The organism is Bifidobacterium sp. B4111 (assembly GCF_026537235.1).
In the GTDB taxonomy this organism is placed as follows: domain Bacteria; phylum Actinomycetota; class Actinomycetes; order Actinomycetales; family Bifidobacteriaceae; genus Bombiscardovia.
In genome coordinates, this window is the sequence record NZ_JAFNMO010000003.1 from 115,344 (window position 1) to 173,014 (window position 57,671).

Here is a 57,671-nt window from a genome sequence, read left to right on the forward strand (position 1 = left end):
CTGCGATCGTTACTTGGATTCCTCAGTGGCCTATCAGGCCGGAGGCCGTGATCTGTCGGTGGGTGTGATTCGTCGGCTGAGTCTGTGGGCCAGTCAGGGCCTTCTGCCCAGGCGCACCTACCTGCTGGACGCGGATCCGTCTCAGTCCAAGTCGCGTCTGGACCATGAGCCCGATCGGCTGGAGTCGGCTGGCGACGACTTTCAGCAGCATGTGCGTCAGGCATTCCTGCAGCTGGCTCGGAGGGAGCCCGACCGGTTCCTGGTTATCGACGCCACCCAATCCATCGACCAGGTCTGGCAGATCATCCAGGACGATTTGGACAAGTTGGTCGAAGGGCGCGAGTCGGATCTGCCGCAGGTCGATGATGAGAATGACGACACTGATGCTCAGGACGATGCCGACGAGGATGAATCGACGGCAGGATATGAGGACGATGAGCAGAGTGCCGAGTCGGTCTGGACCGAGGCTGCGGATACGTCCGATCAGGCGCCGGAGGCTGATGCTGACCAGGATGACCAGCCCATCGAAGGCGAACCAGTCGGCGGCGATGCTGACGATGATTCGGCTCCTGCAGGTTCTCGCGCTCGCTGGCTGCTCCGGTCCCGGCTCCTGCGGAAGATCCGATGAGCGTCTGGGATGCTATTGTGGGCCAGCAGCCCACGGTCGAGCTACTCAAGCGGACGGTGGCCGCTCAGGCGCAAGGTCATGACGAGGTAGCGCAGTCCTGGTTGATCTGCGGCCCTCCTGGATCAGGGCGGTCCAATCTGGCCCGGGCATTCGCGGCTGCCCTGATCAGTCCTGACCAGGGATTGAGCGACCAGCCCACCCGCGTCACCCAGCAGGTCCTGGCCGGGACCCATCCAGACGTGACCATACTGGCCACCAACAAGGTCACCATCGGCATCGACGAAGTAAGAGAGCTGATCATGACCTCGGAGCAGATGCCTGCGACTTCGCGCTGGCGGGTCATCATCATCGAAGACGTGGACCGGATGCTCGAGCGGACCACCAATGTGCTGCTCAAGGAGATCGAAGAGCCGGCTGAGCGTACCATCTGGCTTCTTTGTGCACCCAGCGCCCAGGATGTGCTGCCCACCATCCGCTCACGGACCAGGGTGCTCAATCTGGCGGTGCCGTCCAACACTGCAGTGGCTGATTTTCTGACTGACCAGGTGGGGGTGGATCGGCCTCTGGCCGCCAAGGCTGCCCGTCTGGCCCAGGGGCACATCGGCATAGCCCGTCTCTACGCTACAAGGGATCAGGTCCTGGCCGATCGTGATGAGCTGGTGGTGGGCCTGCTGGGCCTGCGGCGTGCTTCGGATGCCGTGATTCTGGCTGGCCGGGTGGTTGATGCGGCCCGTGATCAGGCCACCGCTACCGTGGATGATGAGGTGGCTGGGGACGAGCGGGAGTTTCGGCAGATCAACGGTCTGAGTGACAAGGAACGCATCCCACGCCAGCTGCGCGGGGCCTACCATGCCTTGGGCGGCAAGGACCAGGTTCGTCGACGGGTGACAAGACTGACCAGGGATGTGTTGGACCGCAACCTGAGCACCCTGGCCAGCGTCTATCGGGATGTGGGCGTCCTGCAGAACGGCGCTGAGGAGAAAACCGGCTTGGTCAATCTGGAGAATCGGGCGGCAATCGCTGAACTGTCCGTCAGGCTTTCCAGGCAGGGGGCCATCGACCGCATTCAGCTGATTGCCCGTGCCCGCGAAAGACTCGCGGCCAACGGCGCGCCCCTGCTGGTCTTTGAGGCCCTCTTATGCGCCCTGCTGGTGTGAGCCGAATTCAATAGGTGAAGGTGCCGGGCGAGGTCATGTCGCTGCTGCCGATCCTTGGTGACCAGGTCGATTCCCTGCATTGCAACTGGGGCGGCAAGGCCACATGTGAGGGAAGGATGGATGGCCCTTTGGCATCAACCAGCCGCAGAGCCTCACGGACGATGTCCTCCAATGGCGGCCTGACTGCGGTCAGGGTCGGACTGCTTATCAGGCAGGCCGGGCTGTCGACGAATGTCGCAACCTTGAGCTGATCGGGAACCTGGATCCCCAGGTCCCGGCAGGCCATCAGGGCTCCCAGCGCCAGCGAGTCATCCCCGCAGATGATGGCATCTGGATGGCTGCTGCCATCGGCAAGCATGGCCATGACATTATCGTGGCCACGACGCATGCTGCAGGGGCCGAATTGGACCCAGTCCGGTTCTGGCGTAATGCCCAGAGTGTTGGTCAGGGTTGAGAAGGTGCTGAAAAGCTCTGTGGCGGCGCTGGTGTTCAGCTCGCGGCTCAGATAGGCTACGGCGTGCGCGTTCTGCTCGGCCAGGTGGGCGATGATCAGCCTCATGGAGGCCGCCTGGTCCATGCCGACCCAGCTGGTGTGATAGGAGAGCGGTTTGCCTCCTACTTGGACGACCGGCAATTCGGCGGGCAAATCGACTGGCATCCCGGACGGATCTTCATCCAGGGAGGGGACGACGATGATCCCCTCGGTCCGGCGGGCCGCCATTGACCTCATTGCAGCTTCAAGGGCCTGATTGCCGTCGACGGAGGCGACCATCAGATAACGGTGTTGTCCGGTCAGCCGCCGGCTCAGCAGATCCAGGATGGATCCTGCCACGCTCCCAGTAGCACCGCACAAAACCAGGCCCAAGGTCCTGCTGCGGTCCGAACGCAGGGCACTGGCAGCAAAATTGGCCGAATAATTGAGTTTCTCGGCCGCTGCGTGAACCCGTCGACTGATGTCGTCGTTTTTGCGTCTATGGCCGGAAAGAACGCGGGATACGGTTGCCGTCGAGACGCCCGCTAAGGCTGCGACGTTGGCAATGGAGGGCTGACTGTCCGCCGATCGTCCCATTGGCTGCTTAAAGGTCCTTTCCGCTAGCGCCTGATGCGGGCTGTGGGTTATTCGGCCTGGGTCAGCTTGGCCACCAAGGCATCTGCTACGGATCCAGCATCGTCCCCATCGACGGTCACGGTGACCTGGTCGCCCTTGGCGATGCCCAGGCTCATGACCATCAGGATGCTGCCCGCTTCCACAGGAGCTCCATCGCCCTTGGCTATGGTGACCTTGCAACCGCTTGATGCGGCGGCCTGCGAGAATTCCGAAGCGGGCCTGGCGTGGATGCCGACTGGATCGGTGATGATGGTGGATCGCTGTGCTGTTGCCATGATGATCAGCTCTCTCCGTGGTGGGGCCGGCCTCGATGGACCGGCATCCGGGTGATGGATACGCTGGATATCATACCACGATAGCCCACAGATGCCAGAAATCGATTACCGTTGAAAATAAAATGAATGTGTGTATACTGAACACCGTTGCTCAAAGAACGTTTCCACTTCTGCCTCCGAGTTGGCCCCCGGTTCAGCGCGGACGAAGTGGCAGGCACTAAGGAGTGCGACATGGAGATTCAAGGCGTGGGCATTGGCCGCGGCGTTGCCGTTGGCCCGGTCATCCATATGGCGGCCGGACTGGATGTGCCCGGCGATGAAGCCAGGTCCGGGAACCTGACGGCGGATGCTGAATTCGACAGAGTCGAATCCGCTCTGGCTTCGGTCAACAAGGACCTGCTTGTGCGCGCCAAGGCCGCCCAGGATGGGCAGGGGGCCAAGGACGCCGCTCCGATTCTGATCGCCCTGGCCCAGATGGCCCAGGATCCGGCCCTGAAGACCTCGATTCGATCCCTGCTGGACGACGGCAGGACCGCCGAGCGGTCCGTCTATGAGGCATTTGCCGACTTCGAGGGAAAGCTCCAGGCCATCGGCGGCTACATGGGTGAGCGGGCCAACGACCTGCATGATGTGGGCCAGCGTGTTATCGCACGACTGCTCGGGGTGCCGGCCCCGGGCGTCCCGGAAAGCGACAAGCCATTCGTCCTGGTCGCCCCTGACCTGTCTCCAGCCGACACTTCCAGCCTGGACATGACCAAGGTCCTGGCCATCGTCACCATTGAGGGCGGCCCCACCAGCCACACCGCCATCCTGGCCCGGTCCCGGGGGATCGTCGCCGTCGTCGGCGCCCAGGATGCAGCCGGGCTGTCCGACGGACAGACAGTCATTGTCGATGCCTCTGCTGGCAGGGTGACAGCCGATCCTACCAAGGAACAGATTGAGAAGGCTGAGCAGGCCCGTCGCGATGCGGATCAGGCCAAGGCATTGCGGGGTCGCCCAGGCCAGCTCAAGGACGGAACCAGAATTCCCCTCTTGGCCAATGTCGGCAAGCCTGCCGATGCCGATCCGGCCCTGGAGTATGGAGCCGAGGGCATTGGACTCTTCCGCTCGGAGTTCCTCTTCCTGGGCAACGAGCAGGCGCCCGGCGTCGAGGAGCAGGCCAAGGCCTACCGTGCTCTTCTTGAACGTTTCCCCGGTCGCAAGGTGGTCATTCGCCTGCTGGATGCCGGCGCCGACAAGCCGCTGCCCTTCCTGACCCAGGCCGACGAACCCAATCCGGCCTTGGGGCTGCGTGGTCTGCGCACGCTGAAGGTCCACAGCCAGGTTCTGGAGGATCAGCTGGAGGCCTTGGCCCGGGCCGATGCCGAGACCGACGCTGACCTGTGGGTTATGGCGCCCATGGTCGCCGACGAACACGAGGCCGACTACTTCGTCCGTCTGGGCAAGAGCAAGGGGCTCAAGCGCGTGGGCGTCATGGCCGAGGTTCCCTCGATTGCCTTGATGGCCGACAAGGTGGCCAAGGTGGCCGATTTCGTCAGCATCGGCACCAACGATCTGACCCAGTACACGCTGGCTGCCGACCGCACACTGGGTTCGGTCGCCTCCTATCAGACCGCCTGGCATCCTGCCGTCCTGAGGGCCATCAAGCTCATCGCTGACGCCGGCCAGGCCAATAACATGCCTGTCGGAGTCTGCGGCGAGGCTGCTGCCGATCCGGACCTGGCCGTGGTTCTGGCGGGCATCGGCGTGACCAGCCTGTCCATGACGCCGGTCGCCTTGGATGATGTTCGCGCCGAGCTGGCCAAGCACACCATGGACGAGGCCAAGGCGCTGGCCGCCAGGGCTCTGGACGGAGAGTTCTACCATCCCCAGGGGTGGTGAGCAGCCGGCCGGATTTGTGCAGATCCATCGGATCCGGTGCAATCGAGCAAGTCAAACAGCACGAGCAAGGAGCAGACATGACGGATTTCCAAGCCTTCCTTCCCGACACATCCTTTGCCCTGGATGTACCGGCGACTGACTGGCGGGATGCCATCCGCAAGGCGGGCGACAGGCTGGTGGCCTCCGGGTTCACCACCGATGCCTACACGGATCAGATGATCGAGACCGTCGAGAAGATGGGCCCCTACATTGTTATCGCCCCCGGTCTGGCTCTGGCCCATTCGCGCCCTAGCGAGGCGGTCCTGGGAACCGGCCTGAGCTGGGTAAGGCTGTCCACGCCTGTCGAGTTCGGCAACAAGGCCAACGATCCGGTCTCCCTGGTGATCGGTCTGGCCGGACGGGATGAGCAGGAGCACCTGCAGGTGATGTCCGCCATCGCCGGTGCGCTGACCGACGCGAAAAAGACCCAGCAACTGGCCAAGGCCGGCACCCCTGACGAGGTCCGCGCCATTCTTCAATCGTGAACAAGAAGCAGTAAGAGCAAACAAGGAACAAAGGAGCAACTCATGGATATTCTCTGCGTATGCGGCAACGGCATCGGCACCTCGGTCCTGCTCAAGGTCAACGTCGAGCAGGTGGCATCGGAGCTGGGCATGGATGTGACTGTGACCACCTCCGACGCAGGTAGCGCCAAGGGCACGGCCAACATGAACGATCTGGTGTTGACCTCACCTCAGCTGGCACCCGAGCTGGAGGGGACCACCACCCCGGTCGAGACCGTCCAGAATTTCATGGACAAGGACGAGATCAAGGGCATCCTGGAGCAGTACGCCGACTGATGCGCCCGGCGGGCATTCATCATCGCTAGGCCGATGGGACGCCCGCTCTTTCGAGTTGAGAACAAGAGAGAAATAGTAAGGACCAATAATGAATGTCTTCCTTGCGGTGCTGAACTTCATCAGCCAGGAGATTCTGAATGTGCCCGCCTATCTGATCGGCATTGTGGCGGCTATCGGCCTGATCGCCCTGAAACGGAGCGCAGGCCAGGTCATCTCGGGTGCCCTCAAGGCGGCCATGGGCTATCTGATTCTAGGCGCTGGCGCCACTGTGGTGACCAACGCCCTGGATCCCTTCGGCAAGCTGGTCTTCAAGGCCACTGGCGCCCACGGGGTCGTCCCCACCAACGAGGTGATCGTGGCCCAGGCCTCCAGCCAGTTCGGCGCGGCCTCCGCCTACATCATCGTGCTCAGCTTCATCGTCATGATCCTGCTGGCACGGTTCACCCCACTCAAGTACGTCTTCTTGACCGGTCACCATATGGTCTTCATGTCCACCCTGCTGGCCCTGGTCCTTTCGATCGGGTTCGGCAAGGGCAACAACCTGCTCATCGTGCTGATCGGCGCCCTGCTCATGGGCGTGATCATGGTGGCCATGCCCGCTTTCGCCCAGCCTTACATGAACCGGGTGACCGGCAGCGACAAGCTGTCCATCGGCCACTTCAACACCTTGGGCTACGTGGTCTCGGGCGCGGTTGGCAGCGCTGTGGGCAAGAAGTCGCGTTCCACCGAGGACATCGACTTCCCCAAGGGGCTGAGCTTCCTGCGTGATTCCATGGTCTCCACCACCTTGCTTATGGTCGTCCTCTACCTGGTCTTCGCTGTCTGGACCGCTTTAGTGGTGCCGGCCAAGGCCGCATTCGCCGTCTTCCCATCACATCCGGCCAACTGGGGTGCCTTCTTCATGGCCGCTTTCGCTCAGGCCTTGCAGTTCGGCATCGGTGTGAGCATCATCCTCTACGGCGTCCGCATCATCCTGGGCGAGCTGGTGCCCGCCTTCCAGGGCATCGCCAACAAGGTGGTCCCTGGCGCCCGTCCTGCCCTGGACATCCCCATTGTCTTCCCCTACGGTGCCAACGCATCCCTGATCGGCTTCCTGTCCTCCTTCGCCGGCGGTCTGGTGGCTCTGGTCATCATAGCCGTCTGGCTCGGGCCCGTCTGGGGTCTGGCTCTGATCCTGCCGGGCATGGTGCCCCACTTCTTCGATGGCGGCGGCGCCGGCGTCTTCGGCAACGCAACCGGCGGCCGCATCGGGGCTGTGGTCGGCGGCTTCATCAACGGTCTGCTGATCACCTTCCTGCCGGCCATCCTGATGACGGTTCTGGGCAGCTTCGGCCTGTCCAACGCCACCTTCGGCGATGCGGACTTCGCCTGGTACGGCACCGTGGTCGGCAAGCTGGCCCAGCTGGGTGTCCCTGCCGGGGCCGTGGTCCTGGTGGTCCTGGCTGTGGTGATCTTCGCCCTGGCCTGGATCTGGCAGGTCAAGGTGGTCAACACCGGATGGATGCCTGCCACCAAGCATGCTGAGTTCATCGCCAGTGTCGAGGCTGAAGAGAAGGAGGCCAAGGCTCAGGCTCGTGCAGCCGCCAAGGCCGCCCGTGCCCAGGCCAAGGCCACCGAGGCTGCCAAGGCCGAGTAGGCATGTGCAAGCGCGCCTTACAGGCGCCAGGAGAAAGATTCTGTTGATTCCTTTCTCCAGTCCAACCTAGAGCCGCCCGGATCATTTCCACTTGGAAGGGTCCGGGCGGCTCTTACACTTTTTGCGCAGGGTGGTGTGCTTGATCATCTCAAATATCTTCCACGGATGAACTTGACCCCGTCACTGGAGCGGGCGAGAATCGAACCATGAGGATTATCACAGATTTCGGCACCATCCCCGATCGGTACGCCAAGCGCGCCCCGCAGTCCCTCACGCGCAAGGGACGTCCTGTAGTCTCCTTCCCCTTCCGGCTTGAGGATGTACCCCGGGAGGCTCGCTATCTGCATTGGATGCTGGTGGATCCTGATTCCGTGCCCGTGTGCGGCTTCCCATGGATCCACTGGTCACTGGCCAACCTGCCCATCGAGGCCTTGCATGCCTTGCAGCCTGAGGGAAACGAAAGCACCGTCCTGGCGATTCCGGAGGACTTCTCAAGAAATCTGCCCAATCTGATCCCCGGCGTGCCCCAGGGCCGGACATCGGCTGCCTCACCCTTGGTCATGGAGGAGGAGATCGCCGACGATCCTGTCGTGCTCATGCGCTACAACGGCCCCACCCCTCCCGATCGGGTTCACGACTATGTGCTGTCGGTCTGGGCCACAAAGGAGGCTCTGCCGAATCTGGAGGAGGGATTCTGGCTGAACGCCCTGGTCCATGCCGTTCATTCCGCCCAACCTGTGGTCGCCGCGGCCCGTGCCTGGCTGCCAGCTGATGCCTGAGTGCCTGGCTTAACGGACGCATCTGCTGGCATTGGGACGGTCTAGCACTAGAGTGAGGCCATGCCCAAAGTGCGCAGATGGCCGTCATCCCTGCCTGTGCACGCAGTCGGTTGGAACGGCATTCTCCGGCATTCGGACTGGTGATGACAGTTGACCGCAATCAGACAAAGGAAGACGCTTATATGCCCTGCACCACGCTTCTGATAGGTAAGCATGCCAGTTACGACGGATCCGCCATCATCGCCCGAAATGAGGATTCAGCCAACGGGGAGTTCCGTCCCAAGCGCTTCGTCCTGGTCACTCCCGACCAGCAGCCACGGCACTACCGCAGCGTGATCAGCCACTTGGAGATGGATCTGCCCGAGGATCCCATGCGCTACACCTCGGTGCCCAATGCTGTGCTCGACCAAGGGCTATGGGCCGAAGCGGGCGTCAACAGTGCCAACGTGGCCATGTCAGCCACTGAGACCATCACCACCAATGAGCGTGTTCTGGGTGCCGATCCGTTGGTGGAACTCACCCCCGCCCAGGGCCGTCCGGGTGATGAGGGCTACCTGGCCGAGGTACCCGGGGGCATCGGCGAGGAAGACTTGGTCACCATTGTTCTGCCCTATATCCGCTCGGCGCGGGAGGGTGTCCTGCGGCTGGGCTCCCTGCTGGAGCGTTACGGCACCTATGAGATGAACGGCATTGCCTTCAGTGACGTGGACGAGATCTGGTGGATGGAGACCGTGGGCGGCCATCATTGGATCGCCAAGCGGGTGCCCGATGACTCTTATGTGACCATGCCCAACCAGCTGGGCATTGACGAGTTCGATCTGGATGACGCTTTTGGGGAGCAGGCCGATCACCTGTGCTCGGCCGACCTGCGGGAGTTCATCGCCGACAATCACCTGAATCTTGCCGTGGAATCGGCCTCGCCCTTCAATCCGCGTGATGCCTTCGGATCCCATAGCGATTCGGATCATGTCTACAACACGCCCCGGGCCTGGTATATGCAGCGTTTCCTCAACCCCTATGACGAGATCTGGGACGGACCGGATGCCGATCATGCCCCCACCAGTGACAACATCCCCTGGTGCCGCCAGCCCGAGCGGCTGATTACTGTGGAAGATGTCAAGTATCTGCTCAGCTCCCACTACCAGGGCACGCCCTACGATCCCTATGGGCGGACCGGCGACGAGCACACCAAGGGGCTCTACCGGCCCATCGGCATCAACCGCAACGACCAGCTGGCCCTGATCCAGCTGCGCCCCTACCGGCCTGAATCCTGTCGGGCCATCCAGTGGATGTCCTACGGGTCCAACGCCTTCAATGCCCTGGTTCCCTTCTATGCCAATGTGGATCGGACGCCCGACTATCTGGCCAACGCCACTGACCGGGTCTCCACTGACAGCCTCTACTGGTCGGACCGGTTGATCGCCGCCCTGTGCGATTCCGAATTCGCAGGCACCTCGGCGGCTGTCGAGCGTTACCAGCAGAGCGTGGGAGGCGAGGGCCACCGGTTGATCGCCGCCGCTGACGAGCAGGTGGCACGGCTGGAGGGCGTCGACCAGGGTACCGACAATGCCGAGGTGCGCCAGGTGCTGGAGGCCGCCAACCAGGACATGGCCGACCGTCTGCGCAAGGAAACCGATGACCTGCTTGGCCAGGTGCTGTATACCGTCAGCATGGGCATGCGCAATGGCTACCACCTGTCCGACAACTGAGCCATCCGAATCTACAAGGACCGCAAAAGAAGGAGAGCCCCATGACCGACTTTGACGATTACGTCAGGCCATACGGCCTGTTTGACAAGATCGATGCCTTCGGCTACTTGAAGGATCTGCAGGAGCATCCGGATACGCCGCGCAAGCATGGCCGGGTGCTGCTGGTCACCGCAGATACCCCGCTCAAGGCATCACGTGGTGAGGGCAAGACCACGACTACCATCGCCCTGATTGACGCCCTGCGCGCCCAGGGAGTGGATGCCGCAGCCGTCCTGCGTCAACCCAGCATGGGCATTACCGCAGCCGGGTCCAAGGGTGGCGCCTCCGGTGGCGGCAAGTCTTCGCTGACGCATCCTGAGCTGGTGGACTGGGGTTTGTGCGGGGAGATGGCGGCCATCGAATCCGCACAGAACCTGTTGGTCTCCTTTGCGGAGAAGGCTGTGGACGAAGGTCGGCTGGACACCGTCCTGGTGCCCCGGGTCAGCGAGGTGCCTTCGCGGTCCTTGCGGCAGATCACCGTGGACCGAGGCAAGGGCGATCTGCCCGAGCGGACCGTGCTGACGCCAACCTGCGAGCTCATGCAGATCGTCGTGCTCTCCCGGAGCATGGAGGAGATCGAACGGCGTGTGGCAGCCATGGTTGCGGGGACCCTGGACGGCCAACCGGTCACTTTTGGTGAGTTTGTGGAACTGTGGCGGATCACCGGCATCCTGACTGATGCGGTCAAGCCTGCCTTCACTCAGACCTTGGAGGGTTCACCGGTCTATGTGCATGGCGGGCCTTTCGCCAACGTCTCCATCGGCATCCCCAGCCTGGTGTCCGTGGAAATGGCCTGCGCCCGGCACGACGTGGTCGTCGTCGAGGCGGGCTATGGAGCTGATGCCGGCGCCCAGAAGTGGCTGGACATCGCCGCCCGTGAGTATGGGGCCCAGTGGCCTGCCGCCGCGGTGGTCGTTACCCGTGCCACCACCTGGCGGGACGATCCCAAGCTGAGCTGGCGCTATCCCTTCCATGTGCATCGTCTGGAGGGACTGGGCATCCCCACCTTCCCGCTGATCAACCTCTGGGAGGGCGAGGATGACCAGGCGGATTCCTTACGGGAGACCGCCGACGGTCTGGGCTTCCGCAGGCCCATTGCGGGCAACCTCTTCCGTGACGGAGGCAAGGCCCTTGAGCCTCAGCTGGACGATCTGATCAAGGCCCTGCAGGAGCCTGCGAAGGCCCAGGCGGATACAGCCAGCCTGCATGATATGTCCGTACCGGATCGGATTCGCTGGATCGCCCAGAGCGCCTACGGCGTGCCGGCTGATCGGATTATTGAGCGTGAGGGCTTCCAGGACAGTCTCCAGGCGGCCTCCGACCTCTGCAACAAGGCAGGCATCTCCCTCGAGGATCTGGTGGTGGTGGCGGTCAAGTCGCCGGCCACCATGACCGACGATGACCGGGCCGACCAGGACAAGCGCACAGTCACTTTGAAGAAGGTTGAGGCCCATACGGGGGCCGGTCTCCTGCAGGTGAACCTGACCACCTCCCTGACCACGCCCATGCCCAAGATCGTCTGAGCAGGCTATGCATGGATTCTGCAGACCTGTGACGCGCCGTGTTGCGGGTCTGCAGAAACCGTGTATAGTATCTACTTGGCTCTTGAAAGTGCCCTGCCCCTATAGCTCAGTTGGCTAGAGCAGCTGACTCTTAATCAGCGTGTCCGGGGTTCGAGCCCCCGTGGGGGCACAGAGTCAAAGCCCTACAGCCGCAAAGGCTGCGGGGCTTTCCCTTATACCTGTGCCAGATACAATATTCCAAAAATGTATACTACATGTATACTAAATTGCATCAGATTATCCCCCCCCCCCCCTGGAGATAGAAGGTTCCGCCGTGGCAGGGTGCAAGATCTGTCTGCTAATCATTGAGTGCGTTTCTCAAATCTCCCGCCCGCTGTTTTTCCTGGCCACCGATCTCAGCTCTGGCGTGACATTCCCTGCTTGCTTGGTATGGAAGTCTGCACAGCAGTCGGTCATTCCTGATCTGAAGAAGAGCACGTGAATCTTGTGCTTACGAATCAAGCAGGCAGATGTGCCGGCGTGCGGGAGCGGCTTCGAAAAACTGCCAAGGGTGTGAAATCTGCCTGGGACATGGAATCCATACGTGGTTCTCAATGCGCCATGATCTGTAGTGGCTGGGATAAAATACGGGTGCCGGTTGAAGTGCAGTCGTGTTGATGGTGACACGCGGTTGGAGCTGGCGCTATATCGGATTTCAATGAATCACTTGAATCAATGGGGATCATGAGCGCTTCTCGGTCTGGTGTCATCACCTGTTTCTATTGAATGATGCCCATGTCTTGGCCCCTGTATGACCGGTTGGGAAAGGGGTGCCATGGCGGCATTGAGAGAGGGGTGAAGGGTCGAATGGAATATTCGCTTATGACCAAGCTGGCCGCAGAATGTGTCGGCACCGCCATATTGATGATCTTCGGCAATGGCGCGGTCGCCGACGTGGATCTGGAGGGCACCAAGGGCCACCATTCAGGCTGGCTGACTATCGCCATGGGATATGGCTTCGGAGTCATGTTTCCCGTGCTCATGTTCGGCGGGGTGTCAGGAGCTCACATCAACCCGGCCATGACTCTGGGACAGGCCGTCATCGGCATCTTCCCCTGGAGCCAGGTTCTGCCTTATATTCTGGCGCAGCTGGTCGGAGCGGCCCTGGGTCAGCTGGTCGTCTATGCCTGCTACTTCCCGCACTACCGCATGACCAAAGACCCTTTGCCGATTTTGGGCACCTTCTGCACCACTGACGCCTCGGGTTCAATGGTCAACTACTTCACCAATGAGTTCTTCGGCACGCTGGTGCTGGTCTTGGGAGCCCTCTGCTGTCTGCAGGGCCCATGGGGGTCTAAGGGGTTGGCTGCTGCCTCCATCGTTGTTGGCTTGATTGTCTGGGGGCTGGTCACCTCTCTGGGCGGTCCCACCGGCCCTGGCTTGAACCCTGCGCGTGACCTGGTGCCGCGCTTCCTGCACTGGATTCTGCCCGTGCCCAACAAGGGGGACTCACGCTGGGGTGAGGCTTGGATTCCAGTGGTGGCGCCCATCATTGGTGCCATTGTCGGAGCCGTGATGTTCAAGGTTCTCTTCGCCGCCTGATCAACAGGTAGCTTCAGGGTCCCGGGCTTCCTCTCAGAGGCCCGGGATCCGGCAGTTGAACACGCAAGTATAGACATCATATTGTCATGTTGTTATAATGCTTGCGAAATTCGATGTTGAAGATTCCGGAGGGAGGCATTCTCCCACGATCATTCGCTACGAAGCGGATGGGCTTCATCGTATGCGAGGAGGCAAATTGCTGGACGAGTATTTCCCGGAAGGCACCGTCATGTACAGGGACGGCGTGGCCGATTGGGTGGAAGCAGTGGATGTGGTTACTGCTCCTTTGGTTGACCTGGGAAGGATCAAGCCCTCTTATGTCGAGGCCATCAAGGCTTCGATACGCAAACCAGGTGGCACCTATATTGATCTGGGACAAGGCATCGCCATGGCCCACGCCAGGCCAGAGGCAGGCGTGGTGACCACATCCCTATCGGTGCTGAAGGTTGGCAGACCCTTTCTGCTGGCCGATTCACAGGACCACCCAATCAGCACGTTCTTCTGTCTGGCCGCGCAGGACTCGAACAGCCATTTAAGCCTGATGCAATCGCTGGCGACCTTCCTGAGTGACGGCAAGAATCAGGAATGGCTGGGCAAGGCCGCGAACGTTGAGGAATTGAGGACGATCCTCAAGGAAGAAAGGTAATCAATATGAAGATTCTGACGGTTTGCAGCACTGGACTGGGGTCGAGCTTCATCACCCAGCTCAACATTGACAAGGCCTTGAAAGAGCTTGGTGTGACCGGTGTCGAGACCGACCATAGCGATTTGGGCTCTGTCAACAAGGGCGATGCCGATGTTATTTTTGTCGGGCGTGACATCGCTGATGCTGCCATGGATCTGGGAGACGTGGTTGTTCTGAACAGCCTGATCGATATGAATGAGATCAAAGAAAAACTAGCTGAGGCTCTGAAGCGCCACGGTATGGATGTTCCCCAAGGAGGGCAGGCGGCATGAACGGTGCGTTAAAAGTCCTTTTGGACATCTTCCGACAGCCTGCCGTCATCGTCGCGCTGATCTCCCTGATCGGCCTGACCCTGCAACGCAAGTCTGCTACGGACGTTATGAAGGGGACTGTTAGGACGTTCGTGGGCTTTCTGGTTCTGACCGCAGGCGCAGGCGTGGTCACTAATGCCTTGACGCCTTTCGGAGATATGTTCCAGCATGCCTTCCATGTTCAGGGCGTTGTCCCCAACAACGAGGCCATCGTCGGCACAGTACTGGTCAAATACGGCTCTATCGCTGCTCTGATCTTCTTCTTCGGGATGATCGTCAACATCCTTCTCTCAGCTACCTCATATTTCAAATATGTGTATCTGTCGGGCCACGTAGCCTTCTATATGGCCACGATGATAACCGTCATTTTCGTCACAGCCGGATTCCCCACCTGGCAGACCTTGCTTTGGGGATCCATCGCCCAGGGGCTGGTCGTGACTCTTTCCCCTGCAATTGTGCAGCCCTTCATGAAAAAGGTCACTGGCACCGATGATGTGGCCCTGGGGCACACCGGTGGCTCGGGCATCGCTCTGGGTGGTCTGGTGGCCACGCTCACTCGCAGTAAGAAGCATCCCTCCAAATCGACTGAGGAGATCAATTTTCCCAAGAATCTGGGCTTCCTGCGCGATACTACGGTCATCGTGGCCCTGTCCATGGCTGTGATCTATGTGATTGTGGCACTCTTCGCAGGTTCTGCTTATATTGAGAGCAAGCTCAGCGGCGGACAGAACTTCATCGTCTATGTGATCATTCAGGCAGCTACTTTCTCAGCCGGCGTCTATATCATCCTTGCAGGTGTTCGTGTGGTCTTGGGTGAGATCGTTCCAGCCTTCAAGGGCATCAGTGAGCACCTGGTCAAGAACGCCAAGCCTGCCCTGGACGTTCCCGTCACCTTCACCTTTGCTCCCAATGCCGTTCTGATTGGGTTCCTGTCCAGCTTCGTCGGCGGCATCGTAGGCATGGCCATCCTGGCTTTGGCTGGTACGACCGTCATCATCCCCGGTGTCGTGTCTCACTTCATGACCGGCGGTGCCACAGGCGTGATCGGCAACGGCGCAGGCGGGCGGCGTGGAGCCGTTCTTGGTTCCTTTGTCAACGGACTGGCCATCACCTTCCTGCCCTACCTGCTCCTGCCGGTGCTGGGCTCCTTGGGCAAGGGAGCCGCCACGTATTCTGGTCCCGATTTCGGCGTTGCCGGTCTTTTCCTGGGGTATCTCGATAAGGCAGGCGGGCAGATTGCCATGATTGTGGGAATCATTGTCGTGCTGATCCTGGTCTATGTGGTTTCCTACTTTATGAACAAGCGCAAGAAGGCCATTTCGGCCGCTGCTGATGTAGCTGACAAGGCCAAGGCAGCTGCCTAAGGACGAAACCTGATCCTGTCTGAAGTAGACAGAGAAGAGATGAGCATGAAGGGCCATGGTGCTCGATGGGCTTTCCGCAATCGAAACCATGGCCCCTTTGCCACAGCCGGATTTTCATCTTGGTCTGCAGCAGTGCGTAAACGCGAAGCTTGTACTATATCGTGGAAGATGACAATCCTTGATTGGCGCGTATGGCGGGATTGCAATTCATGAATGCAATGAAGTCGGGTGGGGGGTCGGTTCTGCAATGGTAGATGGAATTCCCAAGTATGTGTCCGTGCGAGACCACTTGCGCGGAAGCATCAAACGTATGAAGGAGGGGGCGCAGCTGCCTACTGAGTCCGAACTCTGCGCACGGTACAAGGTCAGTCGCATCACGGTTCGCCATGCCATAGAAGATCTGATTCGAGAGGGGCTGATTGTTCGCAGCCAGGGCAAGGGAACCTTCAAGCTGAAGTCGCCCGCTTCCTCCCGTGAGGTGATCAACGGCCGCATCAGAGGATTCTGGCGCCAGCAGCATGATCTAGGCAGAACGGTCAAGACCCGGGTACTGGGTGACAGGATCGTCAAGAATGCCGATATTGCATCAAAACTGGGTCTAGAGGCTGATGCGGACCTGATCGAGCTGGAGCGACTGCGCTATGTCAATGGCGACCTGCAGCAATATGTCTGCACCTACCTGCCGAATGCCCAGTTTCCGGAGATACTTGAGCATGATTTCTCCGATGGATCCCTCTATGACTTCATCGAAGGTCGATACGATGTCAGACTCGCCAGAAATGAGGTTGTAGTTCGCATCGAGAATGTCGATTCACGGATCGCCGGGTACTTTCATGTGGACAAGGGTCGACCCGTGCTGGCCATGGACTCCACCGTCTTCGACGGATTCGGCTCGGTGGTGGCATTCGGTGTGGCGCTCCAACCGCCTGCATATTCCGAAATAGAGTTCGTCATCAACGGTGTGCCGGACTCCAGGTAATCTCCAGGTAATGTTGTCTGCTCCGGGAGGCCGGCAACGGCATCTGGCAATGACCATGAGTGTTTGTCGGCCCTTGTATGGCCTTTCATGTCGGTGCTCGAAAATTTCGGTCCGGTTCCTGTCTGTGCGTCATGCTTGTCGCGCTTGAACGGTTCACCCGGCCATGGATATGATTGACCATATATGCCCGATTCCTCGCAATGAGTGCATCGGAGATGGGAAGGCAGGTACGACCATGGGGCGTCTTCAAGGCAGGAAAGAGCGCGAGCCGTTTGTGCTCGAGCATGCCAGTATCGCGACCGGCGATGAACAAGGCACGGTCCAGAAGGATATGTCTGTTCTGGTGTCCGCGGACGGCCGGATAGAACAGGTCTGCCCGACCCCGCTGGCCTACGTGCCTTCCGGATATCATCGCATCAACGCTACGGGCAAGTTTGTGGCACCCGGCCTCATTAATGCCCATACCCACCTCTTCGCCGACGGCAAGCCCCTATCTGGCGGCACGGAGCTGTCGCCGCGTGTGGTTGATGCTGGTTTGAAAGTGGTGCACAGCCCTGCCGGCAAAGTCCTTATGGATGCCAGGATCAAAGGCAATGTCTCCACGCTGTTGAACTCGGGCGTGACGACCATTCGTACCCTGGGAGATGTGGGTTATGAGGCGGTTCGTCTGCGTGACAAGATTGATGCAGACGAGCTGACCGGCCCGCGCATGCTGGCTGCGGGTCCGCTCCTGGCAATCCCTGGAGGGCACGGCGACCCCTTCATCGCCCTGTCCTGCTCCTCTCCCGAAGAGGCAAGGCGTCGGACCAGGGAGAACCTGGACCATGGGGTCAATGCCATCAAGGTGGCTGCGACCGGTGGTGTGACCGATGCCACCAAGCTTGGCGAGGCCGGCAGCCCGCAGATGACCGAGGAGGAAATGGCCGCCGTCTGCGATGAGGCTCATGAGTTTGGTGTGCTCGTCGCTGCGCATGCTCAGAGCCCGGAAGGAGTCAAGGCCGCCCTCAAGGCAGGCGTGGATACCATTGAGCATGGCAGTGCTCTGGATGACGAGATGATCGGGCTCTTCCTTGACAATCCGCGCTCGCTTCGTGGCTTCTCGGCTTTGGATCCCACCTTGTCCGCCGGGCTGCCGTTGGTCAAGATCAGCCAGCAGGAGCTGGGAATCAGCGACATAGTTCGTGGCAACTCCGAGCTGGTCGTCGACGGCATGGTCAAGAGCGCCAAGCAGGCTCATGAGAACGGCATTGCCGTCGGCGTTGGCACCGATACAGGCATGACCTTCGTGCCCCAGTACGGCACTTGGCGGGAACTCGACTATCTGGTGCGGTACGCGGACTTCACTCCGGCACAGGCCTTCCACGCCGCCACCCAGGTCAATGCCCGAAACCTGGGCTTCGACAATGTCACTGGCTCGGTCGACACGGGCAAGGATGCGGATCTGATCGTCCTTGACGAGGACCCTGCCAGGAATGTGCGGACCCTGGCCGATCCCAAGCTGGTCATCGTCCGTGGCAAGCCGGTCTGGCGTCCTGAGGTCAAGCACTTCGAGGAGATCGATCGCCTGCTCGATAGCTTCTGACCATTTAGGGGCAGGCAATGGCCGAGCTCTCTGCTGCTTCCACGATGACCGGATGGTATGCAAGCATGTCGGTATGCAAAAGAGTGAACTGAGAGTGCGTCGAGCCGGCCAGGCCAAGGTCGTAGGAAGGTTGGCCCCTTCGCCGACTGGGCGGATGCATCTAGGCAATATCTATGCATGTCTGGCGGCCTGGCTGGGTGTCAGGTCGCAAGGGTCCGGCGGTGTTCTGCGGCTTCGCATCGAAGATATAGATACGCCGCGGGTGGTCAAGGATGCTGATCGTTGGATCATGGATGACCTGGCCTGGCTGGGGTTGGATTGGGATGGCGAGGTGGTCTATCAGTCCCGGCGCGCCGATGCCTACAGTCAGGCATTGAAGCTGCTGGAATCGCAGCAATTGATCGGCGGGCAGCCTCTGGTTTATCCATGCTTCTGCTCGCGGGCCGATATCCGTGCAGCATCGGCGCCGAATGAAGGCGACGGGTTCATCGTCTATCCGGGCACCTGCCGAGGACTTTCCCATCAGACAATCGCTGAAAGGCTGGCCAGGGGGCAGAGGCACAGCCAGCGAATCGCAGTCCCTGATCAGTCCGACAAGTCGGATGCTATCTGCCGTTTCGACGATTTGGTTTTTGGCCCGCAGTGCTTCAATTTGCCCAGGCAGGTCGGCGATGTGGTCGTCAGACGTTCGGACGGATTGGTTTCCTACCAATTGGCAGTGACGGTGGATGACCTGGCCATGGGTGTCAATCAGATTGTGCGGGGAAGGGACCTGCTAAGGTCAACAGCCATCCAGATGTGGATCCGGCACCATCTTCGGCCGCAGGCTCCTGACGCTCAGTATGTGCATCTGCCTCTGATTGTTGGCGTGGACGGCAGGAGGATGTCCAAGCGTTTCGGATCGCCGGACCTGGGATCACTTAGAAGAGACGGCTGGTCGCCCAGGCAGGTGTTGGGGGTCTGTGGCTGGCTCCTGGGAATCTTGGACCGTCCCAGACCTGCCAGCGCGCAGGAACTGCTGGATGGTTTCACGCGGAACACTCTGGCTGCTGACCGCAGGGACCGACAGCTGGATCTGAGCGGGCTGAACGTTTCTGACGCAAAGCCGAATCTGCAAGCTCTTCGACCCTGAATATAGTTGCTCGTTGCCGACATCTGCTTTTCCCGCCTTTGTGGGCTTGCCGGTATGAGCCACTGGCTACCATGGCCTCAGTCAAGGCTTCCGGATTTCAAGGAGGTAGCGGGTCATGGTCGCCTATATGGATCACAAGGATCTGGGCAATCGGCAGATCAGTCGGGAACGGGCCGTGCAGATTGCGGATGGGGTCAAGCGTGTGGCTGAAAGGATTGCCAAAGCGGAGGACTCCGCCGGTCGGAAAGAAGGCTCGGTGACTCTGCTGGCGGCCACCAAGACCCGCGATGTGGGCGAGATCATGGCAGCTATTGATGCCGGGGTACGTCGGATCGGCGAGAACCGTCCCCAGGAGGTCACCGCCAAGGCCCAGGGATTGCTGGAGCTCTGCCGGGACAAGGGATTGGCCCTTGGCGCCGATGCTGCAGACAGTGATTCATCAAGCGCCGGCGTTGGCTTCCACCTTATTGGGCAGCTCCAATCCAACAAGATCAATAAGATCCTGCCGTATGTCGACACGGTCGAGTCGGTCGACGGGCCTTCCTTGGCTCGGAAGCTGGCCACGCGGGCACTGGCTGCGGGCAGGACCGTGGGCATACTCCTGGAGGTCAACGAGTCCGGCGAGCAGGCCAAGTCGGGATGCGCCCCCGACCAGGCCCTGGATCTGGCCTATGAGCTGGCTGCTATGGAGGGGATTCAGCTTAAGGGTCTGATGACCGTCGGTGCACATGTGGACGACGAGGCCGTCATCAGGAGCGGATTCGCCCATTTGCGCGGTCTGCGCGACCGCATCAGGGATTCGGGGGAGTCTGGCACCGGCACCTGCACCATGCTGTCCATGGGGATGACCGGAGACATGGAGTATGCGGTGGCTGAGGGGTCGACCGAGGTTCGTGTAGGTACAGCCATTTTCGGCCCGCGGGCTTTTATCTGACCAGCCGCTGTCTGTTCGGGAACCAGATTCTCTTAAGAGGCCCGGCCTGGGGCTAGACTGTGCCCTATGAGAATCGCGCGTTTTTCCTACAAGGACACCCCACGATACGCCTTCGTCCAAACCGACAAGCATGACGGCAAGGATTACCTGGTCGAGCTAAGAGGCTACCCTCTGACTGGCCAGCAGGTCGAACCCACCGGCAAGCGTTACCCCCTGGACGACGAGGATGTGCGGCTGCTGGCCCCGGTCATCCCCTCCAAGATCTACGGAGCGGCCAAGAACTACCGCGCCCACGCTGCCTACATGGCTGAGCATGGCCAGTCCTCGAACCCGGAGCCTCCGGAAAAGCTCATGCTCTTCATGAAGCCCTCCACCTCGGTCATCGGCCCTGACGACCCCATCGTCAAGCCCTCCTGCAGCAAGGACATGAACTATGAGCCAGAGGTAGCCGTCGTCATGGGCAGGATGGCCCGGAAGGTGAGCATCAACGAGGCTATGGACCATGTGCTGGGTTACACCTGCGTCAACGATGTGACCCTGCGTGACCTGCAGAAGAACGACCCCATGTGGACCCGTTGCAAGGGCTTTGACACCGCCTGCCCTCTTGGGCCCTGGATCGAGACCGACCTGGACTACCGGGATGCGAAGATCTCTTTCAAGCTCAACGGGGAAGAGGTGCCTGAGGCCAGGGGCACCACCGCTAACCTGATCCACTCCATCCCTGAGCAGATCGCCTTCATCTCCAGCTTCGCGACCCTACTGCCCGGCGATGTCATCATGACCGGTACCCCTAACGCCACAGGTTCGTTGAAAAACCGCGACGAGGCTACTGTCCAGGTGGAAGGAATCGGCTACCTGCGCAATGTGGTCATCGACGAGTAGCAAATAGCGGGAGAACAAGCGACATAAAAACTTGAGTCATTTAGGCTCAAGTTTGGGAATAGGTGTCCTCCTTTCGCTGTTGTAGAAGACAGATGAACCCGTGACGGGGTTTGGTCGAGTGATTCGGCTGGTCCCGCCGAAGAATGTTGGAGGATGCTCTATGAACGAAAACTTCACCACCATGGCTCAGCAGGCCATCGGCGATGCCATCCAGTCGGCCTCGGCGGCCGGCAACCCCCAGGTGGATGTGCTCCATCTGTTGGACTCTCTGCTGCGTCAGCAGTCCGGCGTGGTGCCTGGGCTGATCCAAGCGGCCGGTGGTGACAGCCAACGGGTCGGAGCCGAGGTCCGTCAGGCCTTGGTGGCTCTGCCATCGGCCAGCGGGTCTACGGCCTCGCAACCCGATGCCAGCCGTCAGCTCAGCATGGCTTTGGCCCAGGCTGAGAAGGAAATGCAGGCCATGGGGGATGAATACGTCTCCACCGAGCACCTGCTTATCGCCATCGCGCAGGGTCCCTCGCAGGCCGCCGATATTCTGAACCGGAACGGGTTGCAGGCTGATACCCTGCGCAAGGCCGTGCCCCAGGTGCGCGGCGGCGCCAAGGTGACCAGCCCGGATGCCGAGGGCACCTACAAGGCCCTGGAGAAGTACTCCACCGATTTGACCGCACAGGCCAAGGAGGGCAAGCTGGATCCAGTCATCGGCAGGGACCAGGAGATTCGTCGTGTCATGCAGATCCTTTCCCGGCGTACCAAAAACAACCCTGTCCTCATCGGAGAGCCCGGCGTGGGCAAGACCGCTGTGGTCGAGGGCCTGGCTGAGCGTATCGTGGCGGGCGACGTACCCACCACCCTGCAAGGTAAGAAGCTGATCTCCCTGGATCTGAGCTCCATGGTGGCTGGCAGCAAGTACCGTGGCGAATTCGAGGAACGACTCAAGGCCGTCCTCAATGAGATCAAGAGCGCCAACGGCCAGGTCATCACCTTCATTGACGAGATCCACACCATCGTCGGTGCTGGTGCCGCCGAGGGATCCATGGATGCGGGCAACATGCTCAAGCCCATGCTGGCCAGGGGCGAACTGCGCCTGATCGGCGCCACCACCTTGGACGAATACCGTGAAAACATCGAGAAGGATCCGGCTCTGGAGCGCCGCTTCCAGCAGGTCTTCGTGGGCGAGCCCTCCGTGGAGGATACCGTGGCCATCCTGCGTGGTCTCAAGCAGCGTTATGAGGCCCACCACAAGGTGACCATCGGGGATGATGCCCTGGTGGCTGCGGCCACCCTTTCCAACCGGTATATCTCGGGTCGTCAGCTGCCAGACAAGGCCATCGACCTGGTTGACGAGGCCGCTGCACATCTGCGGATGGAGCTGGACTCCCAGCCTGAGGAAATCGACGAGCTTCAACGTCGCGTCACCCGTCTGGAGATGGAGGAGATGCAGCTGAAGAAGGCTGATGACCCGGCCTCCAAGGACCGTCTGAGCAAGCTGGAGGCCGAGCTGGCGGACTCCCGCGAAAAGCTGGGCGGCCTCAAGGCCCGCTGGGAGAACGAGAAGGCTGGCCACAACAAGGTCGGTGACCTGCGCGCTCAGCTGGACGCCAAGCGGGTCGAGGCCGACAAGGCCACCCGCGAAGGTGATCTGGAGAAGGCCTCCCGCATTCTCTACGGGGAGATTCCAGGCATTCGCAAGCAGTTGGCCCAGGCGGAGAACGCCGCCGAGCAGGCTAAGAACGCCTCCAATGATGCTGGTCCCGATGGGGCTGACATCGCTGGGGGGCCAGCCCAGGAGCCCATGGTTCCTGACCACGTTGATGCGGATTCCGTAGCGGAGATCGTCTCTGATTGGACCGGCATCCCTGTGGGGCGGCTCATGGAGGGCGAGAATGAGAAGCTCTTGCATATGGAGGACTACCTGGGCAAGCGGGTGGTCGGCCAGAAAGAGGCCATCCATGCAGTTTCCGACGCGGTCCGGCGCTCGCGTGCCGGCATCGCCGACCCTGACAGGCCCACTGGATCCTTCATGTTCCTGGGCCCCACCGGCGTGGGCAAGACGGAGCTGGCCAAGGCCTTGGCCGACTTCCTCTTCGACGACGAGAAGGCCATGGTCCGCATCGATATGTCAGAGTACATGGAGAAGGCCTCGGTCTCCCGGCTGATCGGCGCTGCTCCCGGCTACGTGGGCTATGAGGAGGGCGGCCAGCTGACCGAAGCCGTGCGTCGGCGGCCCTACTCGGTGGTACTCTTCGACGAGGTGGAGAAGGCCAACCCTGAAGTCTTCGATCTGCTCCTGCAGGTTCTGGACGACGGCAGGCTGACTGACGGCCAGGGCAGGACGGTGGACTTCAAGAACACCATCCTGATCATGACCTCCAACCTTGGCTCGCAGTTCCTGGTCCGGGACGACCTGGATGAGGAGGCCAAGCGCAAGGCCGTCATGGATGCTGTCCACGCCAACTTCAAGCCCGAGTTCATCAACCGGTTGGATGATCTGGTCATCTTCCATCCGCTGACCCGCGACGAGCTGGGTTCCATTGTGGATATCCAGGTCCGGCAAGTGGCCCAGCGGCTGACCGATCGGCGTATCACCCTGGATGTCACCGACTCCGCTAGGGAGTGGCTGGCCAACGTGGGCTACGATCCGGCCTTCGGCGCCCGTCCTTTGCGTCGGCTGGTGCAGACTGAGGTGGGCGACCAACTGGCTAGGATGCTGCTTGCCGGGAAGGTCCACGACGGTGACACGGTTCTAGTGGACCAAACCGGCGGCGACCATCTGGAACTGACTGCCTGGCCCACCGAGAATCTGGTCGATGATTCGGTCAAGGTCGATGGTGTGACGGCTGACGGTGATGCTGATGCCGACGATGCCGGACGCGATGGTGGCCGTGGCCGTCATGCTGCGCGTGGCGATGACCAAGGTCAGGGCCAGACTCACTGAGATCAATCAGGGTCGGTACCGGGATAATCTCCAGGTGCCGGCCCTTTTACGTTAGCTGCCGTGCTCTGTGGATTCAGTCCATAGCAGCAGCTGGGTCCCTGCCCTTTTGCATGGGCTTCCACTGGCTGTCAACGATGATCTGGGGGCGTCGTGCCGCGACTGTCGGAAGCTGGTCCGTGTCGATCAGGGCGAGGTGCAGCCAGCGACGGCGCAGGCGCCGCAACCGGTGCAGACGACGAACGTTGAGCATGGCCAGGATGGAGGACAGAGCCCCTGTTACCGCTGCGATCATGGGGTTGAGCATCCAGCCTAGGAAGGGTTGGCAGATTCCGGTAGCAATGACCAGGGCGATGACGTTGTAGACAGTGGACCAGGTCAGGTTCTCCCTGATGACCTGGGTGGTGGCTCGGCTCAGTTCTATGGCCCTACTGGTTCCGTCCAGGTCGCCCTGCTGCAGGATAAGGTCCGGCTGTGGTAGGTCGATGTCGTCTGCGGCTTCGTCCGTGTCAGCCTGGAGTTTTGGACCCAAAGCGATGTCCACCTGAGCCCTGGCCGTCAGTTCGGGATCCGCTGTGGTCCCAGTTGCCAGGGCCACCAGGCTGGTTCGGCCCTGCCTCACGGCGGATGCTGGGTCTTGACCTGTCTGATCAAGTGGGATGCCCCTGTTGGTCCGGGTCAGGTCGTGATTGAGCCGATCCATGCATTCGCGCTTGCGCTCGGGGGTCAGCCGAGTGATCAGCATATCCGCGCCCGCCTGGCGGGCTGCCCGCTCAATCCTGTCGTCCGGCTGGCGGCTCCCGTCCAGGATCAGGCTGCTTACTCGCAGGGCGCGTAGATGGGTGGCGGTCCGGGTCAGGGATTCCGTGTGGACACCCTGGCCCTCCGCGTCGTCGGGATCCAGCAGAGAGGAGTCATCCAGAACCAGGGTGTGCACCCGGCCCAGGTGGTTCATGGCCCGTGGCGAGGTGAAGAGCAGACCGTGTGCCAGACCCGTCTCCAGGCTGGTTCGGAAGGCCATGGGGATGGTCATGGCTGCGACGGCGGGGCAGGCGATGGTCAGTACACAGACGGCATTGCCTACAGCATGGGCCAAGTGGGGCTGCGGGCCCAGCATGAGCCAGAGCATGAAGGTCCAGACAGCCAGAATCATGATCAGGGCGATGGCTGTGTGGACGATACGATCCATCCTGCGCATAGCGGGGGATCGCTCGACCAGGGCCTGGGGGATGATCTTCACGAGCCTGGCTGCATAGGTGTTGTCGCCGGCGGCATCCACTCGGATGGACAGTCGACCCTCGAGGATCTTGCTGGAGGCCAGGATTCGATCGCCGGGCCCGCACGGCCGGGGTCTGTCATCACCTGTCAGCTCGCTGTCGTCCACCAGGGCCGATCCTGACTCCACAAGCCCATCGGCCGCTGGGCGCTCGCCTGTACGTACCAGAAGCAGATTGCCTGGGCGGATCTGGTCACGTGCAAGTATCTGGGCGGGGACTGTCTGAGGATGCTGAGAATCGGCCACCAGACCTGAGGCTGGGCGGATCTCCGTCAAGTGGTTCAAGGAAGCCACCAGGGAGGCTTCCATTCTGGTGCCGATGACCCGGGCCAGTAGCAGGAGGGTGATGACCACGCCGACCAGATCGAAGTAAGGGGATCGGGAGCCCTCCGGCAGCAGGGATCCAGCCAGGCAGGTAGCCAGGCTGTATAGGTAGGCCAGGCTTGTGGCCAGCGCGGCCAGGAGATCGGGGCTGCAGCGGTGCTCGGTCATGGCCTTCCACCCGCCTGTGAGTGTTCCACGGCCGCCGTAGAAGATGACCGGGGCTATCAGAATAGCCTGGACCCAGGGGCTGGTCAGCCAAGAAGGAATCAGATCGGGGCCGAAGCGATCGAACAGATCCAGAACTAAAACAGGCGCGGTCAGCAGGGCACTTACGATGGTTGGCCTGAGCAGGCGGTGGCTGCGAGAATCCAGATCAGCCCCCCATTTGCCCCAGTCCTCGGGATCACGCCAGGGGCGGTTGGCTGGGGAGTCTGCGGCTGCTTCCTGGCCACTGGCATGAGCCGATGGCATAAGGAAGTACCAGATGATCAGCCAGGTGACCGCACAGGCCACGACCAGATCTGCTATCGCCAGGAAGATATCGACACCCACGGATCTCCTTCGGTCTTGCTCCAACCCCTTAATATCTCCTATTGTGCCCTTCATCGCGGCCCGGCACAGGTCTTAAGGCCGATTCCTTGCGGAAAAAACGAATTCTCGAATTATCGCCGACAGCCTGCCGCGGCGACCTGGTTTTCGGGTCCAGTGCTTGAGGTTAACTAGAACATATGTTCGATTCTACGTCATCAGTGGTCATGGTGGTGCTTCTCCTGCTGATCGGTATAGTCCTGGGGGGATTGGCAGGGTATGTGCTGGGTCGCACCCAGGGCCGGAGGGCCGTCGGCATGGGGTCCGACGGCCAGGTGGATGAACTGCGCGCTCAGCTGGATCAGGCCCAGGAACAGCTCCATGGATCCGATGCGGCCCTGGTCGAGGCACGGACCAAGGTGGACGGTCTGAACCGCGAGCTCTCCTTTGTCAAGTCCCAGCTGGCCCAGGCCCAGCAGGCGGAGCAGATCAGAATCGAGCGGGAGCGCCGCCGCGCCCAGGCTCAGGAGGAGGAGAAGCGGCGCAGGCAGGCAGAGAGCATGGAGGAGGAGAGCAAGGTGCTCTCGGCTCTGGCCCCCGTGCAAAAGAATTTGGATGCCCTCCAGCATAAGGTGGCCCAGATCGAGGAGGGCCGCAAGCAGGAGATGGGCTCCTTGGGACAGCAGCTGAAGAGTCTGGGCGAGCAGCAGGGGAGACTGGACAAGGAGACCAGCTCCCTGGCTTCGGCCCTACGCAACAACAAGGTGCGCGGCGCATGGGGTGAGGCTCAGCTCAGGAATATCGTCGAGTCGGCGGGGCTCTTGGAGCATGTGGACTTCGACACCCAGGTGGTGGTCACCGCCTCGGATGGTCGCGTCCTGCGTCCCGACATGGTGGTTCACCTGCCCGGTGGCAAGACCATTCCTATCGATGCCAAGGCCCCCTATTCCGACTACCAGCGGGCCTGTGAGATCCCCGACACTGCTTCGGATGATGAGCTGCGCCGCCGGGACGAACTGCTCAAGGCGCATGCCCGGGCCCTGCGCGAGCACGTCAAGGCCCTGGCGGACAAGGAGTACTGGAACGCCTTCGAAACGGCCCCGGACTTCGTGGTGGCCTTCATCCCCAACGACTCCCTTCTGCAGGCCGCCCTGGAGGTGGACCCTACCCTGATGGATGACGCCTTTGCCCAAAAGGTGGCCCTGACCTCGCCGGTGACCCTCTGGGCTGTGCTCAAGTCGGTAGCCTATGCCTGGCAGCAGCAGAACCTGTCCGAGGACGCTCGCACCCTCTTCACGTTGACCCACGAGCTCTATGACCGCTTTGTGGTTCTGGGCGATCGGGCCAACAGACTGGGCCGTTCCATCACTGCCACGGTGACCGCCTACAACAAGTTCGCTTCCTCTTTGGAGTCGCGCGTTCTGGTCACAGCCCGCAAGCTGCAGCAGATGGATCCCTCCAAGGTCATCGACTCGGTCGACATGATCGATTCAGACAAGGGCAATATCAGGGAGCTGACCGCGCCGGAAGCTTTGCCTGACCAAGGGCGGTAAGTGCCGCTTAGGGGCCTCGGGCGCTAGTCTGATAAGCATGAACGAGGCAACGAAAAGACAAGAGGGTTCATCCTTCAGGCCCACTGGGTCGCCTGATTTGGTCGGGCGCGAATCCGACGCGGACCTGCCTGAGCCGGTCGATCAGCTGCGTGAACTCCTGGCCCAGGAGATTGGAGGGCGTCCCTTCACTGAGCTGAGCGGGGTCACTTTTCATCATCGTGGGGCTGAACTTGCCGGTCATGTTCTTCTGGATACCTTGGAGGATGCGGGTTATTCAGTCGACGACTTCGACGCGGTTGGGGCTCTGACAGCAGCTGCCGTGCCGCTGGCTGATGCCATGCTTCATGCCGCGGCCTCGCGCGGGCAGGATCTGGACGCCTTCGTTATGGATTTCGTCTACCCCTCCATCAAGGGCCCATCCATCGAAGGCAGGCGGGTTATCCTGCTGGATGCCTGGCTGGGCCGGAAATCCTACGTGCAGACCTCGTCACTGGTTACCTTGGGCAAGAACAACGAACTCAATCTTGACTGCGGGATCATCCAGCGTCAGGGTGCCAAGACGTTGGCTATCGCCTCGCTGGTGGGCGGCCGGACCGATGGCGGCATTCAGGTGGTCGATCCGGTGGACGGCTCCCGGCAGCGGCTGCCTTTCATCTGTGCCTATCAGGAGGATCAACTCGTCGGTGCGGCCGACGACTCTCCGGAGCGATCATGAGAGAACCGAATCCGGTGACCCGAGCGGCCATGGCCTCAGATGAGCCGGTTTTTCGGCAGGTGGGGGTCGGTCCCTGGCAGGAAGAGCATCCTGAGCAGCCCATGCCGATGGACCCGCGCTATGACCTCGAACTGCTGGAGCAGGGGGATCGTCGTAACGTCCTGGACCGGTACCGCTATTGGAAGGTCGAGGCCATTCGGGACGACCTGGATCGCCGAGGCCGTCATGATTTCGAGGTGGCTGTGGAAAACTGGACCCACGACTTCAATATCGGCTCCATGGTCCGAACCGCCAACGCCTTCGCTGCTCGCCGCGTCCATATAGTCGGTCCTCACAAGTGGAATCGCAAGGGCTCGTTGATGACCGAGCTCTATCAGCATGTGGTCCACGACCCCGACATAGCAACCATGATGGCCACCTTGCAAGAAGAGGCGGCCGGGCGGGGGGAGTCCGTGCCCCGTATGATCGCCATCGACAACGTTTCCGGGGCCGTCCCCATGGAGACCTATCACTTTCCCCGTCGCTGCCTGCTCATGTTCGGCGCTGAGGGTCCGGGGCTGTCCGAGAAGGCCTTGGAGCTGGCAGACGATGTGGTCTACATCTCCCAGTTCGGATCGGTGCGCTCCATCAACGCCGGGGCTGCTGCTGCCGTGGCCATGCACTCCTGGATCCGCCAGCATGCCAGGGTGGCAGATCAGTCAGACCAGGGGCCTCTGCCATGATTGTCGTCGACTCGCTGACCAAGCGCTTTGGCTCCCGCAAGGCACTGAACCGCGTCTCCTTCACGGCCAGGGACGGTCGGGTGACCGGATTTGTGGGGCCTAAAGGCGCTGGTAAGTCGACCACACTGCGCATTGCTCTGGGACTGGTTCGCCCTGACGCCGGCAAGGCCCTGTTCGATGGTCGGCCCTTCGTCCGGCTCTCATCGCCCATGCGGACAGCGGGAGCGGTACTGAATCCGCGCAATGCCCATCCTGCTTGCAAGGCCAGGGACCACCTGCTGGCCCTGGCCGCGATCAGTGGTATTGATCACCGTCGGGTGGACCAGGTGCTTGAGATGGTCGGCCTGCAATCGGTCGCCGACAGGCCGACGGGGTCCCTTTCTCTGGGAATGAGTCAGCGGCTGGCTTTGGCCGCCGCCCTTCTGGGCGACCCGCACAACCTGGTTCTGGATGAGCTCCTTGACGGCCTGGCTTCGGAGGGAACCGAGCGGGTGAGGGAAATGTGGCGTGGCCTCGCCTCACAGGGCAGGGCAGTCCTCCTAAGCTCCCGTAAGATCAACGAAGTGGCTCAAATCGCCGACGATCTGGTCATCATCGCTAAGGGAAGGATCCTGGAGAGAACGACCGTGGCCCGGTTCATCGGTGAGCACTCCCGAGACTCCATATATGCGGTGACGCCGCAGCCCGACCAATTAAAGGCCGCCCTGGCCACGGCCGCCGGAATCAGCATCACCCGTCTGCCGCCGGATGAGAGCTGTCCGCCAGATGCCGCACGCTTCCGCATCCAGGGTGCGCCCCTGGCTTCGACAGCTTCGATTCTGGCCCAGGAGGGAGTAGTTCTCTACGACTTCCAGCCGGAGGAAGTTTCCTTGGAACAGGCCTACAAGGACATCATCCACGGCAGAAGGGATGCACGACCATGAGTGCCGGCAGCGGCCGTCGATTCCGCCGGAGTTTGCGAGAGGTACCCTCAGGGCCTGATAACGCAACTCCACGGCATGGCTCCGCTTTCACTCGGCTGCGTCGAACCTCGGGGCTGTCCTTCCTGGATTCACGTCGTCCATGCGGTCAGCTGACCTTTTTCGGGGCGGTTCGAGGGGAGCTGCGCAAGATGCTCTCCCTGCGATCGACCTGGGTCTTGCTTCTGATTGTCATGCTGTTGCAGCCGTTGAGCACCGGTCTGATGGCCTGCGGGACCCGGGCCATGGCTGGCCTGGGCTGGCAGACCGATCGCCTTCCGGCTCACCTGTTGCCTGCGTCCAGTGACGTCTTCTGGTCGGCCGTCGCTTTCGGCCTGTTTCCGGGCATGATCGTGGCGGGCATTCTGGGGATTCTGGTCCTTACGCGCGAGTTTTCCGACGCCACCATTGAGAGCACGCTGACGGCCAATCCTCGTCGGGGCATGGTCCTGACGGCCAAAGGTCTTGCCTTGGCCTTGTTGACATGGTTGGCGGCACAGGTGGGCCTGCTGCTCAGCTGGATCCTGGAGACCCTGCTTCTGCCAGGCAGATCGGGGGTCTTGCCCGCTTACAAGCCCGGGCTTGCTCTGATTGATTTGCTGGGCGGTCCGCTCATGCTGATCCTCTTTGCTTTGATGGGCCTGGGTCTGGGGGCCTTGAGCCGATCCAAGGTCGGCGGGATTGGCATGTTCCTAGGGCTGACTTTGGCCCTGCCACTGATTCTGGGCCTCATGCAGGGTTTGAACTCTCATGCCGGCTGGCTGCAGATCCCTTTCAGACTGACCCCAACCAGCCTGCTGAGTACTTTCCTTTGTGGTCTGGGACAGGCGGTGGAGGCTGGTCGCGGATGGTGGCCCACCTGGTGGCAGGCGGGCCTGATCATGATGGTCTGGACGGCCCTATGCTGTGCTCTGGGAACCCTGGTCTTTAGGCGCGCAGACATCGGTTGACCCTGCCTTCTGCGTGTCATAGAGCACCCATATGATAAGTGGTATGCCAACTTTTACACGTGAAGAGATCAAGCACTTGGGTGATTTGGCCCGAATTGCTTTGACCGATCAGGAGGCCGACCGCCTCAAGGGCGAACTCAACGTGATCGCCGATTCCATCACCAAGGTTCAGGAGGTGGCCGGCGATGATGTGCCCCCCACCGCCAATCCCATTCCTCTGGAGGCCTACCTGCGTCCCGATGAGGCTGAAGAGCCGCTGACGCAGGAGGCTGCCCTTTCGGGTGCTCCGGTCACCGAGTCGGGCATGTTTGTGGCCCCGCGCATTCTGGGTGAGGAGTGAGACGATGAGCACACAGGAAGAATTGGTCAAGCAATCCGCCTCCGACATGGCCGCACAGCTGCGGTCAGGGCAGGTCTCCAGCCGTGAACTGGTCCAGGCTCATCTGGATGTGATCGAGGCCGCCGAGCCCAGCATTGATGCATTTCTGCAGGTCAGCGCCGATCAGGCCTTGGAGCAGGCCGACGCCTTCGACCAGCGACTGGCTCATGAAGGAGCCGAGGGGCTGCCGGAACTGGCCGGCGTGCCCATCGCCATCAAGGACATGATCGTCACCGAGGGTATCCCCACTACGGCCGCCTCCAAGATCCTTGAGGGATGGGTGCCGCCTTACGATGCCACCGTTATCAAGAAGCTCAAGGCCGCGGGGATGCCCATTCTGGGCAAGACCAACCTGGATGAGTTCGCCCAGGGTTCCTCCACTGAGCACTCAGCATTCAAGACTACGCACAACCCCTGGGACACCGAGCGGGTTCCGGGCGGTTCAGGCGGCGGCTCGGCCTCGGCTGTCGGCTCCTTTGAGGCTCCGCTGGCCTTGGGCACCGACACCGGCGGATCCATTCGCCAGCCCGGATCCCTGACCGGTACCGTGGGTGTCAAACCCACCTACGGCGGCGTCTCCCGGTTCGGGGCCATCGCCATGGCCTCCTCCCTGGATCAGATCGGTCCGGTTTCCCGGTCCGTGCTGGATGCGGCCCTGTTGCAGGAGGTCATCGGCGGCTACGACCGCCGAGACTCCACCTCCATTCCCAAGCCGGTTCCCCCTCTGGCCCAGGCTGCTCGTCAAGGTCAGAAGCGTGATCTGAAGGGTCTCAAGGTGGGTCTGGTCAAGGAGCTGGGCGGCGAGGGTTATCAGCCCGGCGTCGAGGCCCGCTTCAACGAGGCTGTCTCACTGCTGGAGTCCATGGGTGCCGAGGTGGTCCAGGTCTCCTGCCCGCACTTCCCTTACGCGCTGGCCGCCTACTACATCGTCATGCCCTCCGAGGTCTCCTCCAACCTGGCCCGTTACGATGGCATGCGCTACGGCCTGCGGGTCATGCCACCTGAGGGCGTCCCCCAGACGGCTGCCAATATGATGGCTGCTACTCGTGAAGCCGGGTTCGGTGATGAGGTCAAGCGCAGGATCATCCTGGGTATCTACGCCCTGTCCGCCGGTTACTATGACGCCTGGTACGGCTCGGCTCAGAAGGTCCGCACCCTGGTCATCCGCGACTTTGAGAAGGCCTTCGAACAGGCCGATGTCCTGGTCTCGCCCACGTCGCCGACCACGGCCTTCCGCTTCGGCGAGAAGATGGACGACCCACTGGCCATGTATCTGAACGACGTAGCCACCATTCCGGCCAACCTGGCCGGCACTCCAGCCATGTCGATTCCCGCCGGGCTCAGCGACGACGGACTGCCTGTAGGCTTCCAGTTCTTCGCCCCCCAGATGCGCGACGAGGTCATGTACCGGCCCGCCGCCGCTCTTGAGGCGGCCCTGGAGGAGCAATGGGGCGGACCTATCTCCCAGAAGCTGTCCACCCCCTGGCTGGATGGTCTGGCTCAGGATTCGACCAAGTAGGCATCGGAAGGAAACGGAATCACAATGGCTGAAAAACTGATGAAGTACGCCGATGCCGTGGCCAAGTACGACCCGGTGTTCGGCCTGGAGGTCCATGTCGAGCTCTGCACCAACACCAAGCTCTTCTGCCCGGCCCATATCGAGTTCGGCGGCGAGCCCAACACCCAGCTGACCCCGGTCTCCCTGGGCCTGCCTGGCAGCCTGCCCGTGGTCAACAAGACCGCCATCGACTATGCGGTCAAGCTGGGCCTGGCCCTGCACTGCAAGGTCAACGAGTGGAGCCAGTTCGCCAGGAAGAACTACTTCTACCCGGACATGCCCCGCGACTATCAGATCTCCCAGTATGACAAGCCCCTGAACGGCGAGGGTTATCTGGACGTGGAGCTGGACGACGGCAGCATCTTCCGTGTGCCCATCGAGCGGGCCCATGTGGAGGACGATGCCGGCAAGAACACCCACGTGGGCGGGGCCGACGGCCGCATCGAGGGTGCCGACCACTCCCTGGTGGACTACAACCGTGCCGGCGTTCCCCTGGTCGAGATTGTGACCAAGCCTATCGAAGGTGCCGGGGCGCGTACTCCCGAGGTGGCCGGGGCCTATGTCCGGGCCATCAGAGACATCGTCCGGGCCTTGGGCATCTCCCACGCTCGTATGGAGCAGGGCAACATGCGCGCCGATGTCAACGTCTCCCTGCATGCCGGGCCGGATGCCCCTCTGGGAACCCGGTCGGAGACCAAGAATGTCAACACCTTCAAGGGCATCGAGAAGACGCTGACCTACGAGATTCGCCGTCAGGCCGCCCTGCTGGAGTCCGGTGGGGAGGTGCTGCAGGAGACCCGCCACTGGGATGAGTCCACGCAGACCACTGCCGGCGGCCGGGTCAAGACCGATGCCAACGATTACCGCTACTTCCCCGACCCTGATCTGGTCATGGTCCATGTGACCAAGGACCATATCGAGGAGCTCAAGGCCCAGATGCCTGAGATGCCGCGCGAACGTCGCGCCCGCCTCAAGAAGGATTGGGACTTCACCGACCGTCAGATGCAGGACGCAGTCAACGCCGATGCCGTGGATCTGATCGAGGACACGGTCAAGGCCGGCGCCACGGCTGCCGGAGCCCGCAAGTGGTGGCTGGGCGAGATTTCCCGCGAGGCCAACGCCCGCGGAGTCAGCCTGCAGGAGCTGCCCATCTCGGCTCAGGATGTCGCTGATGTGGAGCAGCTGATTGCTGACGGCAAGCTCAACGACAAGCTGGCCAAGCAGACCGTCTCCGGCGTGTTGGCTGGCGAGGGCAAGCCCGCCGAGGTCGTCAAGAAGCATGGTTATCAGGTGGTTTCGGACGACGGGGCCCTGGACGCAGCCGTCGATCAGGCCCTCAAGGACAACCCGGACATCGTGGCCAAGCTCAAGGGCGGCAATATGAAGCCCATGGGCGCTATTATCGGAGCGGTCATGCGGGCCACCAAAGGTCAGGCCGATGCCAAGGCAGTCAGCAAGATCGTCATGGAGCGCATCGCTAAGTCCTGATCAGGCCCGGTCCGCCGACCTGATTCCATCGGGTTCAGACCGGCGGACCTGCCCGGCTTCTCATGGTTTTCTCAGGGGCGAGGGATTACAATTGATTGCCATCGCAAGGTGGCGATCATGGAGGTGACGTGATGTCTATGAGCGGCAGGGGCAATGACCGACCGCAAACGCAAACCGAGGGACCTGATGGTATAGGGAGCAGACAGCTACCCGACCGGATCGAGATCCCCTACATTCGGGGCGAGATGTTGCACCTGCGGCCGGCTGTCATCGCCGATTTGACGGCAATGGACCAACTGGAGGCTTTCTACAATTCCACCGGCATTACCGGTAAGGGGCCAAGTGCCGAGCGAGCCGTGGTCAACGCCTGGGTACGTAGGTCAGTAGCCTGGTCCAAGGGTCTGGCTGCCCGTGATTCGGGTGTGGGAGATCCTGAGTCCCGCCGCACCCTGGCCTGGGCCATGGTCACTGATGCGGACACCGACCAGGATGGCTCGCCAGATGCCGATGCCACCAAGGGAGTCATCGGCATGATCTTCCTGATCGACGTGGATGGCTGGTCACGCTCAGCCAGGATCCAGGTGGTCCTGGGCAGGCACTTTCGTGGGCGCGGTTACTCCCGGGATGCCATGCCCAGAATCATGACCTACGGGTACGCGGCTGCTCCTATGGGTCTGGGCCTGCATCGGATCTGGGTGGCTGTGCCAGAGAAAAACACGCGCTCCATCTCCGTCTACCAGTCCCTGGGATTCATGATCTCGGGCACCTCCCGTGATGCCCTCTGGGACGCCGAGAACGGCAAGTATCAGGATCAGATCGTCATGGATGCCCTGGTCGACGAATATGATCCCATCCGTTCTTTGAATGCTTTCGGCATGCATGTCATCCGTGAAAATCCTGGCGTGGCCGAAGCCCTTGTTGCACATGGATACGCTGCGGATGAGGATGGCGGCATAAGCGGGTCCGAGGAGTCTACTCCGGCAGCTCAGGATTCGCAGGTATCAGGTGACCGGACCCACCTGACCCCGAAGAGTGGCCCGCATTCAGAACAATCTGCCCAAGGCCATGCAGAACCCGATAGCAGGAATGATGACAAGGCGGTTCCCGGTCGGAAGGGCGCTGAGGATGCGGGGAAGGAGTCCGATTCCGACGAATCCGTTGCCGATCAGTCCGACGAGGAGCACACGGCCTCGGACTGGGCCTATGGGTCGGCTGAGACCAAGCGATCCAAACGCGCCTGGTGGCGTACGCTTGGCCATGGCCGTGATCGCGCGAATGGAGGCAGTCGATGAGTGCTGAGGATCTCGACAACTACGAGACCAACGCCGAACTCGCCTTGTATCGCGAGTATCGGGACGTGATCAAGCTGTTCACCTACGTGGTCGAGACCGAGCGGCGGTTCTACCTGGCCAACAAGGTGGACTTCAACGTCCGATCTGCTGGGCAGGACGTCTACTTTGACGTCCGGCTGACCGATGCCTGGGTCTGGGATGTTTACCGGTCCAGCCGATTCGTCAAGAACGTCCGCATCGTCACCTTCAAGGATGTCAATGTGGAGGAAGTGCAGAAGACAGACATCGATATTCCCGATTCGCTGGGCTAAACGACGCGCTAGGGCGAGCATCATCACGTTTGTTCCACGCAATGGCGGGAATTCGTGTGGGAAGTCCTTCGGAAGTCTCTGACTGGGGACGAGCCAGGTACAGTTGTGATGATTTCATACCGTTTTCAGGAGGTTGGCATGGAGCGCAAACAGTCCGTGATCGTCATCGGCGGAGGGCCCGCCGGCTTGACAGCGGCATGGGAACTGGTCAAGGACGGCGGCGACGAGCGCTATGACGTCACTGTGCTGGAGGCCACCAACGCCTTTGGCGGCATCTCCCGCACGGTTCGACACAACGGCAACCGCATGGACATCGGCGGCCATCGGTTCTTCTCCAAGGATGACCGGATTATGGACTGGTGGAAGGATGTCCTGCCTCTGCAGGGCGCACCCTCCTATGACGATAAAAAACTTGGCCGCCACCACGACCTGGAGCCCGGCGGCCCCGACCCGGAGAAGACCGACCGGGTCATGCTCAAGCGTCACCGAGTCTCCAGGATTTATTGGAACCACCACTTCTTCGACTATCCCATCTCCTTGTCCGCAAACACCCTCAAGGCCATGGGTTTCAAGCTGACCATGCAGGCCGGATTCAGCTACCTGAAGTCCGTCGTCCACAAGCTGCCAGAGGACAACCTGGAGAACTTCTATATCAACCGGTTCGGTCGCAAGCTTTACTCCATGTTCTTCGAGGGCTACACCGAAAAGCTTTGGGGCCGCCACCCCCGCGAGATCAGCGCCGACTGGGGTGCCCAGCGGGTCAAAGGGCTCAGCATCATGGGCGTGCTCAAGAACGCCTTCCAAAAGCTGCTGCCCAAGAAGCGCGATGCCCACCAGGTCGAGACCAGCCTGATCGAGGAGTTCTGGTACCCCAAGCTGGGTCCAGGGCAACTCTGGGAAACCGTGGAGCGTCGCAATGTGGAGCATGGAGTCCACGTGATCACCGATGCACGTGTGATAGGACTGACTCAGCAAGACGGCCACATGACTGGTGTGATCTATCGCAATGCTGATGGCAAGGAGGTGACCCTGCAGGCTGACCAGATCATCTCCTCCATGCCCATCAAGGACCTGGTGGAGGCCATTGCCCACGAGGAGCCGTCCACCGACAAGGAGATGGTCAGAGTGGCTCAGGGCCTGCCCTACCGCGACTTCGTGACCGTTGGCCTGCTGGTCCGTCACCTGCGCATCCGCAACACCACCTCCATCAAGACCCTGGGCGACCCGCCCATCGTTCCCGACTGCTGGATCTACGTGCAGGATCCCGGCTACAAGATGGGCCGCATCCAGATCTTCAACAACTGGAGTCCCTACATGGTCAAGAATGTGGACGGCACTGTCTGGATCGGCCTGGAGTACTTCTGCAAGGAGGGTGATGACTTCTGGAGCATGAGCGATCAGGAGACCACTGACTTCGCCGTCAAGGAGCTGACGCGAATGGGCATCATCAACGGATCCGCCGACGTGCTGGACTCGCACCGGGAGAGGGTTTTCAAGGCCTACCCGGCCTACTTCGACACCTACGCCCAGATGCCGGAGCTGGTCAAGTGGCTGGATTCCTTTGGCAACCTTTACTGCGTGGGCCGCAACGGGCAGCACCACTACAACAACCAGGACCACTCCATGGCCACATCCATGGAGGCCGTGGCCAACATCAGATCGGGGCGTGCCGACAAGACCAACGTCTGGAACGTCAACACCGAGAAGTCCTACCACGAGGAGAAGTAGGCAGACTTCGGCCTTCGTTTCCTTTAAGCCTCCGACCGTATGGTTGGGGGCTTTGTCATTTACGACAGGGCAATGGCGGGTGCCTTCAGGGGCAGGCCCAGCAGCTGCGAGAAGAAGGCCACGCTCTCGCGGACACGTTGGCGGACCGCCTCTCTGATGTGCGGGTGACCTGCCGCCCTTCTGCCATTGCTGACGATGGACGATAGCCCGTCGGCCATCAGCCAGGCCACACTGCGGGTGCCGGCTGTTTGGATCAGCTGGGTCTGCGGCAAGCCCCCCTGATCCAGCCAGCGGTCCAGGGCCTTGGTCAAGGGGTCGATGATTTGCCTGACGAAGCCCTCCATCACATTGCTGTTGGTACTCAGGTAGTTGTACCAGTTGGCTTTGTCCGCGAAGATGACATCCATCTTCCAGATGGCCCTTATCAGATGCGGGCAAATGTCGTCCAGCGCCTCTTGAACGCTCAAGTCTGGGTCCTGCAGAATGTCGACTACATGGTCCACGTAGGAGGCCAGGTAGGTGCGTGCGCAGGCATCTACCAGGTCGTCCTTGGATTTGAAGTAGTAATAAAAAACGCTCATGCCCACGCCCTTGCCGTGGTTCATGGCGCGGATTACGTCGCGCAGGGAGGTGTTTGCAGCGCCTTTCCGGTCGAAGACCCGCATGGCGGTGGTTACGAATTCGCTCCGCCGTTGCTCACGCAGAGATGATCGGTTATTCATATGCTCAGTCTAGAGGCTTACCCATGAATTTCTGGACACGCGGGCCGATTCTTGCGCCGGTCGGCCGCACGTTGTAGGCTTATGGAAGTTCGATAAGCCGAGTCGGCATCGAATTTTCATGAGCGGTACCCCCGCACTATTCTCAAGCTATTTGCCTAGCCTAATTAGGCATAGCGAAGGAAAGGCATTACAACAGTGGCAACAAGCCAAGATATTCATTCCATGAAGCTGCCCGAACTCAAGGAATTGGCCAGGCAGCTGGGGTTGCGCGGTATTTCCGGCATGCGCAAGCCGGTCCTGATCGAGACGATCGAGGCGGCACGCTCGGGCGGCAAGGCCCCTGAGGGAGTAACCGTTGGTAAGCCCAAGGCTGCGGCCGCCGTGGCTAAGGGGGGCCAGGCAGCTGATCAGCAGCAGCCGACAGGGCAGGAGGCAAAGCCCGCCGCAGAAGGCGGACAGGAGATCACCGATACCAGGGAATCCGAGGAATCCAAGGACGGTCGTCCTGTCGGAGACCTCTTCGATGTTTTGGGCATTGACGATCATAAGAGCGGCCATAATAGCGAGCACCGGAACCGATTCCCCCATACCGTGGCCGATGAGGAGAACGTGGTCATATCCCGTCGCCGTCACCGCAACACGGATTCATCTCGAGGCTCTCACACCAACCGCAGCCGGAGCGAGCGTGAGCATGGCGAGGAGCGCGAAGGCTCCGGCTCAGTGCGCAATTTGGACGACATTCTGGCAGCTCTGCCCTCACGGAATGACCGCCCTCGTCGGCGCAGCTACGAGGATCACGGCGAGGAAGGGCATGACTACCGTCACAACGGCTATGATCGCCGGAACCGGGGCGATCGCAACGACCGCAACGACCGTCGCAACCGCAACAACCATCGCAGCAGCGGCCGGGATCGTGACTATGAGCCCAGGGAGAACTTCAAGCCCGAGGACCTGGTCCCCGTGGCGGGCATTGTGGATGTGCTGGACTCCTACGCCTTCGTGCGCACATCCGGCTACCTGCCCGGCCCAAACGACGTCTACATCTCCATGGGCCAGGTCAAGAAGTACGGCCTGCGCAAGGGCGATGCCGTGCATGGCTCCATCCGTCCCCCCCGCGAGGGTGAGCATCGCAACCAACGGCAGAAGTTCGTTCCTCTGCAGGCCATCGACTCTATCAACGGCATGAGCGTGGAGGACGCTGCAGGGCGCCCTCACTTCAACAAGCTGACCCCCCTCTACCCGCAGGAGCGCATGCGGATGGAGACCCAGCCCAAGAACATCACCGGTCGTCTGATCGACATCGTCGCCCCTATCGGCAAGGGCCAGCGCGGCCTGATAGTTTCGCCTCCCAAGGCTGGCAAGACCCTGACCCTGCAGTCCATCGCCAACTCCATCACCGCCAACAACCCAGAGGTGCACCTGATGGTGGTCCTGGTGGACGAGCGGCCCGAGGAGGTCACTGACATGGAACGCACGGTTCAGGGCGAGGTCATCTCCTCCACCTTCGACCGCCCCGCCAGCGATCACACCACCGTGGCCGAGCTGGCCATCGAACGGGCCAAACGGCTGGTGGAGCTGGGGCAGGATGTGGTGGTCCTTCTGGATTCCATGACCCGCCTGGCCCGCGCCTACAACATCTCGGCCCCCGCCTCCGGCCGCATCCTCTCCGGCGGCGTGGACGCGCAGGCCCTCTATCCGCCCAAGCGCTTCTTCGGCGCCGCCCGCAACATCGAGAACGGCGGCTCCTTGACCATCATCTCTTCGGCCCTGGTGGAGACCGGATCCAAGATGGACGAGGTCATCTTCGAGGAGTTCAAGGGCACAGGCAACATGGAGCTTAGGCTGACCCGGGATCTGGCTGACAAGCGCATGTTCCCCGCCATCGACATCAATGCCTCCGGCACCCGGCGCGAAGAGCTGATCACCGCGCCCGAGGAACTGGCTGTGGTCTACCGGCTGCGTCGTCTCCTGGGTGGCATGGAGACCGAGCAGGCCTACCAGACTCTGGTGCCCAGACTGAAGAAGACCGCCACCAACCGAGACTTCCTGGCAGCCATCAACCAGTCCATGCTGGCTCAGAAGTGACTCGGGCCTGATGACTGATTCGCCCGCTGGGCCCCATCCGCGACTCATTTCGCGGATGGGGCCCAGCGTATATGCAGTGATGCAAGGCAACGGTACCTTTCAACGGTTTGGCCCATTCGGATTCTGTCTGCTGTGATTTTCGGCTTTTTGTCTGACGGCCTTAGCTGGAGTGGGCTCATGGATTGCGGTTGCAGTTCGACCGGTTGATCCTGCAGGCGATCAGGCAGCGACAAAGACTGACAAGCGCCGTGAGGCGGCGGGTGCGGCCATCTTCATATGTTAAGGAATTCCTCTGCCGCGCATTCGGCACCTGCATCGGTGGGCGTGCGCGGATGAGCATCCCCCTGGAGCCTGTGTGATCCGCATGCCGAGTCAAGGCCGGTCTCGGAAAGGAGGAGCGGCTGAGGATGGTCGTCTGAAGCGTTTGATTAGACTGGTGACCTATGAGCGAAGCGAATGTGGAAACGGTGATCGATGATCAGGCGCGGAAGGGGGGAGCCAAGGCCGAAGCCGCCCGCCAGGTGGCAGAGCTGCGTGCTGATGTGGACACCATCGATGCTGCCATTATTGCCATGCTGGCTGAACGGTCCAGAGTGACGCGTCGCATTGGGCTTCTTAAAGCCCGAGCGGGGTTCGCTTCGGCGGATCTACATCGTGAGGCCGCCCAGGTGGCGGTCTTGCGAGGCAAGGCTGATGATTACGGACTGGACCCGGATCTGGCCGAGGCCTATCTTCATCTGGTGGCCGATGCCGCCAAGCGGTGTCACGAACGGCTGGCCGGCCAGGTTGGTTCACGCTGAAAGAGCCCATCATGCGATGATGGTCGTGGACATGGGCGAGCTCCTGTGCCCTCGGCCACAGTACCGAGAGCAAGACAGGTTCGTCTTACCAGCAAGTGCCAGGAGAACCCCCCCCCCCTCAGGGACCTGCTCTTGTCAAATGCCAGCCGTGGTCGGACCCGCGGCTTCCTGATGCTGCCGCCTTGCCGCCAGGACTGTTGCCGTCACGAATAGTCCGACAAACAGTATGACGAGCAGACCCCGGCTGCCGGTCAGCGGCAAAATATCCCTATAAGTGAAGGTCAGCCTCTCGGTCTCCGGACTGCCCTGGCCGATGTTCCAGGTGATGTTGACCGTTGTCGTGCCTGCCTTGAATGCCGGAGCGTAGAAGGTCCAGACATTTCTGGATTCCCATGTGTCCGCTCCGCCGTTCCGTTTCAGCTCGAGAACCTTTGTGGTATGCGGATCCGTTCCGACCGTGACTGCACTTACTGTGAACTGGGGCGGGCAGACCAGCGTGGCCGCTTTGATGCTGGCTGTGTCGGAACCGATGCCCAGCTGTTCGCCGTTGTTGTCTCCCCAGGCGTAGGCCTTGCCGTCTGAGTTGATGACCAGGGCCTGTCGTTCGCCTGCGCTGATCCGAGTGGTGTTGCTGTCTGCGTTCGCCACTTGAGCAGGGATTCTGCTGATCGGCCCCGCGATGGAGACATTGCCCAGGGCGTTCTGACCGTTGTTTCCCCAGCTGTAGATCCGTCCTCCGCCGTCGATCCCCAGGCAGAACCATCCTCCTGCGCTGACCTGGATGGGGCTGAAACCATCGCTGCTTCCGTCGGGGTCGGCCACCAAGGTCGGCACGGCGGCATCGTTGGTGTCTCCTGTGCCGAGGCGGCCGTCTGTATTTGCGCCCCAGGCGTAGGCCTTGCCGTCTCTGCCAATGGCCAGCGAGTGGGAGCCTCCTGCGCTGACTTGGGTGGCAAAGAAGCCTGCTGACCCGTCCCCGTATTCCAGGGGTGAGGACACGGATGTGGGAGCAGCCTTTGACGCCTGTGCACTGTTGCCCAGCCTGCCGCTATTGCCGTATCCCCAGGCGTAGACTTGTCCGCTCATGTCGATGGCCAGGGAGTGCTGGTATCCTGCACTGATCTGTCTGGCGTGAAAGCCGCTGGCGCCATTGCCTACATTCACCGATACGGGGGATGGGGCATTCCCTGTCGTCTTGCCGTCGCCCACCTGACCGCCGTTGCTCCTGTCACCCCAGGCGTAGACCTGATGATTCTTTCCAATGGCCAAGGAATGGTATCCCCCCGCGCTTACCTGCGTGTAGGTGAAATCCTCGTCGGCATTGGCTGGTTTCCTCACTAGGACGGGCACCTTGCTGCTGTCTGTGGTGCCGTTGCCGAGCTGTCCATTGCTGTTGCTCCCCCAGGCGTAGGCGTTCCCGTCGCTGCCGACGGCCAGAGAATGGTTCTTGCCAGTGCTGACCTGGGCGAAGCGGATGCCGCGCTGCGGAGGTGGAGTGATGCTGACCTGGTATCCGCCAGTGGACGGGTTGCCGGCCGGGTCGACAGTCATCCGGGCTGAATGTGTCCAGTGTGCGACCAGGGTCAGCGGGCTGGTGACCGGCTTGCTGAAGTCGTAGGCCACCCTGGAGCTGCCATCGGCGTCTTTGACAAACCAGCCGTCGAACTGGAAGCCTGCCTTGGCCAGGGTTTGCCGAGGCACCAATTCTCCTTCCTTGATGTTCTTGCTTGTCCATGCCGCTCCGGTGCCTCCGGCTGGCTCGAGCGCAATGAGCTTATCGACCGGATCGAAGGTGTAGCTGAATCGCTGTGTCTGCTTTGAGCCCCCGGAATCCCCGGCGATGTTCCAGGTGATGGTGAAGCTGGTGGGGCCGTACGGGTAGGCGGGCGTAGTAAAAGTCCAGTCCTGATTGTCATTCCAAGTGTCTCTGCCTCTCTGGGCCAGCTCCTTGGCCGGCCGGGCACCGCTCGCCATGTTGCCGAAGACGACCTTGGTGAGGGTGATTTGCGGCGGTTGCGTGGTGCCGGGCCGTGTGGAGGATGAGTCTCGTCCGAGCTGGTTGTAGTAGCTGTATCCCCAGGTGTAGAGCAATCCGTCGGACCCAATGGCTGTCTGGTGATGGCTGGAGGTGGATACGGAGCTGGCTTTCACAGACTGAGCCAAGACAATGGCAGTCGGGCTGATCTGCCATGCTGCTTCTTGGCTTGAGCCGTTGCCCAGCTGACCGTAGGCCTTTTTGCCCCAGGTATAGATCCTTCCGCTGTCATCTATAGCCTCGGATCCATCGTCGCCGGCGCTGATGGCGGTGATGTTGACAGCGTCGCTGCCGAAGCTGACTTCGACAGATCCCTTCACGCTTTCATTGGTATCTGCAGAGTGGCCGATTGCGGTGCCGGAACCCCAGCCGTAGACATCATGGTCGGTATCCAGTGCTAGCACATGCTGGTAGCCAGCGCTGATGGCTATATAGAACCGGTCGTCATGCTGCCCTGTGTCCAGGTCTCGGACACGTGCCGGCGTTGGGCTGTCATTGATGGTGCCGTCGCCGAGCTGTCCCCTGCTGTTTTCGCCCCAGGACCAGGCATGGCCCTGACTGTCCAGCGCTGTGCTGGTGGTGAAGCCTGCGCTGATGGCGGTGATGCCGGACAGCGACGTTACCTTGGCGGGCGAGGGGTGACTGTCGTTGTCCGAACTGCCGTTGCCGAGCTGTCCCCGTTGGTTGTCACCCCATGTGCAGACCGTTCCGTCCTTGGACAGGGCCATGGCGTAGGTTCGTCCTGCGCTGATGGCGGTGATTTCGGCATCGCCCGTCTTTGCCCTTGTCGGTTCGGTGGAATAATCCTCGGCGGAGCCGTTGCCGAGCTGCCCCTTGCCGTTGCTGCCCCAAGTGTAGACCGTGCCGTCTGAGGCCAGGGCCATGGAGTAGGCATCACCTGCACTGACGGCTGTGAAGGTCTTTCCTTTTACGGCATCATTATCGGTGATCCGCACTGGTGTTGCCGCCGTGCCAGTGTCCTTGCCGTTGCCCAAGGTTCCGCTGGCCTGGCTTCCCCAGGCATACACGTGCCCGTCAGAGCCCACGGCCAGGGTGTGGTAGCGGCCTGTGCTGACCTGCGCGAACCGTACCCCTTTGGGTTTTGGGGGAGTCAGGGTGATTGTAGAGCCCCCGGTGTCATCGCCGTGGAGGGCGTCCGCTGTTTTCCATTCGGCATTCGACGATGACCAATGGGCTTTCAGGTTCAGTGGTCTGGTGACCGGCTTGCTGAAGTCGTAGGCCACCCTGGAGCTGCCATCGGCGTCTTCGACGAACCAGCCGTCGAAGACGCAGCCTGACTTGGTCACGGTGGGGGGCGAAGCAAGCTGGCCTGCAGTTACGGATTGATTGGAGGTCTGTGAGCCTCCGTCCGAATCAAAGACGATCTTCTGCGCAGTGGGTGTGAAAGTATAGTCGGCGATGACTTGCCCCTGCTGTTTTGCGCCTCCGATGGCCCATTGTCCATCATTGATTTTGATCTTGGTGGTTCCGTAAGTGTGGTGAGGGGTGGTGACCGTCCATTGGCCATTCGCGCTCCATGTGTCGTCCGAGGCTCGGCTGATCGGGGTGCTGCTGTCGGTCTTGGCTACATCGGTTTTGCCGAAGCGCAGCTTGGACAGGTCTATCTGAGGGGGGCTGACCAGTGTAGGTTTGGTCTGCGGGCCGGACGCAGGCCCATTGTCGCCTTCTCCAAGTTTGCCGTTCCTTGCCTCCCCCCAGCTGTAGGGGAGTCCGTCGGAGCCGATGGCCAGGCTGTGTCGGCAGACATCGAATGCAGCGACTGTGGCGCCCGTCAGGCTCACCTTGGTCATGGCTGATTTGGGGCTTGTCGTTCCGTCGCCCAGCTGACCGCTGGAATTGCTGCCGAGCATATACAGGCTGCCCGCAGAGTCGATCACCGCAGAGGAGAAATCGCCGGCGCTGACTGCGGTAGGTGCCGCTGTCCCCGCAGGCAGACTGATCTGGCTGGGGTGAAAGGCGTGAACGCTGTCGACATCGGTGTCGCTTCCCTTGGTCAGCGGATAGCCCCAGAAATACACCCCGCCCGCCTTGCTCAGCGCCAGGACATGCAGATACCCTGCATCGATGTCGGTATAGACAGTGTCATCCTCGGTTCCGCCCTGGTCTTTAAGAATGCGTGTGGGCGTGTAGACGCCGCTGGCTGCGTTGCCAGCTGTTCCGTTGGCCAGCTGGCCTCCCTGGTTGCGGCCCCAGGCATAGGCATGGCCCTGGCTGTCCAATGCCGTTTGGAAATCGTATCCGGCGCTGATGACTGCGAAGGTGATGCCGGATGGTGAATGGACCGCGGCGGGCGTGGGGTTGGCGTTGACGCCGGACAGCCCATTGCCGAGCTGGCCGTATTCGTTGTCCCCCCAGGTGTAGATCGTGCCATCCGAGGCCAGAGCCATGGCATGCCAGTACCCGGCGCTGACGGCGGTGATTGTGGCCCTGAGGTTTGCCTTCACCGGTTCGGCGGAGTCCGTGGTGGAGCCATTGCCGAGTTCGCCGCGGCTGTTGTTGCCCCAGGTGTAGACCGTCCCGTCAGAGGCCAGGGCCATGGAGAATGTGGTTCCTGCGCTGACGGCTATGAAGGTCTTGCCTTGTATGGCTGCATTGTCAGTTATCCGCACCGGTGTGTCTGCATTGGTGAGGGTGCCGTTGCCGAGTTCGCCCTTGCTGTTGTCGCCCCAGGCGTAGATGTGGCCGTCTGAACCCACGGCAAGGGTGTGGTCGTGTCCGGCGCTGACCTGTGCGAATCTGACCCCTCGGGGCTTGGGCGGAGTCAGGGTGATTGCGGAGCCCCCTGTGTCTTCGCCGCTGGCGTCGGCTGTTGTCCACCGGCCATCTTTGATCGGTGACCAGTGGGCTGTAAGCGACTGCGGGCCGGTGACCGGCTTGCCGAAGTCGTAGGCCACCTTGGAATCTTTCAGGAACCAGCCGTCGAAGAGGCAGCCCGACTTGGTGACGGAGGGAGGGGATGCCAGATGACCTGCGGTTACCGACTGGTTCAAGGCTGGTGAGCCGGGAGCCTGCGAGCCTCCGTCCGGATCGAAGGTGATGGCATACGATGATGAATCCATAGTTCGGGATGGCTTGTCTCCGCGCGGCCTGTCCTTGAACGATTCGTCCGCCCCTTTTCCGCTCAATGGTTGGAGGGCCTTGAGCGGGGAAGGATTGCCGCTGGCCAGCGGAGACGGCCAGGCTGTTGGGGTCAGGGCCCTTGCCTCCGCCGCCCTGCCTGGGCCCATGTTGCTGTATTGTCCGGGGGAGGGCGCTCCGTCCTCAGCCGTGCCGCTGCTCCCCGCGGTAGGCGCCGGCGCCATCTCGTCGGTGGATGCGTACGCCCCCGTTGACGCTCCGACCAGCGCCAGCCCAACCATAGCCGTCAATGCCATCAGTCTGCGGATGCCATGATCTTTCCCCACTTGAATCTTCCTTCTCCCAGTGTGCCGACTCCCCAGGCCAAGGCCCAAAACTGCGTCGATGCACACCGATTAAAGCCCCTATACACGTTCAACCTTAGCATTGCAATCAATGGCAGGATCGGGGTGTCGTATTCAGGCTCTTGCACCGCTGCAGGGCAGCCTGCAGCTGACCCGACCCTTGACAATGGAACAGGGATGAACGCTGATCAATCCTGTTGTTCCTGTATGCTGCAAGTCGCGGTTTAAGGAAGGGCCGAGGATGTAAGGATTGTGTTCCGTCTCTTGTGCGAGCGGCAATCATACGCTCGGCATCGCGGATTGTTATGATGGCCGCCCTGGAGACGACGATGTCTTCAGGGCGGCGGCGGGTGGCCAGGGCCGAATCGCTTCGGTTGCCTTGCGAATCCTGGAGCTTACTTGCGAGGCTTCTTGGCCGGAGGCTCGCCCAGCTGGCTGGCAGTCACACGGATGCCGGCCTCATCCTCGGCGGATCCCATCCCTTCGGGCTGGTTGGCTTCCTCGGCCAGTTTCAGGTTTCCAGTGACCCTGCCTGCTTCGGCTATATCTTCCAAAGCGTTCTTCACAGCTTCCAGGCCCTCCGGTGCCACGCTGAGAGATGCGGAGAGGATAGGGGTCCTCATGGAGACCTTGGCCTCTGACTTGATTCGCCGCAGGGATGCCAGGGCGCTTCCTGCCCAGGCCAGAAGGGCTGGGTCCTGGCCCTGGGCGGCAGCCAGGTATGTTTCCGGGTGAGGCCAGGAGGCCCGGTGAACTGAACCGTCCCCCTGGTGCATCCACTGCCATGCCTCCTCGGTGGCGAAGGGCAGGAAGGGGGCCAGAAGACGGTCAAGCGCATCCAGGACCAGCCCCAGGGTCGTGCGGGCGCTCAGCACCTGGGCATCATCGGGGATCCTGCCTGTGGCGTCAGCGGTTCCGTAGGCCCGGTTCTTGGCCAGCTCGATGTAGTTGTCGCAGAAGTCCCAGAAGAAGGATTCGGTCACCTCCAGGGCCTTGGAGTGCTCGTAGGATTCCAGGGCCTTGGTGGCCTGGTCGATCACCCTTGCAAGGCCGGCCAGGACCGCGCGATCCAGCGGGACCGTGACGCCGGCAGGATTCCAGGTGGTCTCCGCTGCCTGGGTGACCTTATGGTTCTCGTCCTCGCGGCCGATGGCCAGGGCGAACTTGACGGCGTTGAGAAGTTTGACGGCCAGACGGCGGCCTATCTTCATCTGCCCCTCATCGTAGGTGGCGTCCAGACCCAGCCGGGCGCAGGATGCCCAGTAGCGCACGGCATCGGCGCCATACTTTTTGATGGGTTCATCCGGCACTACTACATTGCCCTTGGACTTGCTCATCTTCTTATGGTCCGGGTCCAGGATCCATCCCGACAGGGTGGTGTCGCTCCAGGGCAGGCAGCCGTTCTCCAAGTGCGCCCGGTCTATGGAGCTGAAGAGCCAGGTGCGGATGATGTCCTGGCCCTGGGGTCGCAGGTCCATGGGGAAGGTAGCCTTGAAGAGGGCCTGGTCTTTCTCGCTCGGTTCGGCCCAGTGGGTCACGATTTGAGGGGTCAGGGAACTGGTGGCCCAGGTGTCCATGATGTCCTTCTCGGCCGTGAATCCGCTGGGCTGGTCGCGCTGAGACTCTTCGAAGCCTTCGGGCACATCAGTGCTGGGATCAATGGGGAGCCTGTCCTCGGCCGGGGTGATGGGATGGGCGTAGTCAGTCTCGCCGTTCTCCTTTACCGGGTACCAGAGGGGGAAAGGAACTCCGAAGAAGCGCTGGCGGGAAATCAGCCAATCGCCGTTCAGGCCCTCGACCCAGTTGTTGTAACGCACCCGCATGAAGTCCGGATGGAAGTTGAGCTCTCTGCCGCGCTCCAGCAGCTCCTGGTTCAGTTTCTGGTCAGTGCCGCCGTTGCGCAGATACCATTGACGGGAGGTGACGATCTCCAGGGGTTTGTCGCCCTTCTCATAGAAGTTGGTCATGCGCTTGGTGGGCTTGGGCTCGCCGTCCAGGTCGCCGGACTCGCGCAGGGCGTCCACGATGATCTTGCGGGCTGAGAAGGTGGTCTTGCCTTCGGTCTGCTTGAAGATTCGCCGTCCGCCTTCATCGGTGATCCAGTCAGGCACATCCATGACGATTCGACCGTTGCGCTGGATGATGGACCTGGTGGGCAGGTTCAGATCCCGCCACCACTGCACGTCGGTTACGTCGCCGAAGGTGCAGCACATGGCGATGCCGGCGCCCTTGTCCATCTCGGCGGCGGGGTGGGCCAGAATGGGCACCTCTACCTTGAACAGGGGGGAGTAAACCTTCTGCCCGAAGTACTTCTGATAGCGCTTGTCGTCAGGGTGGGCGATCAGGGCGCCGCAGGCCGCCAACAGCTCAGGCCTGGTGGTCTCGATGTATATTGGCGCGCCGTCCGCAAACCGGAAGGCCACCCGATGGTAGAAGCCGTCGTACTCGCGCGACTCGAGCTCGGCCTGGGCCACGGCGGTCTGGAAGGTCACGTCCCAGAGTCCGGGGGCCTCCTTCTGATAGGCCTCGCCCCGGGCCAGGTTCCGCAGGAAAGCCTTCTGTGCCACCCGGCGGGGATGCTCGCCGATGGTGTGGTAGGTCTGCGACCAATCCACTGACAGGCCCAGCGACCGCCAGAGCTGCTCGAAGAGCTTCTCGTCCTCGGTGGTCAGTTCTTCGCACAGTTCGATGAAGTTCTGACGGGAGACGGGCACCTGGTCCTTGGCGCTGATTTTCTTGCCCTTGGTCCCGTGGAAGGGAGGCTTGAAGTTCGGATCGTACTTGAGCGAGGTGTCCACGCGAACCCCGTAGTAGTTCTGAACCCGCCGCTCAGTGGGCAGGCCGTTGTCGTCCCAGCCCATGGGGTAGAAGACGTCGTATCCCTGCATCCGCTTGAACCGGGCGATTACGTCGGTATGGGTGTATGAGAAGACGTGCCCCACATGCAAATGCCCCGAAACCGTGGGCGGCGGGGTGTCGATGGAGTAGACGCCGGAGCGCTCGCGGGTGTTGCGGAAGCGGTAGACGCCGGACTCATCCCAGTCGCGGCACCACTTTTCCTCCAGGCCATCCACGCCCACCCTGTCAGGTAGGGGGGTCAGATGGGCATTGACGATTCCTTGGTGTTCAGCAGACATACCAGCATTTTATGGACGAATGGTGACAAGGAGTCCCGGTTTCCTCAACCCTTGATATGCAGGTTCCACAGGGGCAGGTAGCGGTCCAACAGCGAGCTGGGCATACCCTGGAGTCGGGGAGCGCTCAGGACCAAGGGTGTGCGCTCATAAAGCCAGTCGCTGGGGGAGAGGTCGCTGACCTGTCGGGCGAAAGCCCGTAGCCGTTCGGCATAGGTATTCTGGTCGGTGCTGGCCTTGACCTGCTTCCAGGATTCCTGGACCTCGGTGTTGTCGAAGAGCATGGTGGCGTTGGGGTCGGCGAAGCGGCCGATGTCGTCATTGTTCATGATCAGCAGGGCCATGTCGTAGTCGTGACGGGTGAGCACCTGGTCGCGGAATGCAGCCTGATCCACCATGGAGACCTGGGTGGGGATGCCCACCGCCTTCAGCTGCGTGCTGATCAGATCGCCAACTTGGCTGCCGAATTCCTGGGGATAGACCAGGCGCAGGCCGCCGTGATAGTAGGACTGGGCATAGTAGGAGGCTCGACGAGCCGCTTGGACACGATCGAATGGGAAGGCCTGCAGACTGGGATCGTAGCCTGGGCTGAGCGGGTTGAGTGGTCCACCTAGCGCCTTGGCTGCGCCGCCTTCCAGATCGGCCAGCGCCTGGCGGTCCAGGGCGTAGCGAACGGCCTCGCGCACATGTTGGTCGGACAACAGACTGGATGCCTCGTTGTTGAAGGCCAGGACCACATTGTTTGAGCTGGGTGTTGCTGTCGGAGCCTTACCAGCCTGCTTGGCGGTAGCCGGATCCATGTCCACTACAGCGTCCAGACGTCCCTGGTTCAGATCTTTGACGGTCTGCTCGGGGCTTCCGGCATAGCTGAAGATGACCTTGTGGATGGCGGCCTTGTCCGGGCCCCGGTAGGACTTGTTGGTGGTGAGGGTCAGGCTGGCTCCCGGCTGCCAGTCATCCACTTGATATGGGCCTGATCCGGCCGATTGGGTGGAGTAGTTGACGTGGGCCTGGCGATCGTAGACAATGCCGGCCCGACCGCTCAGAGCGGTCAGCAGATGGGCATCCGGGCTCTTCAGTCTGATCACCAGGGTGGCATTATCCGGGTTGGTGACCCTGGCCAGGCCATCCAGGTCCTGGTGGCCCTGATACTGGTGGTCGAGGATCTGCCGCAGGGACCAGAGGGCATCCTCTGAGGTCAGCTGGCGTCCGTCGGCGAAGCGGGCATCATTGCGCAGATGAAAGGTGTAGAGCAGCCCATCGGCGGAGATCTCCCAGTTCTGGGCCAGTCCAGGAGTCGGCCGACCTTGGGCGTCGGGCCTGGTCAGGGTCTGGTAGACGTTGCCCATCAGGGCCTGGTCAGTGGCCTGACCGGGCTCGGTGCGGATGTCCAAGGAGACCGGAGCCTGCCGGGCCCTGATGCGCACTACCTGGCCCGAGCCTCCAAGGTTCCAGGGCAGCCGCCAGCCTCCCTGGCCAGTCAACAACGGCCAGGCCATGTAGGTGCCCGCGGTCAGGACCGCCAGTACCAGGATGAAGATGATTCCGGAGCTGATTCGTCTGTGTCTGCCGCTTGCCATGGTTTTGATTCTATCGAGAGGTCGGTCCGGCCAGGAGCTCGGCGCTGGGACATGTCTCGGCCAGTGGGCAGTGCAGGCAGTCAGGTTTGCGGGCGTGGCAGGTAGCCCGGCCGTGGAGGATCAGTCTGTGCGATAGATTGGTCCAGTCCTCGGGCGGGAAGCAGTCGCAGATCTCATGCTCGATCTTCACCGGATCGGGATGGGTGCTGCGCCAGTCGGTCCGCCAGCGCAGGCGGCCGGTGACCCGGGTGACGTGGGTGTCCACAGGGAATCCAGGAATGTTGAAGGCGTTGCCCAGGACCACGTTGGCGGTCTTGCGCCCCACACCAGGTAGGCTGGTCAACTCCCCCATGGTCTCAGGGACCTTTCCGCCGTAATCCTCGGTCAGCATCAGGGAGAGCCCCAGCAGGTGGCGGGCCTTGGCGTGGTAGAAGCCTACCGGATGGATGATGGCCTCCAGCTCGGTCGGCTGGGCCTGGGCCATGGTTGCAGGGTCGGGGTAGCGCTCGAAGAGTTCGGGGGTCACCGAGTTGACCCGCTTGTCGGTGGTCTGGGCGCTCAGGACCGTGGCCACCAGCAGTTCGAAGGGGTTGCGGAAGTGCAGGGCGCAGACCGCCTCGGGAAAGACTTGGCAAAGGATGCGGTATTCCTCGTGCATGCGGGTCAGGCGCTGGGCTTTGCTCTCCCTGCCTTGGGGGTGCTTTCGATTGGATGATGCATCAGTCACTATGATCGGTTTTTTTCTTCTTGGCATCTTTGGATTGTTCGGACTGGCTGTCATTTTGCTCGGCGGTATCCGGTTCGCTTCCTGCATCTGTCGTGGCCTTGGGAGCCTGGGCCGTTCTGGCCGATGAGGGCGGGTCGAACCGGTATCCCACATTGCGGACCGTGCCGATCAGGTGCTCGTACTCGCTGCCCAGCTTGGCCCTGAGCCGCCGCACGTGTACATCCACCGTTCTGGTGCCGCCGTAGTAGTCATAGCCCCAGACCTCCTGGAGGAGCTGTGCCCTGGTGAAGACCCTGCCGGGATGCTGGACCAGGTATTTGAGCAGCTCAAATTCCTTGTAGGCCAGGTTGATGGGACGGCCGTGTATCCGGGCCGTGTAGCTTTCGGTGTCCACAACCAGGTCACCCGAGCGAACCTGGCCAGTGGGCACCTGATCCTCCGCCTCTTCCGGCTGGGCATCCGGCTTGCGCGTCGGTGTCACGCGCTGACAGACCAAGCGCAACCGGGCCTCGACCTCGGCGGGTGATGCGGACTGAATGATCACATCAGCTACACCCCAGCTGGCATTGACCACGGTGAAGCCACCCTCGCTCAGAATCAGGATGATGGGCGTGGACAGGCCCGAGGCTCGGGTCAGGTTGCAGAGGGTCTTGGCCTCGGCCAGGTCGTCGCTGGCATCGATCAGCAGAACGGTATCCTCGGGCATTCTTACCAGGGATGCGGCGTCCAAGGGCAGGACGCGCACTCGATGGGAGAGCAGGGCCAAGGCGGGCAGAACCGATGCCGGGTCATCGGCGCAGGTCATCAGGGTCAGATCCGTCACGGGGTACCTTCTTCCCTGTCCGTTCGTCCATAGCGGTGGATTCGTTGAACAGTCGTCATCATTGTACAATCGGCCCGTCACAGGGGCTCCGAGTTCTCAGGATGGCCTTGCCCTAGGATGTGACGTATGGCTCCCCGACGGGGACAGGCAGGAGGACCCATGGCGCAGACCGTAAAAGAAACCCGGGATGGGCGCGCGCCCGCTCTGACGCAGTTGGTGGCCCTGGCGGCCCTGATCCTGCCGGGCGTGGCGACGGGCTTGCTGGCCGCTCCTCGGGTCGCTCGATGGGTGCAGGCCGTTCTGGTTTTGGTGCTGGCATTGGCCCTGTTGGCCTCTTGGCCCCTGGTGGGCAAAGGCATCCGACCCGGTCCTGACCGAGCCATGTTCGGCCTGCTGACCTTGGTCGCTCTGGTGCCGGCCCTGGTCGTACAGGGGCCTGGTGCCCTCTGGGCCTGGCTGACGACTGCGGCATTCCTGCTGGCCCTCCTGGCCGTGTTCATGTTTGTTCGGCAGATGCTGCGTCGGGACAGGCGGATGGTCATTCGGGGCATTTCTGCAACCGCCATGGGCGGGGTGACCGCCGTCGCTGCCTCGGGGTGGGTCTTCCTGCCAGAGCTGATCAGAGGCCTGCGACCTGACCTGATGCTGATCCTGGTGGTGCTTGTGGCCTTGCTGCTGCTGGTCGGGTTGATGACTTCGGGCTATCACTGGGCCCAGGAGGCAGCTGATCGGCGTGGGGCCGTTGGCCTGGCGCTGATGTCGGTTCTTTTGGCCGGATCCATCGTGGCCCTGTCCGTCATGGTCTTGCAGACGACGTTCTGAGTCAGGCATTCATCAGGTGATCCAGAAGGATCTGGATGCCCATGACAATCAGAATGATGCCGCCTGCGATTCTGGCAGGCTTGCGCCAGCGGGACCCGACCGCGTATCCGATGCGCAGCCCCAGAATGGAGGCCGCCGCCGTCACCAGCCCGATGACCAGTGCGGACAGCCAGATGTTGATGCCCAGCAGGGCCAGACCCGCGCCCACTCCGAATGAGTCGATGCTGGTGGCGATGGCCGCAGGAAGCATCTTCCGCCAGGAGAAGTTCTCCTCGCCGTCCGCTCCCTCCTCCTTGCCGTAGACACCCTCTCGGATCATGTTGACCCCGATGGCTGAAAGGATGCCGAAGACAATCCAGTGATCCACAGCGGCCAGGGAATCCTGCAGCATGGAAGCGGCGAAGTAACCTAGCAGGGGCAGCAGAGTCTGGAATCCGCCGAACCACAGCCCGACCAGCCAATGGTGGCGCGCCCGCAGTCGGTCCACGGACAGTCCCTTGCTGATGGAGACGGCGAAGGCATCAGAAGATACACCTAAAGCGATAAACAACAATCTCAAGAACACGGCATTCCTTGAAAGGGTTCATCCCTGGTGGGATGGGCCTCGACCAGGTCTCCTCAAACCCGCCTACGCCTCGGGAGCGTCGAGCGCGGAACTGCCGATTGGAATCGGCTTTGAATTCGTTGAACGTCGTTCACATGCTACGCCATAACAATATGGACACAGATTTTACTTGTCAGCGCTGTGATAATCAAGCATGACAGGCTATCCGATCGGCCCCTTAGTGAGCCATGGTCACAGTCAGACTGCCCCCTGCCGCATGGACGGCGCTGATGACCGTGCTCAGTGCCGGATTTCCTTGATTGCTCAGGGCCTTGTAGATGCCCGACCGGGATCGGTCGGCATCAGAGGCGATGGCGCTCATATGCCTCTGTGCTCGTGCCACCTCACCGAGTGCATCTGCGATGATGGCAGCCCCCTGCCGAGAGGTTTCGGCCTTGTCGGCCTCCTCCATGGCAACCTGCAGGTAGCGGACGGCTGTTTGCTCGGTATGTATATGGTCGCCTGCATGAAATTCCCTGATCTTCAACGTCATCACGACTCTGTCCTTAATGTGGTCCGTTTGTTCCCCATCTGGATGCCGTCAGCTCTCCAGATATGACTTCCACAGATGTTTTGCCCGGTCTATGTCCCTCTTCTGGTGAGTCTTGCTGCCGCCGCAAAGCAGCAACACGACCTGTTTGTTCTTCAGTCCGAAGTCGGTGCGGTAACCCGGACCATTGTGAAAACGCATTTCAAATACGCCTTCTCCCACAGTCTTCCAGTCGCCTAAAAGGTGTCCGGATCGTTTTACTTGTTCCCATCGGTGTAGGATGCGGGCTGCCGACTGAGTGTCTTTCAACTCATCAATCCACCGGCTGAATTCCTCAGTCTCCAGTACCTCAATGATGGATAAGGGCATGGTGTCGCTTTCCCCTCTTATTTCGAGAAGATGCGTCCCATTCCCCACAAGAAAGTGTACACTACAGTGTACATTGCAACAATTGTTTATGACACCTGAATGTCGAGTGATTCGCGAATGCTGTAGTCAGTTTTCGAGTACTACTGATCCTGGTAGGTGACGGCGTAAAACTCGCCGTTCTGGAAGCGGGCCATGTACACGTCGCTGACCTTGTCTATGCCCTGTTTGGCCAGTTGCTCATTGAGCCAGTCCTCGTCCCGTCCCATGGTATCCAGCACGTCGGGATTGACCCGTCCGTCCATGACCACCGGATAGCGCACGTCCTTGTCACCCTCGGAGATGATGGTCAGGCTGCCGTTCTGTTCGACGATGCCCCGCTTGACGTCGCGGATGTCGTTGATGCCCTTGGTGCGCAGCTTGAAGTCCACCTCCTTGGCTGTCAGGTTGACCTTGAGACAATTTTGTACCAGCAGTTTGCCGTTTTTGATGATGGTGACCGGTTCGCCGTCGATGTACTTGCCCACTGCATGGATGTGGGTCTTGGCGTATCGGGTGATGAGGATCAGCGCCGCCCATATCAGCAAGATGACGATGTACTGGGCCATGGAGATGCTGTCGCTGTAGATGACCCCGCCGATGATGCCGCCCAGGACGTAGTTCTGCAGCTGGTCCATGGGTGAGGTGGGCGCCAGATTCCCCTTGCCGGTCACGTTGATGAGCAGGGTGATGAAGAGCAGCCCGACGATCAGCTTCAGGGCCACGTTGACGTAGAAATTGATATCCATGGGTCACTCTCCGATCACGGTGATGTCTGGGTGGTACAGGTCGGCGCGCTGCAGCAGGAACTCGGAGCCGGAGCTGTTGAATACCAGGGTGTAGTAGCCCTTGGGGGTCTTGATGATCATGTCGTTGTTGCGCGAGGTGTCGTTGATACTGATTTGCTCAGGCTTGACCTTGAGTTTGGCAGCGGATTTGTCGATGACGGTGGTCAGCTGACCGCTCTGCAGGCTGGCTGTGCGCAGATTGGTGTAGTCGCTGTACTGGATGGCCGCCGCCAGCAGAAGCAGGGTGGCCAGGATGATAGACAGATCCTTGTACTTATGGTTCCAACGGTGGCGGGAGTACATGAACAGGAAGAAGAGAAAGGCCAGGGCCAGAACGACGACCACGATGATCCTGATCATGGTCCAGTTGGTCTGCCCGCCCTTGAGGTATTGGTATGTATAGAAAGTCATAGCCGCTCCTGCCCTTGCGCACACCCGCAATTGGCAATCGTAGACGGCCAGACGTGTTTTGGGAGGATTTGGGCATGCAAAACCCCGGTTCAGGCGCTCGATTGGGCCCTTGCCGGGGTGGTTGTGACCGCTAGTCGGCCCTGAGAGGTCAGTGCTGTTCGGCCAGGCGCTGGCGTGCAGCCTTGATCTGGGTCTCGGCGGCCTCCGCGTTGGTCCAGTAATCGCCGGGCATGACCTCCTTGCCCGGCTCCAGGGCCTTGTACTGCTCGAAGAAGTGCTTGATCTCCTGCTTGTGGAAGTCGGAGACGTCATCGATGTCCTTGATGGCATCGAAGCGCACATCGGCGGGCACGCAAAGGACCTTGTCGTCCCCGCCAGCCTCGTCGACCATGTGGTAGAGACCCACGGCGCGGCATTCGACGATGCAGCCCGGGAAGACCGAATCGGGAATCATGACCAGGGCATCCAGGGGATCGCCGTCCTCGCCCAGGGTGCCGTCGATGTAGCCGTAGTCGTCGGGGTAGCCCATGGAGGTGAAGAGGGTGCGGTCCAGCCTGATGTGGCCGCTGTCGTGGTCCATCTCATACTTGTTGCGGGAGCCCCGAGGAATCTCGACCAACACGTCGAATGTTTCTGCCATTGTCCTGTCTCCTTTTCGGTCTGGACGGCATAGGAATGTCTCATACACAGCATAACCGTCCCGGGGCACATTCGACCACAGTGCTTCGCTGACGCTCACGCCTGCTCGGCGGCCGTTCATACTCGATTCATGGGGTGGGCGAAGAGTGAGGACAAGTATGAACAAGCGCAGATGGACGGGTCTGCTGGCGGCCTTGGCTGCACTGGCGACGCTTGTAGGCCCGGCGGCCCCCGCCATGGCCGGCGGCGGATCAGGACATTCCGGCGGTGGTGCTGAAGGCAATGGCCGGTTTTGGCAGGGCTGGACCTACAAGGATGACGACCATGGCTCCTTCGGTGGCTATGAGATTGGCAGCATCGACAGGGCCTTCTCCAAAATGGGGATTGTGGATGGCGGCAATGCCACCACTGCTCGGGTCAA

The 57,671-nt window shown here is 61.3% G+C and carries 48 protein-coding genes, 1 tRNA gene and 1 pseudogene (2 of these 50 cut by a window edge); 35 read left to right on the top strand and 15 right to left on the bottom strand.

The features are described 5' to 3' along the window. Together tmk and J3T93_RS06670 are read left to right on the top strand one after the other, a co-directional pair. Positions 1–322, top strand: a pseudogene (gene tmk, locus J3T93_RS06665) (dTMP kinase) (its annotated part extends 332 nt beyond the left edge of the window); the annotation flags it as partial. A gap of 302 nt (positions 323–624) precedes the next feature. Then, positions 625–1,785, top strand: coding sequence for a DNA polymerase III subunit delta' (locus J3T93_RS06670; RefSeq protein WP_267431045.1), 1,161 nt, complete (start codon positions 625–627; stop codon positions 1,783–1,785). Positions 1,786–1,792: 7 nt separating this feature from the next. Here J3T93_RS06670 and J3T93_RS06675 read toward each other — a convergent pair whose 3' ends face one another. Then, positions 1,793–2,854, bottom strand: coding sequence for a LacI family DNA-binding transcriptional regulator (locus tag J3T93_RS06675; protein ID WP_267431046.1), 1,062 nt, complete (start codon positions 2,852–2,854; stop codon positions 1,793–1,795). Positions 2,855–2,901: 47 nt separating this feature from the next. Beyond that, positions 2,902–3,168: an HPr family phosphocarrier protein gene (locus tag J3T93_RS06680; RefSeq protein WP_267431047.1), complete on the bottom strand. Its 267-nt coding sequence runs from the start codon at positions 3,166–3,168 to the stop codon at positions 2,902–2,904. A gap of 231 nt (positions 3,169–3,399) precedes the next feature. On the opposite strand from J3T93_RS06680, the gene ptsP reads away from it, so the two are divergent. The 18 genes from ptsP to clpB all read left to right on the top strand — a co-directional run bounded on the left by ptsP (position 3,400) and on the right by clpB (position 23,962). After that, complete coding sequence (ptsP, locus tag J3T93_RS06685) at positions 3,400–5,049, top strand: phosphoenolpyruvate--protein phosphotransferase (protein WP_267431048.1); 1,650 nt, start codon at positions 3,400–3,402, stop codon at positions 5,047–5,049. A gap of 77 nt (positions 5,050–5,126) precedes the next feature. Beyond that, positions 5,127–5,573 (top strand): PTS sugar transporter subunit IIA, encoded by a 447-nt coding sequence (locus J3T93_RS06690; protein ID WP_121914979.1) that lies wholly within the window; start codon positions 5,127–5,129, stop codon positions 5,571–5,573. Positions 5,574–5,615: 42 nt separating this feature from the next. Continuing rightward, positions 5,616–5,888 carry a PTS sugar transporter subunit IIB gene (locus J3T93_RS06695; RefSeq protein ID WP_024626949.1) on the top strand — a complete coding sequence of 91 codons (273 nt, stop codon included), beginning with the start codon at positions 5,616–5,618 and terminating at the stop codon, positions 5,886–5,888. Between the two features lie 88 nt (positions 5,889–5,976). After that, complete coding sequence (locus tag J3T93_RS06700) at positions 5,977–7,524, top strand: PTS ascorbate transporter subunit IIC (protein ID WP_267431049.1); 1,548 nt, start codon at positions 5,977–5,979, stop codon at positions 7,522–7,524. Between the two features lie 206 nt (positions 7,525–7,730). Then, positions 7,731–8,303, top strand: coding sequence for a YbhB/YbcL family Raf kinase inhibitor-like protein (locus J3T93_RS06705; RefSeq protein ID WP_267431050.1), 573 nt, complete (start codon positions 7,731–7,733; stop codon positions 8,301–8,303). A gap of 182 nt (positions 8,304–8,485) precedes the next feature. Then, entirely contained in the window at positions 8,486–10,012 is a 1,527-nt protein-coding gene (locus J3T93_RS06710) for a C69 family dipeptidase (RefSeq protein ID WP_267431051.1), read from the top strand. A 41-nt stretch (positions 10,013–10,053) separates the two neighbouring features. After that, positions 10,054–11,574, top strand: a complete 1,521-nt coding sequence (locus J3T93_RS06715) for a formate--tetrahydrofolate ligase (RefSeq protein ID WP_267431052.1) — start codon at positions 10,054–10,056, stop codon at positions 11,572–11,574. 95 nt (positions 11,575–11,669) lie between these two features. Then, positions 11,670–11,743 (top strand) — tRNA-Lys (locus tag J3T93_RS06720). 677 nt (positions 11,744–12,420) lie between these two features. Then, positions 12,421–13,155 (top strand): MIP/aquaporin family protein, encoded by a 735-nt coding sequence (locus J3T93_RS06725; RefSeq protein WP_267431053.1) that lies wholly within the window; start codon positions 12,421–12,423, stop codon positions 13,153–13,155. Between the two features lie 181 nt (positions 13,156–13,336). Further along, positions 13,337–13,801 (top strand): PTS sugar transporter subunit IIA, encoded by a 465-nt coding sequence (locus tag J3T93_RS06730; RefSeq protein ID WP_267431054.1) that lies wholly within the window; start codon positions 13,337–13,339, stop codon positions 13,799–13,801. 5 nt (positions 13,802–13,806) lie between these two features. Beyond that, the gene (locus tag J3T93_RS06735; protein ID WP_267431055.1) at positions 13,807–14,112 is read left to right on the top strand and encodes a PTS sugar transporter subunit IIB; all 306 of its coding nucleotides are present in this window, start codon (positions 13,807–13,809) and stop codon (positions 14,110–14,112) included. Further along, positions 14,109–15,515 (top strand): PTS ascorbate transporter subunit IIC, encoded by a 1,407-nt coding sequence (locus J3T93_RS06740; RefSeq protein ID WP_121914987.1) that lies wholly within the window; start codon positions 14,109–14,111, stop codon positions 15,513–15,515. Before J3T93_RS06735 ends, J3T93_RS06740 begins: the two co-directional genes overlap by 4 nt. A gap of 247 nt (positions 15,516–15,762) precedes the next feature. Then, complete coding sequence (locus J3T93_RS06745) at positions 15,763–16,494, top strand: GntR family transcriptional regulator (RefSeq protein WP_267431056.1); 732 nt, start codon at positions 15,763–15,765, stop codon at positions 16,492–16,494. Positions 16,495–16,729: 235 nt separating this feature from the next. Further along, entirely contained in the window at positions 16,730–18,076 is a 1,347-nt protein-coding gene (locus J3T93_RS06750; RefSeq protein WP_267431057.1) for a metal-dependent hydrolase family protein, read from the top strand. 73 nt (positions 18,077–18,149) lie between these two features. After that, positions 18,150–19,208, top strand: coding sequence for a tRNA glutamyl-Q(34) synthetase GluQRS (gene gluQRS / locus J3T93_RS06755; protein WP_267431058.1), 1,059 nt, complete (start codon positions 18,150–18,152; stop codon positions 19,206–19,208). Between the two features lie 115 nt (positions 19,209–19,323). Further along, positions 19,324–20,142 (top strand): YggS family pyridoxal phosphate-dependent enzyme, encoded by an 819-nt coding sequence (locus tag J3T93_RS06760; RefSeq protein WP_267431059.1) that lies wholly within the window; start codon positions 19,324–19,326, stop codon positions 20,140–20,142. Between the two features lie 66 nt (positions 20,143–20,208). Then, entirely contained in the window at positions 20,209–21,024 is an 816-nt protein-coding gene (locus J3T93_RS06765) for a fumarylacetoacetate hydrolase family protein (RefSeq protein WP_267431060.1), read from the top strand. A gap of 160 nt (positions 21,025–21,184) precedes the next feature. Then, complete coding sequence (gene clpB / locus J3T93_RS06770) at positions 21,185–23,962, top strand: ATP-dependent chaperone ClpB (RefSeq protein WP_267431061.1); 2,778 nt, start codon at positions 21,185–21,187, stop codon at positions 23,960–23,962. Positions 23,963–24,035: 73 nt separating this feature from the next. Here clpB and J3T93_RS06775 read toward each other — a convergent pair whose 3' ends face one another. Further along, positions 24,036–26,111, bottom strand: a complete 2,076-nt coding sequence (locus tag J3T93_RS06775; RefSeq protein ID WP_267431062.1) for a hypothetical protein — start codon at positions 26,109–26,111, stop codon at positions 24,036–24,038. A 176-nt stretch (positions 26,112–26,287) separates the two neighbouring features. Here J3T93_RS06775 and rmuC point away from each other — a divergent pair, with 176 nt between their 5' ends. The 11 genes from rmuC (at position 26,288) to J3T93_RS06830 (ending at position 37,742) form a co-directional block, all read left to right on the top strand. Continuing rightward, on the top strand, positions 26,288–27,640 hold the full coding sequence (rmuC, locus tag J3T93_RS06780) for a DNA recombination protein RmuC (protein ID WP_267431063.1): 1,353 nt from the start codon (positions 26,288–26,290) through the stop codon (positions 27,638–27,640). Between the two features lie 37 nt (positions 27,641–27,677). Further along, positions 27,678–28,355 carry an orotate phosphoribosyltransferase gene (locus J3T93_RS06785; RefSeq protein WP_220236418.1) on the top strand — a complete coding sequence of 226 codons (678 nt, stop codon included), beginning with the start codon at positions 27,678–27,680 and terminating at the stop codon, positions 28,353–28,355. Further along, positions 28,352–29,077 carry a TrmH family RNA methyltransferase gene (locus J3T93_RS06790; protein WP_267431064.1) on the top strand — a complete coding sequence of 242 codons (726 nt, stop codon included), beginning with the start codon at positions 28,352–28,354 and terminating at the stop codon, positions 29,075–29,077. The genes J3T93_RS06785 and J3T93_RS06790 overlap by 4 nt, the downstream gene beginning before the upstream one ends. After that, the gene (locus J3T93_RS06795; RefSeq protein WP_267431065.1) at positions 29,074–30,000 is read left to right on the top strand and encodes an ATP-binding cassette domain-containing protein; all 927 of its coding nucleotides are present in this window, start codon (positions 29,074–29,076) and stop codon (positions 29,998–30,000) included. Before J3T93_RS06790 ends, J3T93_RS06795 begins: the two co-directional genes overlap by 4 nt. Beyond that, positions 29,997–30,986: an ABC transporter permease subunit gene (locus J3T93_RS06800; protein ID WP_267431066.1), complete on the top strand. Its 990-nt coding sequence runs from the start codon at positions 29,997–29,999 to the stop codon at positions 30,984–30,986. The genes J3T93_RS06795 and J3T93_RS06800 overlap by 4 nt, the downstream gene beginning before the upstream one ends. Before the next feature lie 43 nt (positions 30,987–31,029). Beyond that, the gene (gatC, locus tag J3T93_RS06805; RefSeq protein WP_015022515.1) at positions 31,030–31,326 is read left to right on the top strand and encodes an Asp-tRNA(Asn)/Glu-tRNA(Gln) amidotransferase subunit GatC; all 297 of its coding nucleotides are present in this window, start codon (positions 31,030–31,032) and stop codon (positions 31,324–31,326) included. A gap of 4 nt (positions 31,327–31,330) precedes the next feature. Further along, the gene (gatA, locus tag J3T93_RS06810) at positions 31,331–32,884 is read left to right on the top strand and encodes an Asp-tRNA(Asn)/Glu-tRNA(Gln) amidotransferase subunit GatA (RefSeq protein WP_267431067.1); all 1,554 of its coding nucleotides are present in this window, start codon (positions 31,331–31,333) and stop codon (positions 32,882–32,884) included. A 24-nt stretch (positions 32,885–32,908) separates the two neighbouring features. After that, positions 32,909–34,411, top strand: coding sequence for an Asp-tRNA(Asn)/Glu-tRNA(Gln) amidotransferase subunit GatB (gene gatB / locus J3T93_RS06815; protein WP_267399287.1), 1,503 nt, complete (start codon positions 32,909–32,911; stop codon positions 34,409–34,411). A 245-nt stretch (positions 34,412–34,656) separates the two neighbouring features. After that, positions 34,657–35,703 carry a GNAT family N-acetyltransferase gene (locus J3T93_RS06820; protein WP_267400207.1) on the top strand — a complete coding sequence of 349 codons (1,047 nt, stop codon included), beginning with the start codon at positions 34,657–34,659 and terminating at the stop codon, positions 35,701–35,703. Continuing rightward, positions 35,700–36,014, top strand: a complete 315-nt coding sequence (locus J3T93_RS06825) for a DUF2469 domain-containing protein (RefSeq protein WP_015022511.1) — start codon at positions 35,700–35,702, stop codon at positions 36,012–36,014. The genes J3T93_RS06820 and J3T93_RS06825 overlap by 4 nt, the downstream gene beginning before the upstream one ends. Before the next feature lie 138 nt (positions 36,015–36,152). Continuing rightward, positions 36,153–37,742, top strand: coding sequence for an NAD(P)/FAD-dependent oxidoreductase (locus J3T93_RS06830; protein ID WP_267431069.1), 1,590 nt, complete (start codon positions 36,153–36,155; stop codon positions 37,740–37,742). A gap of 59 nt (positions 37,743–37,801) precedes the next feature. On the opposite strand, the gene J3T93_RS06835 is transcribed toward J3T93_RS06830, so the two are convergent. Continuing rightward, positions 37,802–38,464, bottom strand: coding sequence for a TetR/AcrR family transcriptional regulator (locus tag J3T93_RS06835; RefSeq protein WP_267431070.1), 663 nt, complete (start codon positions 38,462–38,464; stop codon positions 37,802–37,804). A gap of 222 nt (positions 38,465–38,686) precedes the next feature. Here J3T93_RS06835 and rho point away from each other — a divergent pair, with 222 nt between their 5' ends. After that, complete coding sequence (gene rho, locus J3T93_RS06840) at positions 38,687–40,549, top strand: transcription termination factor Rho (protein ID WP_416378834.1); 1,863 nt, start codon at positions 38,687–38,689, stop codon at positions 40,547–40,549. 443 nt (positions 40,550–40,992) lie between these two features. Next, a complete protein-coding gene (locus J3T93_RS06845; RefSeq protein ID WP_267431072.1) occupies positions 40,993–41,349 on the top strand; it encodes a chorismate mutase in 357 nt (118 codons plus the stop codon). Positions 41,350–41,484: 135 nt separating this feature from the next. Here J3T93_RS06845 and J3T93_RS06850 read toward each other — a convergent pair whose 3' ends face one another. The 5 genes from J3T93_RS06850 to J3T93_RS06870 form a co-directional block, all read right to left on the bottom strand. Continuing rightward, a complete protein-coding gene (locus J3T93_RS06850) occupies positions 41,485–46,809 on the bottom strand; it encodes an InlB B-repeat-containing protein (RefSeq protein ID WP_267431073.1) in 5,325 nt (1,774 codons plus the stop codon). Positions 46,810–47,222: 413 nt separating this feature from the next. Then, entirely contained in the window at positions 47,223–49,964 is a 2,742-nt protein-coding gene (gene valS, locus J3T93_RS06855; protein WP_267431076.1) for a valine--tRNA ligase, read from the bottom strand. Between the two features lie 44 nt (positions 49,965–50,008). Continuing rightward, positions 50,009–51,541 carry an ABC transporter substrate-binding protein gene (locus J3T93_RS06860; RefSeq protein WP_267431077.1) on the bottom strand — a complete coding sequence of 511 codons (1,533 nt, stop codon included), beginning with the start codon at positions 51,539–51,541 and terminating at the stop codon, positions 50,009–50,011. Between the two features lie 10 nt (positions 51,542–51,551). Next, positions 51,552–52,199, bottom strand: coding sequence for an endonuclease III (gene nth, locus J3T93_RS06865; RefSeq protein WP_267431116.1), 648 nt, complete (start codon positions 52,197–52,199; stop codon positions 51,552–51,554). A 61-nt stretch (positions 52,200–52,260) separates the two neighbouring features. After that, positions 52,261–53,091 carry a winged helix-turn-helix transcriptional regulator gene (locus J3T93_RS06870; protein ID WP_267399295.1) on the bottom strand — a complete coding sequence of 277 codons (831 nt, stop codon included), beginning with the start codon at positions 53,089–53,091 and terminating at the stop codon, positions 52,261–52,263. Between the two features lie 159 nt (positions 53,092–53,250). On the opposite strand from J3T93_RS06870, the gene J3T93_RS06875 reads away from it, so the two are divergent. After that, positions 53,251–53,913, top strand: coding sequence for a hypothetical protein (locus J3T93_RS06875; protein ID WP_267399296.1), 663 nt, complete (start codon positions 53,251–53,253; stop codon positions 53,911–53,913). A gap of 1 nt (position 53,914) precedes the next feature. On the opposite strand, the gene J3T93_RS06880 is transcribed toward J3T93_RS06875, so the two are convergent. The 6 genes from J3T93_RS06880 to J3T93_RS06905 all read right to left on the bottom strand — a co-directional run bounded on the left by J3T93_RS06880 (position 53,915) and on the right by J3T93_RS06905 (position 57,251). Then, on the bottom strand, positions 53,915–54,478 hold the full coding sequence (locus tag J3T93_RS06880; RefSeq protein WP_267399297.1) for a manganese efflux pump MntP family protein: 564 nt from the start codon (positions 54,476–54,478) through the stop codon (positions 53,915–53,917). A gap of 217 nt (positions 54,479–54,695) precedes the next feature. After that, positions 54,696–55,010, bottom strand: a complete 315-nt coding sequence (locus tag J3T93_RS06885; protein WP_267431117.1) for an addiction module antidote protein — start codon at positions 55,008–55,010, stop codon at positions 54,696–54,698. 48 nt (positions 55,011–55,058) lie between these two features. Continuing rightward, positions 55,059–55,376 carry a type II toxin-antitoxin system RelE/ParE family toxin gene (locus J3T93_RS06890; RefSeq protein WP_267431078.1) on the bottom strand — a complete coding sequence of 106 codons (318 nt, stop codon included), beginning with the start codon at positions 55,374–55,376 and terminating at the stop codon, positions 55,059–55,061. 140 nt (positions 55,377–55,516) lie between these two features. Further along, positions 55,517–56,161: a DUF421 domain-containing protein gene (locus J3T93_RS06895; RefSeq protein WP_024626892.1), complete on the bottom strand. Its 645-nt coding sequence runs from the start codon at positions 56,159–56,161 to the stop codon at positions 55,517–55,519. A 3-nt stretch (positions 56,162–56,164) separates the two neighbouring features. Next, positions 56,165–56,611, bottom strand: a complete 447-nt coding sequence (locus J3T93_RS06900) for a DUF3290 family protein (protein ID WP_121915011.1) — start codon at positions 56,609–56,611, stop codon at positions 56,165–56,167. A 148-nt stretch (positions 56,612–56,759) separates the two neighbouring features. Beyond that, on the bottom strand, positions 56,760–57,251 hold the full coding sequence (locus J3T93_RS06905) for an inorganic diphosphatase (RefSeq protein WP_101432914.1): 492 nt from the start codon (positions 57,249–57,251) through the stop codon (positions 56,760–56,762). A 157-nt stretch (positions 57,252–57,408) separates the two neighbouring features. Here J3T93_RS06905 and J3T93_RS06910 point away from each other — a divergent pair, with 157 nt between their 5' ends. Next, positions 57,409–57,671 carry the start of an LPXTG cell wall anchor domain-containing protein gene (locus J3T93_RS06910; RefSeq protein ID WP_267431079.1) on the top strand. 3,628 nt of this gene lie beyond the right edge of the window, so 263 of the gene's 3,891 nt are visible here — the first part of the coding sequence; its start codon is at positions 57,409–57,411; the stop codon falls past the right edge of the window.

Bases quoted from the DNA above. Each gene is read 5' to 3' on its own strand.
- J3T93_RS06670 (WP_267431045.1), top strand. From the start codon at position 625: ATGAGCGTCTGGGATGCTATTGTGGGCCAGCAGCCCACGGTCGAGCTA.
- J3T93_RS06675 (WP_267431046.1), bottom strand. From the start codon at position 2,854: ATGGGACGATCGGCGGACAGTCAGCCCTCCATTGCCAACGTCGCAGCC.
- J3T93_RS06680 (WP_267431047.1), bottom strand. From the start codon at position 3,168: ATGGCAACAGCACAGCGATCCACCATCATCACCGATCCAGTCGGCATC.
- ptsP (WP_267431048.1), top strand. From the start codon at position 3,400: ATGGAGATTCAAGGCGTGGGCATTGGCCGCGGCGTTGCCGTTGGCCCG.
- J3T93_RS06690 (WP_121914979.1), top strand. From the start codon at position 5,127: ATGACGGATTTCCAAGCCTTCCTTCCCGACACATCCTTTGCCCTGGAT.
- J3T93_RS06695 (WP_024626949.1), top strand. From the start codon at position 5,616: ATGGATATTCTCTGCGTATGCGGCAACGGCATCGGCACCTCGGTCCTG.
- J3T93_RS06700 (WP_267431049.1), top strand. From the start codon at position 5,977: ATGAATGTCTTCCTTGCGGTGCTGAACTTCATCAGCCAGGAGATTCTG.
- J3T93_RS06705 (WP_267431050.1), top strand. From the start codon at position 7,731: ATGAGGATTATCACAGATTTCGGCACCATCCCCGATCGGTACGCCAAG.
- J3T93_RS06710 (WP_267431051.1), top strand. From the start codon at position 8,486: ATGCCCTGCACCACGCTTCTGATAGGTAAGCATGCCAGTTACGACGGA.
- J3T93_RS06715 (WP_267431052.1), top strand. From the start codon at position 10,054: ATGACCGACTTTGACGATTACGTCAGGCCATACGGCCTGTTTGACAAG.
- J3T93_RS06725 (WP_267431053.1), top strand. From the start codon at position 12,421: ATGGAATATTCGCTTATGACCAAGCTGGCCGCAGAATGTGTCGGCACC.
- J3T93_RS06730 (WP_267431054.1), top strand. From the start codon at position 13,337: ATGCGAGGAGGCAAATTGCTGGACGAGTATTTCCCGGAAGGCACCGTC.
- J3T93_RS06735 (WP_267431055.1), top strand. From the start codon at position 13,807: ATGAAGATTCTGACGGTTTGCAGCACTGGACTGGGGTCGAGCTTCATC.
- J3T93_RS06740 (WP_121914987.1), top strand. From the start codon at position 14,109: ATGAACGGTGCGTTAAAAGTCCTTTTGGACATCTTCCGACAGCCTGCC.
- J3T93_RS06745 (WP_267431056.1), top strand. From the start codon at position 15,763: ATGGTAGATGGAATTCCCAAGTATGTGTCCGTGCGAGACCACTTGCGC.
- J3T93_RS06750 (WP_267431057.1), top strand. From the start codon at position 16,730: ATGGGGCGTCTTCAAGGCAGGAAAGAGCGCGAGCCGTTTGTGCTCGAG.
- gluQRS (WP_267431058.1), top strand. From the start codon at position 18,150: ATGCAAAAGAGTGAACTGAGAGTGCGTCGAGCCGGCCAGGCCAAGGTC.
- J3T93_RS06760 (WP_267431059.1), top strand. From the start codon at position 19,324: ATGGTCGCCTATATGGATCACAAGGATCTGGGCAATCGGCAGATCAGT.
- J3T93_RS06765 (WP_267431060.1), top strand. From the start codon at position 20,209: ATGAGAATCGCGCGTTTTTCCTACAAGGACACCCCACGATACGCCTTC.
- clpB (WP_267431061.1), top strand. From the start codon at position 21,185: ATGAACGAAAACTTCACCACCATGGCTCAGCAGGCCATCGGCGATGCC.
- rmuC (WP_267431063.1), top strand. From the start codon at position 26,288: ATGTTCGATTCTACGTCATCAGTGGTCATGGTGGTGCTTCTCCTGCTG.
- J3T93_RS06785 (WP_220236418.1), top strand. From the start codon at position 27,678: ATGAACGAGGCAACGAAAAGACAAGAGGGTTCATCCTTCAGGCCCACT.
- J3T93_RS06790 (WP_267431064.1), top strand. From the start codon at position 28,352: ATGAGAGAACCGAATCCGGTGACCCGAGCGGCCATGGCCTCAGATGAG.
- J3T93_RS06795 (WP_267431065.1), top strand. From the start codon at position 29,074: ATGATTGTCGTCGACTCGCTGACCAAGCGCTTTGGCTCCCGCAAGGCA.
- J3T93_RS06800 (WP_267431066.1), top strand. From the start codon at position 29,997: ATGAGTGCCGGCAGCGGCCGTCGATTCCGCCGGAGTTTGCGAGAGGTA.
- gatC (WP_015022515.1), top strand. From the start codon at position 31,030: ATGCCAACTTTTACACGTGAAGAGATCAAGCACTTGGGTGATTTGGCC.
- gatA (WP_267431067.1), top strand. From the start codon at position 31,331: ATGAGCACACAGGAAGAATTGGTCAAGCAATCCGCCTCCGACATGGCC.
- gatB (WP_267399287.1), top strand. From the start codon at position 32,909: ATGGCTGAAAAACTGATGAAGTACGCCGATGCCGTGGCCAAGTACGAC.
- J3T93_RS06820 (WP_267400207.1), top strand. From the start codon at position 34,657: ATGTTGCACCTGCGGCCGGCTGTCATCGCCGATTTGACGGCAATGGAC.
- J3T93_RS06825 (WP_015022511.1), top strand. From the start codon at position 35,700: ATGAGTGCTGAGGATCTCGACAACTACGAGACCAACGCCGAACTCGCC.
- J3T93_RS06830 (WP_267431069.1), top strand. From the start codon at position 36,153: ATGGAGCGCAAACAGTCCGTGATCGTCATCGGCGGAGGGCCCGCCGGC.
- J3T93_RS06835 (WP_267431070.1), bottom strand. From the start codon at position 38,464: ATGAATAACCGATCATCTCTGCGTGAGCAACGGCGGAGCGAATTCGTA.
- rho (WP_416378834.1), top strand. From the start codon at position 38,687: ATGAAGCTGCCCGAACTCAAGGAATTGGCCAGGCAGCTGGGGTTGCGC.
- J3T93_RS06845 (WP_267431072.1), top strand. From the start codon at position 40,993: ATGAGCGAAGCGAATGTGGAAACGGTGATCGATGATCAGGCGCGGAAG.
- valS (WP_267431076.1), bottom strand. From the start codon at position 49,964: ATGTCTGCTGAACACCAAGGAATCGTCAATGCCCATCTGACCCCCCTA.
- J3T93_RS06860 (WP_267431077.1), bottom strand. From the start codon at position 51,541: ATGGCAAGCGGCAGACACAGACGAATCAGCTCCGGAATCATCTTCATC.
- nth (WP_267431116.1), bottom strand. From the start codon at position 52,199: ATGCACGAGGAATACCGCATCCTTTGCCAAGTCTTTCCCGAGGCGGTC.
- J3T93_RS06875 (WP_267399296.1), top strand. From the start codon at position 53,251: ATGGCGCAGACCGTAAAAGAAACCCGGGATGGGCGCGCGCCCGCTCTG.
- J3T93_RS06885 (WP_267431117.1), bottom strand. From the start codon at position 55,010: ATGACGTTGAAGATCAGGGAATTTCATGCAGGCGACCATATACATACC.
- J3T93_RS06890 (WP_267431078.1), bottom strand. From the start codon at position 55,376: ATGCCCTTATCCATCATTGAGGTACTGGAGACTGAGGAATTCAGCCGG.
- J3T93_RS06895 (WP_024626892.1), bottom strand. From the start codon at position 56,161: ATGGATATCAATTTCTACGTCAACGTGGCCCTGAAGCTGATCGTCGGG.
- J3T93_RS06900 (WP_121915011.1), bottom strand. From the start codon at position 56,611: ATGACTTTCTATACATACCAATACCTCAAGGGCGGGCAGACCAACTGG.
- J3T93_RS06905 (WP_101432914.1), bottom strand. From the start codon at position 57,251: ATGGCAGAAACATTCGACGTGTTGGTCGAGATTCCTCGGGGCTCCCGC.